The following is a 57,671-nucleotide window of genomic DNA, read 5'->3' as shown; positions in this document are numbered from 1 at the left end:
TTGTGAGTTAGGAAATTATGAAGATCTATACAAAAAAAGGTGATTTTGGGCAAACGTCTTTAGCGACTGGCGTAAAGGTGCCTAAATCGGATCGTAGAGTAGAGTTGTATGGAACCGCTGACGAACTCAATTCTACCATTGGAGTTGTGAAATCATTTTTACGAAAGGAATCCATACTTCATTCTTCATTGGAAACAATCCAAAATCTTCTTTTTGAGTTAGGCGCTGAGCTGGCTGGTTTTAGGCCTAAACAAGAATCCTGCATCTTAGAAGAAGATATTACGTTTTTAGAAAATCAAATTGATCAAATGCAGGAAAAATTAGAACCGCTGAAAAAATTCATCCTTCCTGGCGGGACTAAGGCGGCTGCATTTTTACATATTTCTAGAACGGTTTCTAGAAGATTAGAAAGAGAAATGGTAAAGTTTAAAGAAGAAGGTCTTGAAATACTTTCTTCTCCTATGATTTTTATAAATCGTCTTTCGGATTATTTTTTTGTGGCCGCTCGTTTTGCAAATTTAGAAGAGAATATTCAGGAACCATTATGGACGTCCAGAACAAAGACGTAAATTCTCATCCCAAGGGTCTTACGATTTTATTTTTTACAGAAACTTGGGAAAGGTTCAGCTTTTATGGAATGCGTGCCTTACTCGTGTTATTTCTTACTAAGGTTTTTCATTTTTCTGATGTGGACGCAAATCGAATCTATGGAATTTATACAGGTCTCGTTTATTTAACTCCTCTCCTAGGAGGTTATCTTGCAGATCGTTATTTAGGTTTTAAAAAATGCATTTTTCTAGGAGCCACGTTGATGATGTTTGGGCATTTGAGTCTTGCCTTTGAAACAAAACCATTTTTCTTTTTAGGTTTGGGATTGCTCATTTTAGGAGTTGGTTTTTTTAAACCAAATATCGCTACAGTTTTAGGAAGAATCTATGATGAAGATAATAAAACTCGAATGAAAGATTCTGGTTTTACGATTTTTTATATGGGAATTAATTTAGGAGGTTTTTTAGGACCTCTATTTTGTGGTTATTTTAGTAAATCTTGGGGCTGGGGATACGGATTTGGAGTGGCCGCCTTTGGAGTGTTATTCGGAATTTTAATTCTTCTTTTGGGTCAAAAACAATTTCCGGAAAAAGTTTTTGAACCAGGTAAAAAATATCATACCGTCGAAGGACAAAAACATTCTACTTTAAAAAAAGAAGAAAAACAAAAACTCGCAGTAATTTTTATTTTTACCTTATTTGTAATCATTTTTTGGGCTGCTTTTGAACAAATCGGTTCTTCTATAAATCTTTTTATAGATCGTCACGTTAACCGAAATTTGTTCGGATACGATATTCCTACTCCTTTTTTTCAATCTTTAAATCCGCTTTTGATTTTGATTTTTGCTCCTATAATTGCTTCTTTTTGGACTACACTTGCAAAAAATAATTGGAAGCCAGATACTTCTACAAGATTTGCAACCGGTTTTTTCATTTTAGCTTTGGGTTTTTCAGTTTTAACATTAGTCACTCTTGACTTTAGACCTGGTCATAAAATTTCGGCGGTTTGGCTTTTGTTAATGGTTCTTTGTATTACTGTAGGAGAGTTATTTACATCTCCTGGAGGTTTGGCTCTAGTTACTAAGTTGTCTCCTAAACAACTAGGTGGTTTTATGATGGGGGTTTGGCTTCTTTCTAGTTTTTTTGGTAACATTCTCGCCGGAGAATTGGCTGGGTTTATGAAAACAGATAGTTTTCCTACTTTTTTTGGGATGTTTGCAATACTTGCATTTGTAGGTGGAATGATTCTCTATATTACAAGAAAAAAACTTCAAAACTGGATGCACGGAGCGGACCAGTGAAATATTCAATTTTTTATAGATTCTAAAATTTATATATTAGGGAATTTTTATGTTTAGAATTATTCAAATCTTTTTTGTTTTGGTTTGGATGCCCATTTCCATTTTTGCGGATCCATTTTCAGATCTTCTTAAGGAAGATTTCGAAGCAGGGCAAACTCTTCTGATTCGAAATTCCGTCTTTCAAAAGTTAGGTGGTAAGTCTAAGGATCCGAAAGTGATCGAAATAACAAAGAATACGATCCCTTGGGCCATCATGGAGGGTTTGGCTCCGGACACGATTGCGGATTTGATCGTAAATCAATACTACGTGTCTCTTTCCGGTTTACGTTTTACGGAGGCGGAAGACGCAATTCCGATTCTTTCTAAACAAAAACTTTCTGAAAAAGATTTTGTTTTAGTTTCTTTATTTGTAAAAGAAACATCTCAGGCTGGGATTCGAGAAGAAATCAGAAACGTTTTTTTATCTACTGCGTTGAAATCTCGTTGGGATGGATTTGCGATTTTAGCGGGCGGAAGGGCACTCATCGCTGGAAAATTTGTAGGGATTCCTGAAAATAGGCTCGCATCTAGAATATTGGGTTCTTTTCCAAACAGAGGAGCAATAGTTCCCTTTGAAAAAACTGATTCCGCTTTTAGACAAGCAATTTTTTTCAATCCGACAAACGATCGTTATACGTTGGCGTCGGATCTTTTATCTCAACTTAAGTCATTACACGAAGGAACTAAAAGTAGGTCTTTGGATTCTTGGACCGGAACAATCTCTCAGGCTCGGACCTTGGATAGAAGTTTAGATTCTGCCGGTGAAATAGTAATCGGAGATAGACCGAAATTTGGATTTGAAGAAAATATTCCAGAACCTCCTCTGGTTCCGGAAGTTGAACCGGAAGCGCCAGTTCAACCTGGTAAAGTGGAATGGGAAATATTAAATTCTTCTAATTTAGTTTCAGTTGTTAAGGAATGGTTAGGAACTCCTTATTATTGGGGAGGAACTTCTAAAAAAGGTGTGGATTGTTCGGGATTTACGTTTAGTTCTTTGACGGATAAACGTGTAGGAGTTCCCGTAAAAATACTTCCCCGTCTTGGAAGGGAACAGGCTAATTCTGGAAGTAAGGTTTCTCATCAGAGTTTAAGAGCGGGAGATTTGATTTTTTTCTCAGCGTCTCCCAATCAAAGTAAAATCACTCACGTTGGTCTTGTAATCAACGAAAAAGAATTTGCGCATGCTTCTTCCACGCGTGGGGTGGTTGTCGATAAAATTTCTATGAAGTGGTGGATCGATCGTTATGTGACATCGCGACGATTATTTAAAAAAGTATTATAAGAAAAACTTTATAAAATGGGTTTTTAATTTGTTATTGTTTGCGGAGCGGCGATCGTATTCGGAAATTTGAATTTAAGATCTTTATAAATCTGTACTTAAATTTTATCGCTCATCCTTGTTTAGGTGCAAATTACGGGTATTTTCGGAATTTTATTAGAGTTGTTGAAAGGGGATCAACAAAATTACTTCAATTGTCCATTTCAATGCAACAGAAACGGATGGAGAATTTATTTTTCAACAACTCTATTTTATAATCGAATTTCCATTTCTGACATTCTAAACATTTAACTTTTATTCTCTTAAGTTGAGTTCTTCTGCAATTCGCATTAAAATTTTCATCTTTTCCATTGGATTTGGATCTACTAAGATTTCTTGTTTTTTAGAAAATTCAAAATTGAGAATAGAAGCAATAAAATCAATAGGAAAGGGATGTGTTATGAGTTCATTCATCCTAAGAATCAAATCTTCTCCAGCACCTTCTGAAAGTAGTATTCTTTTTGTAAAAAACAAAAGTCTTTCGAAGCCCTTTTTAAAATTTTCATGTTTTAGATATTCGAAATCGGGTTCAATCTTTTCGACTTTTCCTACTCGAAATGGTTCCATCGTTTCGTAATCGATTAATTTGGCGATTCCCTTTCCTTCTAAAAGAATATTGGATCTTCCATCTGGTAGAGGATCTCTTCTTACGATTTTACCCCAACCAAATACGGTTTCAATTTCAGGGTGTAGAGATAACATTTTTGATTTGTTGACTAAGGGGGCGATTGCTAATTCTTCGCTGGATTCCATACAATAGTCTAACATCAATCTATATCTAGGTTCGAAAATATGAAGAGGTAAATATGTCCCTGGAAACAAAATGATTTCCGGTAACGGAAAGATTGGGACAGTAGTGATTGACACAGGAAGCATACTATAACTGCTTATATAGAAACCGTAAATCAAAATCCCAAGGATCAGTAGAATTTGTATTATCTAAATAGAAATCGCTTTCAAACTTCAACAGCTAATCTTAAAAATTTAAAAGTGATTGTGATTGGAGATTTCATCTTGGATGAATATCTTATCGGAGAAGTAAGTCGAATTTCTCCAGAAGCTCCAGTTCCAGTAGTCTGGGTTCGTACAGAAAAGATTACTTTAGGTGGGGCGGGAAATGTGGTCAAAAATTTATCAAGTTTAGGGGTAAAGTCAGTTGTTCTTGGAAGAACTGGAAAAGACGAAAGGGCGAAAAATCTTGCCGGTCTTCTACACCATGAAAACACAGATAAGGATCAGAACTTTTTGATTGCATCCGAAGGTGTGCCAACGATTGTAAAAACAAGAGTGATAGCAGGGCATCAACAGGTTTGTAGGATTGATAAAGAAGAATTAAAACCAATCAATTCAAACGAAGAAGACGAACTTCTCAGAGCTTTTTTAGAAAGAATCGATTCTGCGGACGCGGTGATTCTTTCTGACTACGATAAGGGAACTTTAACTCCTAGGATTATCAGCGAAGTTTCTAAAATCTGCGTGGATAAAAAAAAGATCGTAACAGTTGATCCACAGGTGAGTCATTTTTTTCTATATAAAAGAGTGAGTATTCTGACTCCAAATCATCACGAAGCAGGTAAGGCCATCGGAAGAAAATTAGAAAACGATTCTGAAATTTTAAATGCGGTGGAAGAAATTTCCGAAAAACTTTCTTGTCCTTCTCTTATGATTACAAGAGGAGAAAAGGGGATGAGTTTATACCTTTCTTCTAATAAAGAAATATTTCATATTCCGACGGTTGCAAAAGAAGTATTCGATGTTACCGGTGCCGGTGATACTGTTATCAGTACTTACACAGCCTATCACGCCGCTGGGTTGAACGAATTAGAAGCAAGTATCGTTTCCAATGCGGCCGCTGGAGTCGTAGTTGGAAAGTTAGGCGCAGAAACTGTAACCCCGGGGGAATTAGAACTTTCTTTACAATCTATGGGGAGTTTTGAAAATTAAATGGACTTAAAAAATCACGTCGTTTCCTGGCAAAACGTCGCGGCTTTTGCGGATCAGGTTCGAAAAAATAAAAAAATTGTTTTTACGAACGGTTGTTTCGATTTAGTACATAAAGGTCACATAACGTATCTTTCTCAGGCAAGAGAGTTAGGTGATTTTCTCTGGATAGGACTCAATTCGGATTCTTCTGTAAAACGTCTGAAAGGGGAACAAAGACCTTTAATTTGCGAAGAAGATCGAGCGATTCTTCTTTCTAATTTGAGATTTGTGGATGCGGTTACGATTTTTTCTCAGGATACTCCTTTGGATCTAATTCGTTTGATCAAACCTAAGATTCACGTAAAGGGAGGAGATTACAAAGTAGAAGAATTGCCTGAAACGAAAATAATCAGAGAATTAGGAGGGGATGTTCAAATTTTACCCTTTGTCCCTGGAAAATCCACCTCTTCCATCATCGAAAAAATTTTAAAACTCTAAAATTAAATCTCCCTCATCTTTGTAATTGTGCTTTGATATGGGAATTACATATATCCTCGTTTTGTAAGAAAATGTTACGAGACCTGATTTACAAATAGAAACCAATATTCTACTTTTTAGAAACAGAATTCCTGGAAATTCCGGTTTGAATTTCTAAGAAACACCCGAAACTCTGTTCTTTAGAAGGTGGAATATACGTTGTCGAGAACTAAGTTTATCTTTGTAACCGGAGGGGTGAGTTCCTCGCTTGGAAAAGGAGTCACCGTCGCGGCTCTAGGTTGTTTGTTGGAAAGTAGGGGATATACTGTCTCTCTCCAAAAAATGGATCCTTACATCAATATAGATCCTGGAACCATGAGCCCTTATCAGCATGGAGAAGTTTATGTAACCGCAGACGGAGCCGAAACCGACCTCGATTTAGGTTATTACGAACGTTTTACTCATTCTAAATTGACTCGAAAAAATTCAGTATCTACCGGTCAGATTTATAATACTGTCATTCAAAGAGAAAGAAAGGGAGATTACCTAGGTCGTACAGTCCAAGTTGTCCCTCATATCACAAACGAAATCCGAAATCGGATGTATATTGTCGCCAGAGAAGAAAATCCAGATTTTATCATCGTTGAAATTGGAGGAACGGTAGGCGACATTGAATCGATTCCGTTTTTAGAGGCGATTCGTCAAATGCGTTATGAACATGGAAGTTCTAACGTATTGTTTGTTCACCTAACACTGGTTCCAACGATTACCGCTGCAGGAGAAGCAAAGACAAAACCAACCCAACATTCCGTCAAAGAATTACTCGGACTTGGAATTCAACCGGATATACTCGTTTGTAGAGTTTCTCAACCGATGACAAAAGAGATGAAAAACAAACTTTCTCTTTTTTGTAATGTGAAAGAAGAGAACGTAATCTCAGCAAGTGATATTTCCACTTCTATATACGAAATTCCTAAAATGTATAAAGAAGAAAAATTAGACGAAGTAGTTTTGAAAACCATGGGAATGGAACTTAGAGAATCTAATTTTTCCGAATGGGATAAAATGGTGAAAGGTTTGTTGACCACTAAACAAACCGTTCAAATCGCCGTTGTTGGAAAGTATATTTCTCTACAAGATGCATATCGTTCCATTTATGAAAGTCTTTCTCACGGTGGTATTGCACATGATACAAAAGTAGAGTTTATCAAAGTGGACCCGGAGAATTTAAACAAAGATTCTTATGTAGAGATTCTAAAAAAAGTACACGGTATTTTAGTTCCAGGCGGTTTTGGTGATAGAGGAATCGAAGGAAAGATTCTTGCGATCCAATATGCAAGAACGAATGGAATTCCTTTTTTAGGAATTTGTCTAGGGATGCAATGTGCGGTTGTGGAATACGGAAGAAACGTTTTGGGACTTAAAGATGCAAATTCTACGGAAATTAGACCTGACACAGAACATCCGGTGATTTCTCTTTTAGAAGAACAAAACGACATCGAACAAATGGGTGGGACGATGAGGTTAGGTTCTTATCCTTGTAAGGTTAAAGAAAATACTCTCTCTTATTCCGAATATAAGTCTATTCTCATACACGAACGTCATAGACATAGATTTGAATTTACAAATCGTTATAGAAAACAATATGAAGAAAATGGAATGATCATTGCGGGCACTTCTCCTGACGATAACCTCGTCGAAATTGTGGAAATTCCAAAACACAATTGGTTTATAGGAGTTCAGTTTCATCCTGAATTTCAGTCTAAACCTACTTTACCTCATCCCTTATTCGCTGGATTTATCCGCGCCTCTGTGAAATACTCTAAAAAAGGATGAACATGAAAGACAATACTTGTACAAAAAGAGATTTTTTAAACGGAACTAAAATAGGAGGAGACGAACCTTTTTTTCTAATTTCCGGTCCTTGTGTTATGGAAAATAGGGATCTATTGGATCGGGTCTGCGCCGAGATGATAGAAGTTTGTGGAGAATTAAAAATTCCTTATATTTTTAAAAGTAGTTTTGATAAGGCCAATCGTTCTTCCGTAAATTCCTATCGTGGACCAGGGCTTGCAGAAGGTATTAAAAATTTAGAATATATTAAAAATAAGTACAACGTTCCTGTTTTGACGGATATTCACGAAACCTCTCAGATTTCTCCTTTGAAAGACGTGATAGACGTATATCAGATCCCTGCGTTCTTGTGTAGACAAACAGATCTAATTTCACAATCCGCTCAAACAGGTAAATGGGTAAACGTAAAAAAAGGCCAATTTCTTGCACCTGCGGATACGCGTCATATCGCGGTTAAGATGAACGAATCCGGAAATAATAAGCTACTCGTAACCGAAAGAGGAACTTCGTTTGGTTACGGAAATTTAATATTCGATGGAAGAGCAATTCCGATCATTCACGGATTTGATATTCCTCTTGTATTTGATGCGACACATTCTGCACAACTTCCCGGAGCTGCTGGAAACAGTACTGGTGGACAAAGAGAATTTATTCCGAGTATTCTTCGTTCTGCCGTTTCTTTTGGTATTGAAGGTATTTTTATGGAAGTACATCCAGATCCACCAAACGCACTTTCGGATGCCACGACTCAGTATCCACTTTCTCAGATTAAGAGCCTTTTGAAAGAGATGATCGGTCTAGATCGTTATATTAAAAAAGAAATTCTAATTTCTAGAAGCAGCTTATAATCGGTTTTTTTATGAAAAATAAAAACAACAATCGGATTTTAGTTTTTTTGATTTCGGTTGTTTGCGGATTTTTTCTAATCATATTCGAAAATTGTAAAAAAGTAAATTATGAAAGAGTAGAGAAAGAAAGGGAAAGTGGATCTTCGATTTCGATTCGAAACTTTAAGAGAGAGGCTTACGATTCAAGTGGGCAGTTGCAGTGGGAACTACGAGCCAATGAATCCTTTGTTTACGTAAACGAAAATAAAACTACTTTCTATGACATCGATTTTGATCAGTATGAGGCAGGGAAATTCAAATCCAAACTTTTGGCTGAAAAAGGTGAAATCAATCATAAGACAAGATTGATGCTTTTGGAAGGTAAAATTTTACTAAAGACAGATGATCATAAAATTCTAACTGCTAAAACAATGGAATACAACATGGATACTAAAAAGTTAGTATCTGATTCGGAAGTCAGCGTAAGCGCGGATGGAACTACGATTAGAGGAATTGGACTTAGGGCGGATAAAGATTTAAATAAATTTACGATTTTAAAACCTACTGCCATTACTCAGGGTGGGACCAATCCTTTGAAGGCGGCAGGTTCCCCATGATCCGCAGAGTTTTAATATTTATTTTTATATGTATTCCATTGGTTGCATATTATGGAAATGTAAAACCTCCACTTCTTGTAGGAAGTGAAACTGCAGACAGAAAGTTTGTAAACGTAATACCCGAAAATACAGAAAAGAAAAATTCGACTCCAAACTTTCCAACTTTTTGGGGAGGATCTTCTTTAACTCAAGAAGATAAAACGGTTTCCGGTTTGAAAATCACTTCTTTTACTTTGGAGGGGGGGGCTTGGATTCAACACAAAAAGGTAAAACTTTCGGCAAATCAAATCGAAGTCTACGGAAAAGACGCGTTTAAAGGATTTTTACGGGGTGGAGTTTTTATTCAGGACGGAGATAACGGAGTTACCTTACGAGCAGGAGTAGGTGAATACGATAAGTTTGAAGAAAAAGTAACTATCAAAGATCGTCCTAGACTTTTTCATACAGATAAAAGCGGGTTAAAAACAGTCATATCAGCAAAATTTATCGAAAGAAATCTTTCTAATAAAATTACTCTTTTAAAAGAAAACGTAATTATTGCACATCCTCAAATTACAATTCTTTGTAAAGAAGCAGTTTTTGAAGAAGATTCTGACAAAATCACCACCGATCCAGATCCTATCTTAATTGCAAAAGATCGTTATCTTACAGGAAAACAACTTACATTTTATACAAATATCAACAAAGTAGAGTTAGTCGGAGAGAGTATCCTCTTTCAAAATTATACCGATAAGGAAGCGGTAGAAAATAAAGATAAAAAAGATTCTCAAAAAACTCAGGAAACAATTAAAAAGGAAGTTACTAGGGTTGCAATTTTTAAAGGAGACAAGGTAGTAAGCGACAAGGATGAAAACGGAGAGACTAGAGTGGGTCTGTATGGAAACGCAACCATTTACAGACACAAACTAAAGATGAACGCTGAAAAGTTGATAAGTTACGGAAAAAATTCTTCTAAGATTGAAGCCAGAAATCAAATTACGGTTCACGATCGTGAAAACGCACTTATACTTTCTGGGAATGTCCTTGACTACTTTAAAAACGATGAGTACATTCATTTGACTGATTCAGGAAAAATTGATTTTTTAGATAAAAAAACGGAGGCGGTTACAAGTACAATGACCGCTGTAGAGTTTGAACGGTTTATGGATAAAAATGAAACCGTCATTCGAGGAAACGTTTTTATGGAAGGTAAGGATTCTTCCGCAACGGGAGAATACGCTACCTATTTTGAAAAAGAGGAAAAAGTGTATCTTGAGGGGAATCCTACTCTGAGAAAAAATGGGAGAGACATTCATGCAGGAAAGATAATATTCTTTCCGAGAGAAGGTAGAGCTCTTTTGACTGATGGAATTCTTCCTGGAAAGTAAACAAATAAGAATATGAGCAAAACCTTCCGAATGGATAACCTGATCAAGGTATATAACAAAAGAAAGGTAGTAGATGGAGCTAGCTTTAATATCAAGAAAGGAGAAGTTGTAGGACTCTTAGGTCCCAACGGAGCCGGTAAGACTACTTCTTTTTATATGTCCGTAGGTTTTGTAAGACCGGATTCCGGAAAAGTTTTTATAGACGGACAGGACGTTACCGATTCTCCCATGCATATACGTGCAAGGTTAGGAGTTGGTTATCTCGCCCAAGAGGCGTCTATTTTTCGTAAGTTGACCGTTGCCGAAAATTTAGAAGCGATTTTAGAAACGATGAATCTTTCCAGAACTGAAATTATCAAACGAAGAGATGATCTACTGATTGAACTTCAGATTATGAGAGTTGCCAATCAAAAAGGTTATACTCTTTCTGGTGGGGAAAGAAGACGTTGTGAAATAGCGAGGGCACTTGTTACCAATCCCGACTTTATATTGTTAGACGAACCTTTTGCCGGTGTAGATCCGATTGCTGTGAAAGATATTCAGACCGTAATTGGTTCTTTGAAAGAAAGAGGACTTGGAATTTTGATCACGGATCATAATGTAAGAGAGACTTTAAAGATTACGGATCGTGCTTATATTATGTATAGCGGTAGAATTTTAATTTCCGGTTCTACTCACGATCTTGTAAATGATCCAGAAACAAGAAGAATCTATCTAGGCGAGGATTTTACTCTGTGAATCTAAGTCAGTCACTGGTTCAAAAACAAACCCAAAAACTTGTGATGACTCAGGATCTAAGACAGTCCATAGAACTTCTACCTTTGTCTACTTTAGAACTTTCTGATAGAATCAATTCCGAACTTGTAGAAAATCCTATGTTGGAAGAAGAATATGCATCGGAAAGAAATAGAACCCCCGATTTATACAGTAGAGACGATTTAAAAAGAAAAGAAAAAAATGATTTTCTCAAAAACTCAGACGTTAGTTGGCAAGATCATTTTTCTTTAGATAAGGCCGGAGGCGCGGGAACCGACGCGTCAGATCGAAATCAGAAATACATAGAATCCTCACCGGAAAAAAGCTCCTTATCCGAACATCTTCTTTGGCAGCTTAGGCTTTCCAATTTAAAACCTGATGAAATTTCCATAGGAGAAATTTTGATTTCCATGTTGAATGATCATGGATTTATTCCGATTCCAATTCCAGATTTATGCACTGAAATGAAGTTGAATGAGAAAAAAGTTCGTAAGGTGTTGGATCAGATTCATAGGTTGGACCCTATCGGAATTGGAGCCAAGGATGTACAAGAAACTCTTCTGATACAAGCCAAGATTTTAAAACCGGAAGATTTAAATCTACATATTTTAATTCGGGATCATATTAAGGATTTAGAAAAATTAGATTATAAGTCTATTTCCAAAAAAATGGAAATCCAGTTAGAGTCGGTTGAATCTCTGGCGTCCGAAATTAAAAAGTTAGAACCTTATCCCGCCACGTTGTACACTCCAAATAAACCGGACTATGTAATTCCAGACGTGATCGTCAGAGAGGTAGACGGGGAATTTGATATTTATATCAATGACGAATGGATTCCTAGACTTAAAGTTAATAAAGAATATAAGAATATTCTAAAAAATGCAAAAGAGTCAGATAAGGAATATATCGCTACAAAACTAAGTTCGGCGGAATGGTTGATTCGTTCCGTAAATCAAAGAAGACAAACTTTGTTTAAGGTCACTTCGGCGATTATAGAGATGCAAATTGCATTTTTTAAAAAAGGGATTCAGCATATTAGACCACTGACTCTTAAAGACATTGCTGAAAAGTTGGAAATGCACGAGTCCACAATTTCCAGAATCACTTCCAATAAATATATTCAGACTTCGCGCGGAATTATGGAATTAAAATGGTTCTTTTCTTCCGGGGTTCGTTCTACGGAAGGTGGAATCGAATCTTCTAAAAAAATACACGATCTTATCCGAAACTTAGTCAAAGAAGAACAATCGGACAATCCTCTTTCGGATCAAGAAATTGTAGATGCAATAGGAAAACAAGGAATTGAAATTGCAAGAAGAACCGTCGCTAAATATAGAAAGATTTTGAAAATCCTACCATCCAGCCAGAGAAAAAAAGTCAAGTCTTTGGAGTCTAGATAAGTCTATGTCTATGCCTGGTATTAACGTTTCTAATCTTCTCAATGAACATGAAGAGTTAGGCTTACGTTTACTTGCGGGTCAAAAAGGTCTTACCAATCGGATCAATATGTCGGAGATAAATCGTCCCGGACTTTCTCTTACTGGATTTTACGAAAGTTTTGCACACGACAGAATTCAGATTTTTGGTAAGGGAGAATGGGCTTACATTACTTCCAGGACTCCGGAGGATTTGGAAAAAATAGCCGCGGAGTTTTTCGGATTTCATCTCAATTGTATCATATTCACTCATGGCAATATGCCCCCTCCTATTTTTATGGAGAATTGTGAGAAGTTAGGAATACCGCTGATGATCTCGGAAGTTTCCACTCACAAATTTATCACTTTGATTTCCGGTATTTTAGATCGAAGTCTTGCGCCAAGAACGATGAGACACGGAGTTTTGATAGAGGTTTTTGGGATTGGAATTCTACTTTCTGGAAAAAGTGGAGTAGGTAAAAGTGAAACCGCTCTCGAGCTGATAGAAAGGGGGCATCGCCTTGTTGCAGATGATATGGTGGAAATCAGAAGACTTTCCGAAAGTTATTTAATTGGAACTTGTTCTGATCTACTTAGGCATCATATGGAAATCAGAGGATTAGGAATTCTGAATATTAAAGATATATTTGGAATTGGATCTGTAAGAGATCACAAACTCATCGAACTTATTATTCATTTGGAAGAATGGACAGAAGGTAAAGATTTTGATAGAACGGGGCTTGAAAATCCCACGGAAGAACTTTTAGGAGTTCAAATCCCATTGATTCGAGTTCCGGTGAGACCCGGAAGAAATATTCCGATTATTGTGGAAACCGCAGCGATGAATCAACGTCTTCGTAAATTGGGCAAAAACGCAGCGCAAGAATTCAATCAAAAGTTAAGTCAGTATTTACAGCAGGGTAAAGTTGAAAGAAATCCTACTCAAAATCAATGAAAATGGAACTGGAATGCACGCAAGACCCGCGTCTGTATTTGTGAATTGTGCATCTAAATTTCCCTGTGAAATTACTGTCGTTAAAGACGACGTAGTAGTAAACGGAAAGAGTATTATGGGGCTTATGATGCTCGCACTTGCACCCGGAAACGAATTTAAAATTCAAGTAGAAGGTGAAAAGGAAGACGAGGCACTGGAGGCGCTAAGTAATATCGTAAATAACGATTTCGTTTAATAAATTCGAAACCATGAATGACGAAACTAGATATTATCTAAGAGACTTACTCATCTTAGGTCTAATCATTTTACTTTCGGTAGTTCTCGCCGAGGCAATTCAGTTTTCAGATCAAAAAACAATTCCGGACGATATAAGTTTTTTAGATAGAATTGTAGTTTATATTTTCTTTTTTATTCCACTTTTTTCTCTTTCACTTCTTATTTCTTATTTTTATAGAAACAAAAGAAACCTAGAAACTGGAAGACTCAAAAGTTCTATTAGGTATCGTCTAACGTTATCTTTTATATTTGTGGCATTTTTACCTTCCTTACCAATTTTATTTCTTTCTTCTAATGTGACCGGAAAACTCTACGAAAGATTCTACGGAATTGATATTGAAGAAGCACTTTCTTCGGGAGAAACATTGATCTTAAATGAAGAAAAACCTAAAAAACGATTACTCGTTGAAAAAACCAGACTTTTGGAAAGTTTTTTAAGAATACAACCTCTCCATTTAGAATCTTTGGTCGCAGGCGCGTCTAAACTCAATTTGATTCAGAATGACGAATTTTACGTAGGAATTTATGAAAAGGAAAAACCGATTTTAGAAAATAGAGCTTTGAAATATAGGCCCTTGGAAAAAAATTTTAAAATTTTTGCGAAAACTTCTAATTGGAAAGAATTTGCAAGTTATCGTCCCGATTATTGTATGTATTTTATTCGAATTCCTTTTCCAACAGGGAATTATAATCTTCAAACTGGAATTAGAATTCATAAAGACTCTGAGAGGAACGTATATTCAGTAATTTCTACGAGAAGAAATTACGATCGCGCGGATTTAACTAAAGAAAAACTTCCTTATCGAATTCGTCTAACGTTTAGTATAATAACAGTTGCTATCTTTCTACTCGCCATTTATTTTTCCCTTCTTTTTGCGAGAAAAATCTCTAGACCAATTATAGAATTAGCGAATGCGACTCAAAAAATTTCTATGGGAGATACTGACATCAATCTTGAAATTAGAGAGGCTGGTGAGATAGGCGCACTTATAGATTCTTTTAATCAGATGGTAAAAGATTTAAAATCGAAGGACGCAGAACTCATGCAAAGCCAAAGGATCGCCGCTTGGAAAGAAGTGGCACAAAGGATGGCTCATGAAATTAAAAATCCTCTTACTCCGATCCAACTTTCCGCTGAGAGAATTCGTAGAAAGATGAATTCTGAAAATAAAGAACAGTTTTATGAAATTGTTTCTAGTGAGACCGATACGATCATCAAACAAGTTCGCGTGCTAGAACATCTTGTAAATGAGTTTTCGGATTTTGCTCGTATGCCTGCCCCTAAGCTTATCAATCAGAATTTAGAGCCTATTCTTCTCGAAGTGGTGAAGTTATTTGAACATACTCCTAAACTTAAAATTGCGACGAACATCTCAAAGGGATTTCCGCAACTATTTTTGGATCAAAAAATCATTTCTAGAGTTTTTACAAATCTATTGAAAAATTCAATCGAAGCCATAGAAAGAAAAAGAGAAAAAGAAGAAATACCAGAATACGAAGGTTCAATTCGAATCTCAGCTGTTCTGTCAAGGAAGATTATGAGAAAGGTCGCGGTGATTTCTATAGAAGATAACGGAATCGGAATTTCACCCGAACTCAAACAAAAAGTTTTCGAACCGTACTATTCCACTAAGAACAACAATACTTCTGGAATCGGTTTGGCGATTGTTCAAAAAAGTGTGATTGACCACAACGGTCATATCTCTGTAGATTCTTCCAGTATGGGAGGATGTAGTTTTCAAATAGAACTTCCAGTGTCTTAAAACGATCATGAAAATTTTTATCGCAGACGATGAACCAGAAATCAGAAAATCTCTTAAAGAAATTTTAGAGGACGAAAATTTCGAAGTAGAAACTTTCGCTACTGGTAAAACCTTACTCAAACAACTCAAAAATGATAGACCTTCTCTAATTCTTTTGGACGTATGGTTAGGCAAAGAAGATGGGATTACCATTTTAGAAGAGTGTAAAAAAATCTATCCAACTCTTCCTATACTTATGATTTCGGGTCACGGAACGATAGAAATTGCTGTGGCTGCTACAAAAAAAGGAGCTGTGGATTTTTTAGAAAAACCTCTTTCGATCGAAAAAGTTTTACAAGCGATAGATGATCTAGTCAAGTCTGATCAAAAAAATTCGGCTTCCGATATTAAATTAGAATATGATGAAATTCTTGGAAACTCCCCCGCCATTCAAAAAGTAAAGTTCGCAATCGCTCAAGCTGCGTCTACTAACGCTCGAGTTTTTATCTACGGAGAAAACGGAACCGGAAAAGAACTCGTTGCAAAAACTATATTCAAAAATTCTAAACGAAAAGATTCTCCTTTTGTAGAGATGAACTGTGCTGCAATTCCGGAAGAACTTATAGAGTCTGAGTTATTTGGATTTACAAAAGGAGCTTTTACGGGCGCGACCGATTCTAGAATCGGAAAATTCGAAGCCGCCAACGGAGGCACTTTGTTTCTGGACGAAATTTGTGACATGTCACTTTCTACTCAGGCGAAAGTATTACGAATTCTTCAAGAGCAAAGATTTGAAAAATTGGGAAGTACAGAGACGATCACAGTAGACGTTAGAATTATTGCAGCTACAAATATTCCAGTAGAAGAGGCGATTCGAGACGGAAAGTTTAGAGAAGACTTATATTATAGATTGAATGTGATTCCAATAACAATTCCACCTCTTAGAGAAAGAACTTCCGATATTCCATTGCTTGTGGATTATTATATTTCCAAAACCTTAGAAGAAAATAATTTACTTTCTAAAAAAATAGAATCTGAAGCGGTTTCTATCTTACAAAATCATTTTTGGCCAGGTAACATTCGGGAACTAAAAAATGTAATGGAAAGGCTTTGTATTATGACCGTAGGTTCCGTGATTACTGCAAACGACGCAAGAGACGCACTCAAAGGTTTTAAAACTGCAAACGAAATGGTGGAGTTAGGAGATTTTAGAAAAGCTAAAGAAGAATTTGAAAGACAGTATATTATAAAAACATTACAAACAAATGAGGGAAACGTGACCAGAACTTCCCGAGTTTTAGGAATTGAACGTTCTCACTTATACAGAAAAATGAAGTCGCTTAATATTTCTTCGGATCAGTATACAGATGGATAAAAAAATTCTATCCAAACTTGGAAGAGTATTAGGTGATCTCCGTTTTTTGATCCAAAAAAAACAGATCCCAATCTTACAATTTTCTGGAGAAAAACCTCCTGAAACGACTGAACTCGTCTGGAAAGAAGGTTGGGAACAGTCTTTTTCAGGTTTTCAATCAGACGATTTAGAGTTAGAGGCAGAAGGAATTCAAGTTCGAAGATCCGCAAAAGTAGCGGAAAGAAATTTTCTTTGTAAACTCTGTAACGATCGAATTAGTGCTGTTCGTAACTTTCTAATCAAAGGTAGAAAGCCTATATTAGTACTTCATTATACTGGCGAAATTGCTCCGGGAAGACCTGCGTTTTCCAAGACCTCTCCGGATCAGATTTTTAGAACCAAGGAGGCGGAAGAACTTTTTGGCAGAATGATTCAGAAACAGTTTGGATTTAGTCATAGGGAATTTTACTATCAAGAATATCCTGCTTGTATTTTTGCTCATTCTAAGTCTAAGGCAGATGATTGGAAAATTAGAACCGAAAAATGTGAAACTCAAGTTAAGGATACGATCGAGTCCGAAAAGATAAAAGGGATTATTCTATTGGGAACCAGTGCGATTGCGGTTTATGGAAAAGAAAAAGCCCTCGAAATGATGGGAAGAACGTTAGATTTTCTTCCTGGTGTGCCTATGATCGTTCTTAGATCTCCGGAAGCAATTTCTGCGATTGAAACCAAAAGAATGAATTTTAAAGGAGCCAAAGATTCATTTGAATTCGAGACGATCAAAAAAGAAGAAATTTCTATCAAAGAAAGTATCCTTTCTCAATTGGCGATCTTTCAAAACAGACTCAAGGATGTACTTTGATTTATTACGCAGAAGTTGCGTTCGATCTTCCAATTGAAGAGGACACTTTTACATATGAGATTCCACCTAACGTTCAGATAGGTGTTCGAGTTTTGGTAAAACTACGCAATCGGGAAGAGGAAGGGATTATAGTTTCGATTCATCAAAACGAACCAAATTATAAAGTTTTTCAAATAGAAAAAATTATAGATAAAACTCCGATTGTTCTTCAAGAACAAATCGATTTAGCTCATTGGATGAAAAATCAATACATTGCTTCTCTCGGAGAATGTATTTATAAAATGATTCCTGCAGGAAGAAGGCAGGTAAAGCTCGAAACTTTTCCTTCGGACGCAGAAGGTAAACCAGTTACTTTAAACGAAGAACAACAAATCGCAACTCAAAATATACTTTCTACTTTCGGCACCGCCGCAGTTCATTTGTTATTCGGAATTACTGGCTCCGGAAAAACAGAAGTTTATATCCATCTCATACAAAAGGTTCTGGAAACTCCAAATCGTTCTGTCATTTTACTTGTTCCCGAAATCAGTTTAACATTTCATATTATTCGAAAGTTAGAACTTATTTTTCCGGGACAATTGGCGGTACTTCATTCGGCTCTAAAGGTTTCCGAAAAGTTTAAGGCATATAACGAACTTCTCACAGGTAAAAAAAGAATTGCCGTCGGAACTAGAAGCGCTGTATTTGCGCCTGTTTCTAACTTAGGACTTGTGATTATAGACGAGGATCATGATTCTTCTTTTAAAGAACATTCTAGTCCTAGATATCACGCAAGGCAAATCGCCTTACAGAGATGTAGGACTAATGAAGCTGTTCTTGTGATGGGAACCGCGACACCTTCTTTAGAAATTTATCATCTTGCAAAAGAGGGGAAAATTCATCTTCATACTTTGACTAAAAGACCTCAAGGAGTGTTACCGCCTACGGTTCGAATCGTGGAGAACCAAAAAGAGTCTAACGTTCTTAGCTCAGAACTTTCCTTTGCGATCAAACAAAGATTAGAGAAAAAAGAACAGATCATACTACTTTTAAACAGAAGAGGTTATAGTCCTCTGATCTATTCTCCGTCCACTTCTTCTTATGTGCCTTGTCCAAATTGTACGACTAATCTTTGTTATCATAAAAAAGGAACTACGATTTGTCATCTCTGTGGGCATACGGAAACTTTAGATTCCTTGCAAAAAAGAATGGGAGAAGGTCTAACCCTCAAGGGAACCGGAACACAAAAACTAGAAGAAAATCTATTAGAAGCGTTTCCGCAAACTAGGGTAGAAAGACTTGATCAAGATTCTATTCAAGATCGTAGTTTATTAAACGAAGTCATATCTCGTCTTTTAGGAGGAGAAATTGATATTCTTACTGGAACTCAGATGATCGCAAAAGGATTGGATGCCTCTAGAGTTACATTAGTCGGTGTTTTAAATGCAGGAATAGGGCTTGGACTTCCAGATTTTAGAGCCAACGAAAGAGTATTTTCTCTTTTAACTCAAGTGGCTGGAAGGGCGGGACGCTCTAAGTTAAAAGGGGAAGTGTTGATAGAAACTAACGCACCTAATCATCCGGTCATTCAAATGGCAATGAACCAAAACTATATTCAATTTTATGAATCTGAAATTCCGGTTCGAAAGGAACTTTTTTATCCTCCATTTTCTAGACTAGTTCGAGTTGTTTCCCGTTCTAAGGAAGAACAGATTTCACTTGAAACAATCGAGTTAGTATTCGGGGTTCTAAAAAAATTTTTTCCCTCCAAAGATACAATTCTACTCGGACCGGCTCCTTGTCCTTTTTATAGAATTGATTCCAATTTTAGAAATCATATCATTCTCAAAACTTCTTCGCCAAACATTTGGAGAGAAATTTTTAAAAAAGAAATTCGCCCTTTAAAACTATCTAAAAAAGTGTATTTAGAAATAGATTTTGACCCTTTGGATTTGGTATAAGAATGCGCCATCTTTACTTCGCACAGAGCCTTGCTACGGTTATCTCGCTTATAGCTCGATAGGGACAGAACCTTGCAGCTTATTTTTTTGAGAAGATAAAATATATTTTTTAGGAAGCGCTGTAATATGAAAATCGGATATTTTGGAACCCCCGAGCATTCTGCAAAACTTTTAGAAGCTCTCATTGATTCTCAACTTACAGAAGTATTATTTGTAGTTACCAATCCGGATCGTCCTAAGGGCAGGAGTAAAATTCCCGAGCCCGGTCCAGTCAAAAAGAAAGCTCTTGAATATAACATTCCGGTATTTCAATACGAATCTATCAAAAAGGAAAAAGAAAAAGCTCTCTCCGATTTCGGTTTATTTTCTGCAGATCTCTATGTAGTTTTTGCTTACGGATCCATTCTTCCCAAAGAAGTATATGCACATTCTACTTTGACTTCGATCAACTTACACGGATCTTTATTGCCGGATCTACGTGGAGCCTCTCCCGTTCAAACCGCGCTTTGGAAAGGTTATACTAAAACCGGAATCACAATTCAATACATTGGAGAGAAAATGGATGAAGGAGATATTCTTTTAACGAAAGAAGTTGAAATTGCTCCAGAAGATAACACAGGAACTTTGATGGATAAAATCACAGATGCAGGAATAGAATCTATTCTTCAATTATTGAAAACATACGATGGAAAACCTTTTCCTTCAGTTCCACAAGCTCACGATAAAGCAACCTATTGTGGGAAAATCAAATCGGAAGATAGAATTTTAGATTGGTCTTTAAAATCGGAGGAGTTACACAATCGAATCCGAGCCTTATATCCCGATATGATTGCAACTACTACCTTTCGAGATAAAAGGATGAACATTCTAAAAACAAAACCTTCTTCTTTGTCACTAGAAATCAATCCTACGCCGGGCAAATTGAAACGATTGGACAAAAAACGCCTTCTTACACAGTGTGGTGATGGTAGATTTCTGGAGATTTTGGAACTGCAACCGGAAAATAAAAACAGGATGACTGCATCCGATTTTCTCAACGGTTTCAGAATTCAAGAAGGGGAAACATTCGGGTGAATCAAGAGCAAATTAGAGAAAAGTATCTTCCAATCGGAGGTTATGTTTTATTCTTAGCGGTGGGTCTTCTATTATTTTTTAGTGCAGCCTTCTTAGTAGTATTCGTAAGAACTAAAAGTACTGCAAAGGTAATTGTTCCTGATCTGATCGGAAAATCTTATCCGGAAGTTCATAATGAATTAGGTCGTCTTCAATTGAAAGTGCGTCTGGAAAACAAACGTTATCCGGATAAGACGGATGGAATTATTTTATATCAATCTATACGACCTGGGAGAGAAATAGAAGCGGGAAGTAAAATTGTACTTACCGTAAATACTGGATTGGATCGAGTCATTGTTCCAGACGTAAGAGGGCAATCAATTGATTCCGCAAAAGCAAATCTTCAAAAAGTTCTTTCTGAAGAAACTTATGTAGAAATGCAGATTGGTGGAATTACTTACATTGAGCCACAAGCAGATCAACTTCCGAATACTGTTATCGATCAAATTCCAGAACCTGGAAAAAATACTTCTGCAAGAGAAAAAGTATTTTTACTCGTAACTAAGGTTCCAAGTAAAACTAAGGAAGAATTTTCTCCTACTTCTTTTCAAGGTGCATCTTTTCCACTCGTTCAAAAAAGTTTAATTCGTTCCGGAATCAAAAGTAGAGTGGAAGAAATTATAAATACTAGAGTTCGTTCTGAAAACGGACTTATATCTTCTGCAAGATTAGAAGGAGATGAGGTTCGTTTTAAAGTACTTTACTTTGAGCCAGAGCTTGCGGTAGAAAGTGGTTACGAATTATTTTCTTATGAAGTCGGAAATGATGGAAATTATAAAGCGGTATTAAAATCTTCTAATCAAGTAGAAACGGATGTTTTAACTCTTCCTATTTCACTTAAGGATGGAGAAAAATTTCAAACTGTGTTTTATCGAAAAGGAAGTGTAAAACTTACTCTTTTAGATGCTTCCGATTCCAAGATAAAATCCAAATCTTATGAGAGTGAACTTTGAAAATTTCTGCATCCATACTTGCAACTAAACTCACAGAACTTGTAAAAACGGTTCCTAATTACGATCCGACTGCGATAGATCTTATACACATGGACGTTATGGATGGTAATTTCGTTCCACAAATTAGTTTCGGAGAGGCTCTCACTAAGGAAGTAAAATCTCTCACGTCGATTCCGTTAGACGTTCATTTAATGGTTGCTAAACCGGAAAACCATGTTTTTAAATATTATGAATTCAATCCTTATTGTATTACGTTTCATATCGAAACGACTGACTTTCCGATTCGTCTTGCGCAAGAAATCAAAAGCCATGGAACAAAAGTAGGAGTTTCTTTAAATCCAGGAACTCCGGTTTCTTCTTTAGAAAATGTTTTACCTTATGTGGATTTAATTTTATTAATGACAGTAGAGCCTGGTTTTTACGGACAGAAATTCATAATCAATGGAATGGATAAAATTCGTAAGGTAAAAGAACTGATTGGTTCTAGACCGATTGAACTTGAAGTAGACGGAGGGGTCAACGATACCAATATCCAAGAACTAAGAAAAAACGGAGTGGATATAGTAGTAGTTGGAGCTGGGCTTTATAAAACTGGAAATCCGGTAGAAAATGCAAAAAATCTAAAGTATTTAGCCCGGGTTTAAATTAAGGAACTCGTTTTTTAGTAAGTTACTACTCAGACGGATGAAAATAATACCCAAAGTCAACGATCGATTTTACAAAGATGCAAAGGTTCTCAAAAATTGTGTCTAACCCAGAATTGGTTTTTTGAAGTGAATCCATAGGCTAACTTTTGAAACAACTCACTCTATAGTATTGTTTTCATATTTATTTATAGTAATTAGCGTGAGTTTAACGTAATAAAATTTTTTTAAAAGTATGAGTTCCTACAATTTTAGAATTTGTTCGTAAAATTCTGATTTGCTATAGTTTCACATCATTTTACAGATAAACCTAGGTTTTGTGGTAGTTCCCGCAGTTGAATACGGCAGATTCAATTGTTATAAACTTCTATTTTATAAATTGTGGTAACTCCCACACGCTGTATTGTATGATTTACAGTTTTTTAACATTCTTTTGTGATTCTATTTTTGTATGAGTTCCCACATTTTTGTGAAACGAAAGCATCTCGTTTTTTATAGTTGTTCGACAGATCGTGTTCAAACTCAGTAAAATGCTTTCTAAGAATCGTGTTTTTAGGCATTCGACTGTTTGGGACAGACTCAAATGTGGGAACTACCACAAAAGTTTAAGGAATACAAAAATATCCAATATCAAACCTTTGTAATATCAGTTCTAAATTGATGTTTTCTTGACAGTGGGACATATGGCACGATATTGGTAAAAATCATACATTCTTTTTTCGGGGGTTATAAAAATCCGAAAGGTCAGAATGGTTTAAAAGGAAAATATCCCTTGGTAAAACTTAGATTACAAAGAACCGGAACCAAACACGATCCTCATTATAGAATTGTTGCTGCTGATAGCAGGTCTCCTAGAGATGGAAAGTTTGTAGATATCGTAGGTCATTACCACCCGGCTCAAATCAAAGAACAGACTACTTTTAATAAAGAAAAAATTCTTACTTGGCTAAAGAACGGAGCTCAACCTACCGGAACCGTTTTAAACCTGTTCAAAAATGCAGGAATTTGGGCGGAATATAAAACCACTCTCAAAAAGTAATGGAAGAATTACTGAAGTACATAGTTGCTTCTCTTGTTGAATTTCCCGAAGAAATTGTAATTCGTGAAATTGAAGGGGAAGAACAAAATATCATCGAACTACGAGTCTCCCCGAAAGACGTGGGAAAAGTAATCGGTAAAAACGGTCGTATTGCAAAATCCCTGCGCGCGATTCTTACTGCGGCATCTGTAAAAGCAGGAAAAAACTTCTCCTTAGAAATCATTGACTAAAGAGTGGATCTCACTCGGGCAGTTAGGCAAACCATTTGGAATCAAAGGTTGGCTACGTCTAAATGTCCGAGAAACTGTACTTTGCGAACTTAAAACTCCAATATCACTTAAACTCAGTAAGCCTGATTTTCATTTTCCAGAAAAGGAGATTACTCTTTTAGAAATTCGTCCTCATGGCGGAAAATTTATTGTTCGTTTTGAAGGAGTTACCACACCGGAAGAGGCTGCAAAGTGGATTGGTGGTTTTCTTTTTTTACCCCAAAAACTTCTCCCTAAGATCGAAACCAAGAATGAGTTTTATATTACGGATCTCATCGGCTTACAAGCGATTGACGAATCCGGAAAAAAACTGGATTGGAAATTAAAAGACGTTCAAGACAATCCTGCACATCCTATTTTAGTTTTTGTAAAAGAAAATGGAGAAGAAATCCTCATTCCATTTTTACAAGTTTTTGTGGGTGATCTAGATCTAGAAAAGAATACAATTGTCTTGATACAACCGGAGATTTGGAATGAAATTTAATTTCATCACTCTTTTTCCAGACAAAATTCAATCGTATTTTTCGGAAGGTCTTCAACAAAAAGCAATCGAGTCCGGAGTGTTTTCGGTAAATATAATCCAACTCAGAAATTTTTCCGGAAATAAACATAACCGAGTCGACGATACGATTTACGGAGGTGGTCCAGGAATGCTTCTCCGAGTCGAGCCGATTCACAAAGCAATTTTATCTTTAGGAGAAGAGAAGGGGATCGTAATTTTAACTTCCCCGTCTGGAATTCCATTTAACCAGAGTATTGCTATGGATTTGAAAAAGGGCGGAAAACCTTTGACGTTTATTTCCGGTTATTATGAAGGTGTGGATCATCGTGTTACGGAACATCTGGTTGACATGGAAATGTCCCTTGGAAATTATGTATTATCTGCCGGGGATTTGGCCAGTATTTGTATCGCAGATGCAGTGTCCAGGCTTCTACCTGGATTTTTAGGAGCAGACGAAAGTCTCCTGGATGAATCTCATAACCATCCGGATATTTTAGAATATCCACAGTTTACGAAACCTTCGGAATACAATGGATGGAAAGTTCCTGACGTACTACTCAGCGGCAATCACGCTTCCATTTTAGCGTGGAGAGAACAAAATAGAAAGAAGATCGAAAGAGGAAATTATGAATCAACTTTTAAGAGAAGTGCTGACTCCGGATGCTGAAAGAACACAAAATTTTACGGTAGGAGATACCGTTAAAGTACATTATAAAATTGTTGAGTCCGGAAAAGAAAGGGTTCAGATTTACGAAGGAGTTGTAATTTCCGTTGCAAATGAAGCCAACGGAAAAACTTTTACCGTTCGTAGAGTTTCCTACGACGTAGGTGTAGAAAGAATTTTCCCTTTGTTTTCTCCTAAAATTGCAAAGATAGAATTGATTCGTAAAGGTAAAGTAAGAAGAGCAAAACTTTACTACTTGAGAAACCTTGCTGGAAAAGCGGCACGTATTAAAGAACTCAAAGGTGGTAAAGCTCTTGTAAGTGAAGACAGAAAGAGACAACAAGCTGCTGCGGCTACAAAATCTACGACGACGGAATAATCCGGTTTGCCGGAACCGAAACTTTCCAATTTTTTTGAATTAGAAGAACACCGATTTTATTCGGAGTCGATTCCATGTGGGATTGATGAGGCGGGAAGAGGTCCTTATGCGGGGCCTCTTTCTGTAGCTTTAGTTTCTTTTTCTCAAAATTCTCTTACTCAAATCCTAGAAGGAAAAATTCTCAAGGGATTAACTGATTCCAAAAAACTTTCTGAAAAAAAAAGAGAATCTCTTTATCCTGAAATTATAAAGGCCGCACAATTTTCTTACCAAACTTTTATAAGTCCGAATTATATTGATCGGAAAGGTATCAATCGAGCCGTTTTAGAAGGAATTTTAAAATGTACAAAATTGATAAACCGGTTTACTCAATCTAAATTTCCTCTAAAACTATTAATTGATGGGAATTATAACTTCAACCGTTACCCAGAATGGATGAATCTCAAAGGTTGTTCCACTTTTTATATAAAAGGGGATCTCAGAATTGTAAGTATCGCCGCCGCTTCTATTCTTGCTAAAGTTAGCAGAGATCGTTATATGATTTCCGTTTCTAAAAAATATCCTATTTATCGTTTTGATCAACATAAAGGATACGGTACAAAACTTCACGAAGAACTGATTCTTCTACATGGTCTTTCCGATATTCATAGAAGAAGTTTTACCGGAAAGTTTCTAGAACAGATCTCAGAGTCTAATCTTTAAGAGATACGAAATTATCAGAAAGTTTTCGAGTGAGAGTAGTGTCTAAATAAGATACATTAAAGCGAGCGCTTATGAAACTTTCAACGGATTTTTCTGTACGAAATTTGAGTCTTATTTTGGAAAAACAAGTAGAGGGTTCCAGTTTTGCGGGCCTGACTTTGAACCAAAATTTTAAAAGTAGAGTATTGGACGTTTTTCCGGGTGGGGCGTGGCTTTCTATCGGAGATAAAAGGCTGAAAACATCCTCACAGTCTAATATTTTGTTTATAGGAGAGACTCTTACATTAGTAGCAAAGTATAGCACAAAAGGAATAGAGTTACGTATTTTAGACCGAGAATTGAAAGGTAAAGAAGATATTCCTTATAGACTGGAGAGCATGGGAATGAGTGTTCAGGAACTTTCTGAAAAAGTTGTAGATTCCAATTTTCAAGAGTTTTCTATCGAGGACTCTATATTCAAGGTTTTGAAATCATATTATCCTTTTTTAGAATGGACCTCGGATTTACCATACTTTCGCTGGGAGTTTGACGGAGGAAATGCGGAAGGAATTTATGAATCAAAAAAAGAATTTAAAAAATTTTTATTTCGGATTCAAACGAAGAATACTGGAAGGACAATTGTTCTATTTCTTTGGGAGGAAAACTTGGGAGAAGATTTGCAAATCAACCTCACTTTCGATAATTTGAAAATGTACTTGCACGCTTGTCAAAACAAAGAAAAATTTAAGCAGATTTTAGCCGAATCTTTGGTGAGTTTTCAGGGATACAATTTATCTTATAAACCATCTCTAACTAGAAAAGAATGGAATGCTTAGATGATCAGCGTGGCTCTTAAATTCATTCCTAAAAAAGACAATGCGCCTGTAATTACGGCTGCCGCTTCCGGCTTTTTAGGTGACGTTATCCGTAACATTGCGGAAAAAAATTCGGTTCCGACGGTAAAAAATCCGATTCTAGCAGAATCTCTCTCTGAATTGCCTATCGGTTCAGAAATTCCAGAAAATCTATATAGAGCAGTTGGTGCAATTTTTTCGATGATTATGGATTCTGATTCCAGAAAAAGGGAAAAATTACAATGAAAAAATTTGCCGTATCCGAACTAAAGCCGGGAATGAGATTTTCCAAACCCGTTTATTTAGATAAGGAAAATTTATTTATTACTTCTAATACTCCGGTGACTGACAGCGATTTAGATCGATTGAATCGGTTTGGAATTCAAGAAGTGATGACTGCTGGAGAACTACTGCAACTAGAATCCCAATATGATCCGAACGTTTTAGAAACGAGTTTAGACGACATGATCGTAAATACTGTCGTAGACGATGAATTACAACCTCTCAAAGCGGTTTACGATAATCTAAATCGAATTAAGATTACTTTTGGAAATTTATTTAGAGAATCTACTCAGATCATCCAAGACGTGTTTAAAAAAACAATGGATGAAAAACCTTTAGAAGTTACTCCAGTTCGAGAAATTGCAGAAAGACTAACCGATTTTGTACGTTCTAATCAAAATATATCTTATTTAATTTTAGCGAACAATCCGCCCGGATATTATTTATACAATCAGATTGCAAATTCGACTTTCTATTCTTTAATTTTAGGAAAACTTCTAGAATATTCTAGACCAAAGATGATCGACCTAGGAATTTCCTGTTTACTTGCAGATATTGGAATGTCAAAAGTGCCAGCGGTGATTTCGGAAAAAAACGAACAACTCACCGATGAGGAATTTAAGACGATCATGAAACATACGATTTTAGGATATCAAATTCTTTCTCAAAAAATGAAACTGAAAAATAATCTTGCGATTGTTGCCCTTCAGCATCATGAGCGTTATGATGGAAACGGTTATCCTCAAAAATTAGCTGGTAATGCTATTGAAGAACAAGCCAGAATTTATTCTATTTCAGACAACTTTTCTGCGCTTGTTACTAATCGTCCTCATAGGAAGAAGATTCTACCTCACGAAGCAATTAAATCCATGATTAGTATGGATGTAGGAAAGTTCGATTTGAAATTAGTTCGAACTCTTCTTAATCATCTTTCCTTGTATCCCGTAGGTTCCTGTATAGAGTTATCTGATAAAAGGATAGGTGTCGTTTTAGGGCCGAATTTAGATAAACCAATTCGTCCTTTTATTCGTATTATAAAAGATGAATATGGTAAAATGGTTCGAAATTTGATACTAGTGGATCTTTTAAAAGAAACAAATCTTTTTATTTCTCGTCCCGTAGATTTACAAGAAATTTCCGCTTAAAAGAATTTTGCAGAGCTAATGAACGTGAATTCGGTTTAAGAAAATTGGGAAACTATTTTCTTAAAATAGGAATGTGAAGATAATTTATGTTTAATTTTCTAGTCTCTAAATGCTGTTTATAAATATATAATAAAATACTCAATTTTTTATTTTGAAATGTGATTTTGCAATAAAAACTTAAGATTCTCAATTTTATAGGAATCAGTGTTCATTTTTATTTTTACTATAAAGAGACTTTTAAGAAACAGATTCTTTGCGTCAAATTTGCGTTAATTAAAACAATACAGATTTTTTAGCAGATCGGTTAATCGTTCTTTTTAAAAAAGTTTTGTAACCAGCTGTAATTTCTATAATTGCAAATAAAAAATGTGATGAGAAGAATTTAGTATATTAGAATTTTTGAAAAACTAATTTTAAATCTGTTTTCGTTGTATTACTACTCGGACGTCTAAAAAGAATACTATGTTGTACTTGTTTCAAAACTTAGAATGTGGGATCCTTTTAAAAAAGCCAATAATTCTAGGTTTGGCACAATTTCGTGAGGACTTCTATATCTTTAAAAAAATTACTCGTAATCTTGAGTATCATTTTTATACATCCGAGTAGTAGTTATATTTATAAATTATTGTTTTGTTTATTATAAAATTTGCATAATTTCCGCTTCCCAATCATCGCAAGATGAAAATTTGTTTTAAAGAGGTCTCTTTGATTGAGTAAATCGAAAAAAAGAAAAGGTGACGAAGGAGAGTCTATTGCATCCAACTTTTTAATCAGCCTAGATCATGAAATTCTAAAACGAAATTATCGTTTTCTTCATTGTGAGATCGACATAATCTCTGTGAAAGAGGAAGTTTTGTATTTTTCAGAAGTGAAATTTTGGAAAGAGTTTAAGTTCTTTGATCCTAGGTTTACATTCAACCTCGCAAAACAAACTAAGATGAGAAAGGCGGCTAAGGGATTTCTTGCTGAAAATCTTTCCTTTCAAAATCATTTTGTCTCATTTTGTCTTGTCTCCGTAAATGAAAAAAAGGGATGTAAATATTATCTGGATCTTTTTTGAAATAGTGGTTTAGGTACTTCCAACAAGCACCGAATTTTTAAACTGTCTGCGGGTTCTCAAGGAAGAGAGCCTTAAATCGTTACAAGGAAGTAACTATGAAGAGCATTACGATTTTAGGAAATTTGGCCGAATCTGACGATTTCGGTCCAGATCCGGTCATTCTTCGAAAACGAGGAATGCCGGTAAAAAAGCGAAAATTTGAAGATTATAAAAAGAAATTGGAGGATCCTAGTTATATTGATTTTGCGATCGATAAAATTGCTATGGAAATTTCTCACTTTCTTGCAAAATAAACTTCTCGCTTAACGGGAATTAAGCGATGGCCCTGTTTTCTACGTATCTTCCGGCATTCTGGAAATTCAGGGCTTCTAGAAGATGTTTTTCTTTTACGAGTGTACTTTCCTCTAAATCCGCAATTGTTCTAGCCACTTTTCGAATCTGGTTGAGTTTACGAATGCTCGCTTTTCTTTTTTTCACTTCATTTTCTAAAATCTCTTCACAAGGGGAATCAAATTGTAGATAAAAATTTACGTATTCTCCTCTAAGTTGTCCGTTAAAGTAAAATCCACTTCCTTGATACCTTTCCCATTGAATGGCTGCTGCTTTTTGAATTTTTTTTCTAGATTCTTCCAAAGAGATTAAAATTCGTTTTCTTTCTTTTTCTTGAGCAGGAAAAATTTCTACTTCCAAATCGATTCTATCTCTAAATGGTCCAGAATAAGTAGATTGATATTTTTTGATCTTTTGAAGATTACAAGCACAAGGAACTTCTTTACTTCCATAAAATCCACAAGGGCATGGGTTGGTCGCGGCAACTAACAAGAAGTTGGCGGGATATACAATGGTTCCGCTGATTCTAGAAACCGTTATATTTCCTTCTTCCATTGGTTCTCTGAGTGCTTGCAAAATTCCCGATTTATATTCCGCGAGTTCATCTAAAAATAAAATTCCTCGATTCGCTAAAGTGACTTCTCCCATTCTTAAATCTCTAGAACCTCCCACCAAAGTGATGTCTGATGTAGTGTGATGAGGAGCTCGATAAGGTCTTTGTGCGATCAATTCTTTCAATGGAGAAATTGCAGATCGAATCTTCAATATATCTAATGCTTCGTTTTCTTCGGGAGTAGGAAGTAAAAAGCCTGTTATTCTTGCTAAAAGGCTTTTACCAATTCCAGGTGGTCCAGATAAAAGTATATGATGCCATCCCGCGGCGGCGATTTCAATTGCTCTAAATGCGACCATCTGGTCTTTATACAATTCTAAATTTTTTGAGACGTTTACTTCTTGAATTTGGATTTTTGATTTTGACTCGGGGGTTCTTCGATTTTCTAAAACTTCTTCTAGTTCTCTCAAATGAGAAATTCCATAAACTTCGAATTTTCGTAAAAGGGCTGCTTCTTCTCTATTTTCAAATGGAACGATTGCAGTATCGTATTTTTCGGAAGAAATTCCAGATAGAATTGGTAACACTCCTTTGAGAGGTTTTAAACTTCCGTCTAAACCTAATTCTCCTAAGAATAGAGTTTTTTGTAATTTTCCGGAGGGAAAGATTTGTTCGGTTAACGCAAGAATTCCGCATGCAATGGAAAGATCTAAAAGAGTTCCTTCCTTTTTTCTTCCAGCAGGAGCTAGATTTACTAATATATTTTGAAGAGGACAAGAGTAGCCGCTGTTTTCTAAAGCGATTCTCACCCTTTCCGAAGATTCACGGATGGACTGAGCAGCAAGTCCAGTAATTGTAAAACGGGGTAATCCTCGTTTGAGGTTGATTTCTACATCAACCGCAAATGCATCCAAACCTTCTAAATTGGCTCCGGTGAGACAGATCCAAGAATTTTTCATACTTTCCCTCTTATGGAAGTACGGTTCTTATTCTTTTACTTGGGGAACGATTGTGATATAGATTTTATGTTTTTTTATTCGAAAAATTGAAAACGTAATTCGGCTTTTTCAAAAAAACTCCTTTCAAATACGTTTAGCTTCTGTAATTTTGCTCTGAAATGTTTCGTATTGCCGTTTTCCTGCTTCCCTCAGTTTTTATTTTTCTGGCAGGTTGCGGTAACAGATTGATTCGTAAAGACGCGGTGGCTCAGATTAATGAGCATTATTCGGAAAAAATTTATTACCTAACAAAAGATAAAAAGGTTTCTAATACAGAAACCTTTAAAAAAGGGATGCTCGTTCGGATTTACGTGGAATCGACTCCTTCGATGGTGAAAATTAAATGTTACCCTGCGGATCATAAAAGAGAATACGCCATCGGAAGAATGATCCTTTATCAATTGAATGACGAATATAGCGGTAAAAAAATTACTGTAGAAGATTTGGATAAACTTATAGCCAATGAACTTGTGGAATACAAAAAGAAAAAATAAATCCTCGAGAAGTGGAGGATCAAGATCGGATGTATCTGAATCCGATACTAAAAAAGTGAACGGGAAACTTTTTTTTATTTTTTTGATTTCCTACTTGGTGTTCGGTTCTATTTTTGCGGACCCTCTGAAAAATTACGACGCAGAAATTTCAGAATATACCAATAAGGATTCTTCCTTTTTTTCCGATAAGGAAGAACGTAAAATTAAACAACTATTTTCTCAATCTCCTGAAAATTGGCAGGAAGAAAAATATTCTCTCAATTATCACAAAGACAAATCTAACTTAGAACTTCCCAGTTTTATCAATGTCAATAGGGTTATCTCTTCTAAGATCGTTAACCACAGTGGAATCATATATAAAAATTATGTAGTCAAACCCAAGGATTCTCTTTCTAAAATTGCAAGAGAAATGAAAACTTCGGTTCAAAAAATCGTTTCTGCCAACGGCTTGAAAAAGAATTCAACTCTTCAAGTGGGGCTGAATCTTTCCATTCCGGTGCAGGTTCGTAACGCGAGCCGAGAAAAAGTAGAATTCCATAAATTATTTGTACATCCTGTTTTAAATGCAAGAGTCACTTCTCGTTATGGAAGAAGAAAAGATCCGTTTCATACTGGTTCGGGTGGCTTCCATACCGGTTTGGATTTTGCTGGGGCTCAAGGCGCTCCGATCCTTGCGTCTGCCGATGGAGTCGTATCCTTTGCCGGGGTGAACGGAGGATATGGAAATACTGTAATTATAGATCATGATAACGGCTATAAAACAATGTATGCTCACTGCTCTAAAATTACAATTGAACAGGGAACTAGAGTGAATACTGGAACGGTCATAGGTGCAATCGGCAGGACCGGGTCGGCTACGGGACCTCATCTTCATTTTGAAGTCTTTTTAAATGGAAATAGAGTAAATCCAGACGTCGCTTTGAAAAAAGCGTTAAAGATTGTGACTCCTTTAGACCCTGGTAAATTTGATAGATTGTGAGTAGTCGGAGATTTTCTGACTTCTTCTTAGAAAGAAATTTTCTGATCGGACTCCTATGAACGCGATTTTTTTAGAACTCAGGAAAAATACATTTTATACTCTCATTCCAGTTATTTTATTTTTTTCTTATTCACTTTCTTATCTTTTAAGAGCGGTGATTCTTGCCTTTTTGAATCCGAGTATTCAGGCCGCGAGTTCCGGAACAAATCCGATTCGCAAAGTAGGTTTGGAAACTACAAATCGATCTCTTTCTTCTTATGAGGAAATGGTTCAAGGAAATTTAATTCGCGGTATGATTCCTAAAGAAGGAGAAATTTCTACAGAAGGAGAAATTTCGGCGGCTTCTGCTCCACCAGATACGGGAGAAGGAGAAGAAATGAAAATTACCGGAACCTTAAGTGGTCATTGGTCTTTTGCTCGTGCTACGATTGTAGAAAAAGGAAAAGCAGAAGCGCAGGAATTTGCGATTGGAGAAACGGTAGGTGGGTATAAAATCCGTTCTATTTCTCTCAACTATGTAGTTTTGGAAAAAAGTGGAATTTCTCTCAAAGTAGAAATCGGTCAAACCCCGGGGGAAGCAAGGGCCAAGTTGAATTTAGACGCTGGTCCAAAAGCGGAAGGTGGACCTCCCGCGGGTGATACGGTTCGTAAAGTTCTTTCTAGACAAGATGTAAACCGTAAATTGAAAGACCAAGCGGCGATCTTTAAAAATGCGAGATTTGGCCCCGCGTTGATCAATGGTAAAATTTCCGGTTATAAAATCTATAGTGTTACTCCGGAACATATCTTTTATTCCTTAGGAGCTAGAAATGGAGATATTATCAAACGAGTAAATGGAATGCCGTTGACCGAAACCGAAAAAATGTTAGAGATCTGGGGAGCTGTAAAAACTGCCGATAAGATTACAGTAGATGTGGAAAGAGGTAGCCAGATTCTCACCTACGAATTTATTATCAGAAACTAAAAAGATGTCCGGAACAATCAGTCAACTTTCAATCTTTAGAATATTCTCCCTTCTCATACTTTTGTTTTTAGTATGGGACAAACCAGTCTTTCCTCAAAGTAAGAAAAAAACTTCCGCAAAGACAAAATCGGTTACTCAAGAAGAACCTTCGGAAAAAACTTTCTATGCAAATTGGAGAGATACAGAACTAAACGACTTTCTCAAAGGAATGAGCGCCATTTTAAAGAAAAATATTCTTTTAGATGAAAGTTTAAAAGGTAAAAAAATTACGATCATTTCTCAAAAGGAAATTCCGATCAAAAATGGATTTATCTTTATGAAATCTGTTTTAGAATCTCTAGGTTTCGGAGTAGTAGAAGAACCGGATCTCATTTCGATTGTTAAAATTAAAGATGCACTTGCTAGATCTCCTATCGTTAGGGTCGGAAAAGAATTGATTCCCGAAGAGGAAGTTGGAGATTATAGAACGATCACTCAGGTCATTCCTATTGAAAATGTAAAACCAGAAGAATTAGAACCTATTTTAAAACGTCTTACTTCTCCTAATACGGATGTGATCGTTTATAGAAATACAAATACGATTGTACTTTCAGGTTCCGCCGCAGACATCAATAAATTGTTGGTACTTGTAAGCGAATTTGACGTCAAAATCGAAGAGGCGACCCCAGGATCGATTTCATCGGCAGGTGATATTCATATTTATACTTTGGAATACAGTGAAGCTGAAAAAATCGCGGCGACTTTAGTTAAGTTAGACAATCCTGTGATTCAGTCTGAAGATCTGGGTTCTGAAAGAAAGCCTCCACCGCCAGGGCAACCTATGCCTAAGGTAGATAAGATCAAGGCGGTTGGCCATAAAGAATCCAATTCTGTGATTGTTACGGCGACAAATGCGGAATGGGCAGAAATCCGTAAAATCATTAAGGTTTTGGATTCAGCTAGAAAACAGGTTTTATTAGAAGTTTTGATCGTGGAACTTACTTCCAGTGATTTAAACGATTTCGGGATCGATTGGAGATATAAGGGGGAAGCTTTCGGTCAATTCAATTCTGGTCTTTCTAAAGAAGCGAATATTATCAATTCGAACGGTCAGGTCAATCCGAACATAAACACTCTGAGTGGTTTCTCTTTAGGATTTTTAAAAGCTGGTTCGGAACAAATCATAGGAATTTTAAGCGCCAATCAAGGAAATGAAAACTTTAACGTGTTATCTGCTCCTCAAGTGCTTACGGTAGATAATCAAGAAGCAGAAATCAGTGTGGGTCAAGACGTGCCCGTTCGAACTCAGAGTAGGAACGCAGGTACTGGTGGAACGAACGCTGTAACTGTGGACAATTACGAATATCGTCCTACCGGTATCAAACTTAAGTTTACTCCTCACGTGAACAAAAATAATAAGATCACTCTCGAACTCTTTCAGGAGATTAAAAATATCGCAGAGATTGCTCTCGCCGGAGGAAACCCTACTTTCAATCGAAGAGAAATTAAAACTTCTATCTCAATTGAAAACACTCAATCTATCGTGATCGGTGGATTGATTTCGAACGATAAACAAAAAAGAATCATTAAAATTCCTTTTCTAGGAGACATTCCGTATTTAGGTCATCTTTTTAAAAGAACTACTGAAAAAATTAAAAAGACCAACTTGATGGTTTTTATTACGCCGCATATACTCGATAGTAGAGAGACTGCGGATAAGATGACTGTTAAGAAAAAAATGCAGCAGGAACGTTACGAACTCGAGAGAGAAAGAATCCTCAACAAAGAAAGAGAAATCAGAGAAAGAGGGGATTAAAATTTGAAAACTCTCGGAGATATCCTAATCGAAGAGGGGATCATATCTGAAAAAGATCTGGAAGATTCCCTAAAGGTTCAGAAAAAAAACAACCTTCCACTCAGTCATATCATTCAGAAAAAAGGAATCGCCGGAGAAGCAGATATTCTCCGCGCCCTATCCAAACTCTATCAACTCGAATTCAGAGAAAAGTTAGAGTTTACGGGTATGGAAGAAATATTTTTACAAATTCCTCTAAAACTCATTCAGAAAAGTAGAATCGTTCCGTTTTCTCTTTCTAAAAAAACAATTCGAATTGCTGTATCCGATCCTTCTGATTTACATCCGATGGATGACGCTCGTAACTTTCTAAAAGGTTACAACGTGGAATTTATTCTCGCTCCGGAACCGGAGATCATGAGAATTATTCATTCTCATTTTGATAATACATCTTCTGCCGCCAAAGAGATGTTAAATGAGATGGAGGGAAGTTTTTCCGAACTTGCGGAAGCCTTTGAAAATGAAACCCTGGATCTAAGCGATGACGCTCCGATCATCAAAATGGTCAACGTGATCCTTTCCCAAGCGGTCAACGAAAGGGCTTCGGATATTCACATTGAACCTTACGAAAAGTCTCTCGTGGTTCGCTATCGTGTGGATGGTATTTTGCATAACGTGCTTAGTCCTCCTAAATCGTATCACGCGGGTATTTCTTCCAGAATCAAGATCATGTCTAATTTGAACATCGCTGAAAATAGACTTCCTCAAGACGGAAGGATCAAACTTAGATTGGCTGGTAAGGATATAGATATCCGGGTTTCCACCATTCCTTGTCAGTTCGGAGAACGGATCGTAATGAGGCTTTTGAATAAAACGGATCAAAAGTATTCTTTAGATACGATGGGTTTTTATCCAGAATTAATCCAGTCTTTGCGTTCGTTAATTTACGAACCTCATGGAATCATTTTAGTAACGGGACCGACCGGATCGGGTAAGTCTACTACATTATATTCTGCGTTAAGCGAACTCAATACAGAAGAAAGAAACATCATCACCTGCGAAGATCCTGTGGAATATCAGATTGAAGGAATTTCTCAAATGCAAATGCAGGAAAAAATTGGTCTTACGTTTGCAACCGGACTTCGAGCCATCCTTCGACAAGACCCGGACGTTATCATGGTAGGTGAGATTCGAGATGAAGAAACCGCAAGAATCGCGATCCAAGCTTCTCTGACCGGTCACCTTGTTTTTTCTACGCTTCACACAAACGATGCAGCAAGTGCCGCGACTCGTTTGATCGATATGGGAATCGAGCCCTATCTGATTACTTCCACAGTATTAGGATTTATGGCTCAAAGACTTGTAAGAGTTATCTGCACTCAATGTAAAGAAACGTATAAACCTACCACTTCGGAACTAGAGTCCATTGGCATCTCTAAAAAATTTTTAAAGAACGGTAACTTACATCGTGGTAAAGGTTGTTCTCATTGTATGGGAACTGGTTTTAAAGGTAGAATCGGAATTTATGAACTTTTACTTGTAAATTCTCCTCTCAAACAAGCAATTCTTCATGGTAAAGACGCTGGACAGTTAAACGAAATCGCTCTCGAGCATGGGTTTCGAACTCTTAAAGATTACGGAATTAGAAAGGTAGTTGATGGTGTAACTACAATCGACGAAGTTCTCAGGGTAACTTAAGCGTCATGGCGATTTATTCTTACGTTGCATTTAATAAGAAGGGTAAAGAAGAAAAAGGAATTATAGACGCGGCTTCTCTTCAAGCTGCAAGATCTAAATTAAAAAACAAAGGTCTTTATGTTCGTAGTATTTCCGAAGATTCCGAAAGAAAGGATCGGGAACTATTTCCTTTTTTAGCAAAATATCTTTATCGAATCCCACGTAAAGAAGTAGGTCTTTTTTCAAGACAACTGGCCACGTTACTTGGGGCAGGGATTCCACTTGATAAATCTTTATCGAGTATCGTAGAACAAACTGAAAATCAGAACTTCAGAAAAGTAATTACCGGAATGCAAGCAAACATTACGGAAGGTTCTTCCTTGTCCGAAGCGATGAAAAAACATCCAGATGTGTTTCCGAGTCAGTTTCCGTCTCTCGTCGCGGTTGGTGAAAAAACAGGAGATTATGAAGCTACTCTCACGCGACTTGCGGAACTAGAAGAAAAATCCAGCGAACTAAAAGCGAAAGTACAAGTGGCAATGGTGTATCCATTTATTATGGGTTCCTTATCTATTTTTGTGACGATTTTTTTATTAACCGTAGTTATCCCTCAGATTCAGGAACTGTTTTTACAATTCGATGCAAAACTTCCTCTGATTACCAGAATTGTAATCGGAGTTTCTGACTTTCTCATTGGGTTTTGGTGGTTAATTCTTACTTTGGGTTTTGGGGGAATTGTAGGTTTTATCTATTATAAAAACACTCCTAAAGGAAAACGAAACTGGGACGAGTTCGTTTTGAAAATTCCAATATTAGGATCTCTTGCGCGTAAGGTTCTTGTAAGTAGTTTTGCAAGAAACATCGGAATTCTTTTGAGCAACCGGGTTCCTCTGATTACTACTCTTGTCATCGTAGAAAAGATAGTAGATCATTCTATCTTTGGTGAGGAAATTAAAAACGCAGTGGAAAAAATCAAAGAAGGAGAAAAACTTTCTTCTTCATTTGGTGGGTCAGTGATTTTACCTCAGATGGTTTTAGGTATGATCGCCGCCGGAGAGGTTTCGGATCGAGTTCCGGAAATGATGAATAAACTCGCGGATATTTACGATTCGGAAGTGGATACCGCAATCAAAACGATGACCCAATCGATGGAACCTCTAATGATTGTGGTTATGGGTCTTTTGATTGGAACGATTATGGCTTCGATCATGGTCCCAATGTACAACTTGACGCAACAACTTCAAAATATATAGTTTAGATTAAGGAGAATTCAATTGAATCTGTCCAAATTAAAAAGAAAATATAGAAAAGGTCTAACGCTGATCGAACTCGCAGTCGTAGTGATTATCCTAGGCGCTCTGATCGCACTCGTTTATTCCAATTTTCGCCCAGGTGAAATCAGCGATGATACGGCTGCACTCAAACTAAAAAAAGACGCTTACGAACTTCAGTCTCATCTAGAAAGATATGCACAACGTTATGGGACGTATCCTTCTGATGAACAGGGACTGGAAGCTCTGGTTGAAAAGCCCACCACGGGAGACGTTCCTGAAGATTGGAAACCTATCCTAACTAAAAAAGCCGCAATCAACGATCCTTGGGGAACTACCTATAAACTTAAGAGAGACGTAAACGGAGAAATTCAAATCGTAACTATGGGTAAGGATAAAAAAGACGGCGGAGAGGGTAAAAATGCTGACTTTAACATTCTCAACGAAGACGAATATCCTTCCGATTTCCGTAGAAAATAACTTTTTTTCTCCTTTCCGGTTATGAAGGTTAAAAATATCCGGAAAGGATTTACCCTGATCGAGTTGATCGTGGTTATCGCGATCCTCGCGGGGTTAATTAGTATTCTTGCAAGTACCGCTGCAAACTTTATCATTCCTTCGGGAAGTGACGCGGCACAAACTTTAAAACAAGCCGCTGAATTCTGTTATCGAAAATCCATTCTTACAAACACCACTATGGTTTTAGAACTGGATATAGACAACGATACCTATTCTATCAAAAAATTACTTCGAGACGAAAGTGGAATTAAAGAAGTTTTGGTTTTTAAACCTCAGAAACTTCCTTATACTTCCGAAATTATAGATATAACTGATATTAGAGGTTTTAGATATACGAAAGGAATTATTAAAGTTCCCTATACCTATCTTGGGATCTCGGCAGACTACAGTGTACATTTAGGAAGTGATCCTTCCATTTATAGAACTTTGATTCTTTATAGATACGGCGGAAAGGTTTCCGTTGTGGAAGGAGAGCAGTTTCATACTTCTTCGAATTTGGCAACCGATAAAAATTGGAAAGAACAGGATGATAACGAACAACAACAGCCTTAAGATTCTTGTTTCTAAATTTTCAGTTCGAAGAGGTTTTAATTTAATCGAGGTTTCCATCGCTCTTGCGTTAGCCGGAATTGCTATGACATATACTTACATGGTGATTTCAAACGGGATCAAACAACAGAGAATGGCTACTGTGATCTCAAACGCGGTTCATTTAGCTAAAATTAAAATGGCTCAGATCGATTCCGTATCCGTACTTCAGTCTGATAAAACTACGGGAGATATTCCGGGTTATCCAGGTTACGGCTTTGAAACCTCGATCAATGAGGAAGATATGGATCTTTTGAAACTTTCTGGAAAGGACAGTCAAAAGCCGGAAGATTTACTCGGAGGTAGAGATTCGGAGATGAATAAATTGATCATGAGAAGATCTGGTCAAGCTAGTCAAGGAGCTGCCACGGCGGGGATTATCCGAGTTTTTAGAATCAAAGTTACGATCAAATATCCCACTGGAAGTGGAACCGAATCTTACACAGCGGAGACGTTTAAGTCCGCACAATATTAAGAGTTTTGAATGAACTTAAGAGACGCCAAATTCAAACGAAACGGTTTTACATTGATCGAAATCTCGATCGTTGTGATGATTTTAGGCGTTATCTTTACTGGAATTTTTTCCACCTATTATACTGCTCTTAGAATTTCCAGAGAATCTTCTTCTCCCGGAGGTGCAGCAAAAAGGGATATTTTACTCGCAATGGAAAATGTACGAAGTACGATTTCTATGACGTATTTTCATCAAAATCAAAGAAGATTAATTTTTATCGGTAAAAGTGAAGGTAGAGGTGCGGTCCGTAAGGATCGATTGGATTTTGCGGCTACTCATCCTAACTCTGAGGAAGTTTCCTTACCGGAGGTGCGTGAAGTTTCTTTTTACTTAAAACCTATGCCGGACGATTCAAATTACAATTTTTTAATACGTAGAGAGGACGAGATGGTGGATCGTTATCCTAAATCGGGAGGAACGGAATACACCTTGTTGACTCACGTAAAAAGTTTTCAACTTAAGTATTCTAGAACCGGAACGAAATGGGAAGACGAGTGGGATTCTAAACTCGCTAAAGCAATTCCTAGGTTGATTCGAATTGAGTTGATCGTAAATTCTGGGAAAAAGGAGGTCCGTTATGAAACTCTTGCGTTTCCTGGAATTCTTTTTAAGTAATATTCAAATTTTATTAAAAACGAAACCCAAAATCTCAAAAGAAATTGCAATTGGCAAATTTTTAACAAAGTACATGAGTTCTCACGAATTCAAGACCGTTTTCCAATTTTTAATTGGTTCCTATCGTTTTGTTCGTTTACAGATTTTTCTTTTTTATAACTGGTTGTATGAGTTTACACAGTTTCAGTTTTTCGCACAAATTCTCTATTGGGTACGGAACAATTCCACTTACAAAACAAAAAAGAATTCTTGGCGAGCTCTATCTTCTTATAGACTTAGAAAATCTAGAAAAGGTTTTATGGTCGTAATTTTAGTAATGGCGATTGGGACCGCATCGTTTTATACCGCTACTGAATTCGGAGAACGTTCCTTAGGTGAAAGAAGAATTGCACAAGCGGATGCAGATGGATTTAGAGCGCTCTTACTGGCCAAGGCAGGTTTTCAAGGTGCTTTGGGTGCGTTAAAAAAAATACCAGAAGAATATCTTTACAAAAGTGGGATTGCACTCAATCCTCCACCTTTGCCGTTGGGAGGTGGAACGATTTATTATAAGATCAGTTCGGAAGACGGAAAGATTAATTTAAATTCTCTTTTGAACCAAGATGATAATCAGCAAAATCTTCGTTCTGTCGAAATGCTTTCCAGACTTTTTGATCACTTCGGTATCAAACGAGAAAAGATTTTTCCGATTTTTGATTGGATGGATACGGACCTTCAAGAAATGGGAGGAGGTGCAGAAGATGCATATTATTCTTCTTTAAAACCTCCTAGGAAAAATAAGAATTCTTTTATGTATTCTATTTCGGAACTGGTTTCCGTAAAGGGGTTTGACAGAGCTACAGTTTACGGCTCTTTAAAACCGGCGGATTTTGATCAAAAATATTCCAAAGCGTTTCAATCGGAAGAAGAAAAGGCATTGATCGGAGACAGTGATTTTGTATTGGCAAATAACGTAACCGCATACATTCCTTCGGGACAAAACTCGGATGATAGAATCAACTTGAACGGTGCACCATATTTTGTTTTGATGTCTTTATCCGATTTTATGACTAAACAGGCCGCCATGAGAATTCTAAAATTCAAATTGGAGCAGGGCGGTTTTATCAAAGAACTGAAGGATCTGGAAAAATTTCAGGAATTTCAAATTCCTACGTCAGGTGGGTTGACTCTTTATAAAGAGCTTGCGGGGGAAGGAACCGAAGTTTCCGGAGGAAGAGTCAAAACCAAAGGAGAAATTTTTAGAATCGTAGCGGTTGGTCAAGTAGGGAAAACGATTCGAAGGATTACTGGGATTTTTGATCTGACTAACAATCAAATGCTCTATTATATGGAAGATTAAATCAGATGTTTATTTATGATCAATTTCTCGCAGTCGATTATGGAACGAATACAATCAAAGGTGTTCTCTTTCAAAAAGTTCTAGGAAAGTTGACCATTCTTCGTTCTGAAATCATGAGTATTTCTCATGGAGAAGAAGAGGAGTATAGGCATAATGTTCTTCGTTTTATCAATTCCTATTTTCCAGGCGAAACCAGTATTCTTTTAAATCTTCCTTTAGATCGTCTTTTTGTAAGGGAACTTCATATCCCTCTAACAACTGTAAAAGCGATTCGAGAAGTAATCCCTTTCGAAGTAGAAAGTAGAATTCCATTTCCCATGGAAACAGTGGAAGTAACGGGGAATATATGGAGAATCGATCAGGAAAAATCAGACGTGATCGCGTATTCTGCGCATCATAGCGAATTGGATTTTATCACCGCACCTTTTTTAGACAGTAACATCGTGTTTAGAGGTTTGTTTGTAGATTCGGTCAGTCTTTCTTCTGTTATTACACAACATTCTAATAAAGAAATTCAAAGTAAGAACTGCACTCAAGTAGATATAGGTGGAAGAGTTACAATCTTAAATATTTTGAGCGATGGAAAAGTTGCACATACAAGATACATTTCTATGGGAGGGGACACTCTAACGGATCAGATTGCTTCCGATCTCAAAATCCCTTTTGAAAAAGCAGAAGCAATTAAACTTTCACTTCAATTTGAACCTTTTTCGGAAGAAGAAGACGATCTCAATTTATTCGCGAAAGAATTCAAACTCAAAGAGGCGGATATTAAAAAAGCATTTCAAAGTGCGGGGAAATTTTTAGAAAAACTTTCTTCTGAAATTCAAAGAAGTATTGTATCTATGAATGAAACCGAAAGGCCAGAAGTTTTATATCTTTCGGGTGGTGGTGGCAAAATTCGTGGGATCGAATCTTTTTTTAATGATTCTCTTGGTTTGATTACTCATAGATACGATTTTCTTTCTTTGAACGGGGATTCCTTTGCGACCTGTTTAGGAATGGGGTATCATTTTGGTTTTCCTAAAAAAGATAAAGTAGATTTTATCGACACACCTCACGTAAAACGGATTAATAAGAATATTCTAAACTTAGATCAATTTAGACATCATTTGATTTTTTCTGGAATTTCTTTATTCATTTTAACTACCGTTTTTTTTGTAGGAATCGTAGTAGATAAACGTAAACTTAGCGCGAGTGATAAAATGCTCGCAGAAAAATTTCAAAAAGGTTTTGGTAGACCTGCTCCCGAAGACGAAGATATATTAGAATATGCTGCTAAACTTAAAAACGACGAGAAGAAAAAAACAGAGATCTACAGACTTTACTTAAGTAAACCGAGTATTTTAGATATTTTATTTGAACTTTCCATGAATTTTCCATCTGCGGATATGCAGCCGTTTCAACTGGATCAGTTTGACTACGATCAGGATTTGGTCAAGATAGGCGGAAGAGTGAACGAATTTAGTGAGATCGGTGTAGTACAAAGATCTTTGGAAAAATCTACTATGTTCAAAGACATAGAGATTGTGGATAAAAAATTGATGCAGGGTGTCAAAAATTATAAAGTTTCTTTTATCATTAAAATGAAAGTCACCAATAAGCCAACTTCTGAGGAGTCTTTTTAAGATCGTCATGTTTGATAAATTAGAGCCAAGAGAAAGACTGATCGTATTGGGAGGAATCGGGTTGATTCTTTTGCTGGTCGTGTTTTTGGCGATCAGGAAAGTGGTGACCCTTCGTCAAGGGCTGACTGAAAAAGTACAGGATTCCAGAACTGCACCCGTAAAACTCGACAAGATTATTCAAGAATTCAACGAATTTAGATCTTTAGATTCTTCCGGCGGGGAAACCGATGTAAGCGCCGTTTACGCAAAGTTAGACGAAATTTTCATAAGATATAGTCTGAAAGAGAAAATTTCCACAATGAAGGATTTTAACTCGATTGAAGATAAAAAATACAATCGGATTACGATTGATATTAATTTTCGATCCGTAACCTTGGATAATATTTTTCGACTGATCTACGATATAGAAAAGAATAAGATGATTAACGCCAGAGTGGAATATTTAAATTTTAAAAAACCATTTCAAGGTAAGGAAGTATATGATGTAAATCTAAAACTTTCTACCTACAGTCGAGTGGCGGGCGCAAAACGATGAAAAAAGAAAAAGAGTTTCCGGAAGAAACTGCGCTGACCCCAGAAGAAGAAGAGTTTTTGACTCTGGAGCTTCAGGAAGAGGAAGAAGCTGTTTCTCGTTTTACGTTCAAACAAAAATTAATTCTGATCGGAACCGGAATTTTTTCGTTTCTCATTTTTACGGTTTGGCTTTTTCCTTTAGATGAGATTGTACGTAGTTCTTTGTATTCTTCATCCGTAAAAACGGGAACGATTATTAATTTTAGAGATCTGAGTATTTCCGTTTTGGGAAATGTAACTTTAGATTCTCTCGAAGTTACAACTTCTTCCAATCTCAAAATCAAAGCGGAAGAAGCGGTTCTAAAGACTTCTTTGTTTGGTTTGATTAAGAAAAAATTCGATGGGAAATTTAAATTGGTTTCCTTAAAAATCGATACCGAAAATGGACCTTTAGCAAAGATACGTAACTTTGAAGGCAAAGGAAAATTTGATAACTTAGACCAAGGTATTTCTAGAATAAATGGTGCGTTGGATTTGGAAATTCCTGCAGGGCCTTCTTCGGGAATGATTCAGGAGCTTCCGGAAATTCCACTTTTAGGTGAACTGAAAAATATAACGATTAAAAAATTTCTTACAAAAGTGAATCTTCAAGGTGGAAATCTGATTTTCAACGATTTTACGTTAGATACATCGATTGCACGTTTTGATATTACTGGAAATATTCGATTATCGGAAAATATGTCTTTTTCTCAACTGAATCTTAGAATTTGTCTAGAACTCGATCGCAACTTTGCTTTGGAAAGACAAGATATAGCGGATATGTTGACTCTTTTAGAAAAACAAAGTGGAAGTAAATGTATTCCTGTGATGGGAACCTTTGGTAAACCGGATGTAAAAATTCCAGGACTTACTGGACCGCCTGCGCTGCCGGGAACTCCGCCAGTTCCTGGAAGTCCGTAAGATTCTTATTTTTGTATATAAGAATTTTTTAATAAATCTCGAAGTCGATAAATACCAAACGAAACTGAAGAATAAAATCAACCAATTTTCGATTCAATTACGGTTTTCGAAAATGGGAAAGGTAAAATTTTCTGAAAGGGATTTAATCCTGTTTGTTGATTGGAAAAAAATGCTACCACTGATCTTAGGAATTTACTTTTTGTATTCAAGCGAAACGATGTCGGAACCAAATTCTTTTCGTTGGAAGGACGGAGAAATTGTTGTAAACGGTAAAGCTTATAATCGGCAGATCTATTTCCGGCACAAAAAACTGAGTCACTTTGCAAATTGGGAAAATATCGAAAAACTATTCCTATCACCCGATAAAAAAAGTTTAGTCGTTTATCATCGGGCCGACAAAGAAAAATTTTATCGTCTGACTCTTTTTCGTTTTGAAACGCGAAATCATACTTTAGTTCGCAGCATCCAACCGGGAATGGCTTGTCACGATCTATTCTGGTATAGGGATAAAATTATATTTAAAACCGGCACGACGGGAGGTGGAACATATCTAACCTACTATGATAAAAATCTAAAAAAGATAAACGAAATCAATTCTTATCACTTTTATGTGGATCGTAGCTTAGGAATCGCTCTTGCATCTCCCGTCTATGGGCCCGATGACGGAAAATTTTGGATCTACAGTTTATATTCCGGTAAAATAATTGAAACTTTCGATTACAAAAAAGAAATGAATGAGAATTACACAATTACGGATTTGAAAAAAATTGGCGCTCATAAATTTATGATCCGAATTTCCGGTTACCATACAGAACGAACGAAGACTTTTATTAAAAATATTCCGAAAATGCGTTAACCCGACATGATAGCTTTCCAACCGAAAATATAAATCATACGAATTCGATGTAAAAAATTTGTTTTAGTTAGTAGTTAAATTCCGTTGAAGAGGAGTGTGTTGATGAAAATCTTTTGGATTTCATTTTTATTAAAATAAACTTTAATATTTTTGAATCTATACTGAATTGGTTTTATAACGAGATATGTATTTTGATGAATAAAAATTTAAAATCAATTATAGACGTTACGGATTTTTTAATCAAAAACGACGTTTCCGGTGCTAAAGAAATCATTAATGTTCATTATCCGCATAAATTTATTTCATATGATAAAAAAAGTTATCCACCTTTAAAAAACTGAATTTATTTATTCGAGATGGATTTATAGATCGTTATACAGGCGATCAACTTGTATTTCCAAATGTTCTCAGATTAATTTCATTCAATTTGACTACATCCTTTTCTTATCATACAAATTGGAAAATATCCAAATTTCATAGCCTATTGGGAATTTATACTTACTTGTGATCGTTCCGATCGCGAAAGGCGGTTCTGATTCTTATGAAAATTTAATTACTACCTCTATGGAAAATAATTTATTAAAATTTAATTTTCTATTAAATGAGATTGAGTTTGTAATTAAGGAAAAAGGAAATCTTAAAAATTGGAATGGCTTAATTGACTGGTATAAATCTTACATTCAAGATAAATCGATAGAATTTTTTGACGATTCCATGAAGAGATGGCATAATGCTTTGATTCGTTATGAAAAAGAAAATGGTGAAATGTAAGAAAAATTTTAATTTTTATTTATAAAGATTAAAAAAGAATAAAAGCTACTTTGAGAAAATTGAAATAAACTATAACTACGAGTAATTTGAAAGTTAATAGAGACAAGTGTTTTGGTGTTTATTGGAGATAATGAACTTGTTTATCTTATTGATAGAACAGAAATTATATTTGATATTCTTTGTAAAAATTATTTATAAATTTATTATATTTAAAATTAGTAGTTTATAAAAAATGAATTCGAATATCTTCAGGATTGTTTATTTTTTGGTGGATTTTTATCTTTGGTTGCAACCCCAGCAATGATCAAATCAATGATTGTATCGTAAGGTTTTGAAGAAGATAAACCTCGGGCCAACAACAAACCACCTTCCAAAGCTGCAACGATACCGATCCCAATCGATTTTGCGTCTTCCGGTTTAAGCCCTGCTTCCGATAGGGTAAATTCGATTGCCTTACTCCAGCGTGAAAAAGCATTTGCTACGGCGTCTCGAACGATTTTGGATTGAGAATGCCCCTCGATAGCGGTTGCTGCAACAGGGCAGCCTACTTGCCATTTAGAATTTTCAGGAACTTGTCGAAAAAGGGATGCAATCTTTTGTATTACTTCGGCGGCATTTTTTCCTTTCTTTCCTGCGCGTAAAATTCCCAGTTCCGCGAGAATGGCTGCTTCTTCGATTGCCAAACAAATCAGTTCGTCTTTCCCGCCCGGAAAATGATGATAGATAGATCCTCTTGAAGTTTCAGCTGCTGCAACAATTTCCATAAGACCTGTTGAGGCCACACCTTTTGCCTGGATCAACTTACGAGCAGCTGTAATCATCTCTTGTTTCGTATGGGCTATTTTCTGCATTTCATCATTTTTCCCTAAAATGAGCCAATGGAGTTCCGGAAATGTTTTACGGTTAAAATGGCTTTATAGATAAATTTTCTGTACAAATAATCATATTTTAATTTTTCCTCTTAATTTTCAATCTGTAAAAATTACTCAATATTTGGATATTCTTTACAATTTTATATATAGATTTCAATAAAAATCATTGAAAATTATGATGATCATCATAGAGATTGTTTATTGTTATTTCAAAGGAGAGTGATTATGCCACTTGTTCAAATTTTTGTACCAGCCGGATCCTTGTCAGCAGACATGAAGAATGATATGATTCAAAAGGTCACGGATGCTGTGGTAGAAGCAGAAGGAAAACCCGTTGTTCGTAGATATACTTGGGTTCATATAAACGAAGTTCCGGATGGCGGCTGGGGAATGTCCGGAAAAGTTGTTACGATAGATGCGATGAAGAAATCGTTGGAAAAAACGGAATAAGATAAAATTTCAAGAGGAACGCAATGAATCGAGTTCTCACATATCTTTCACCCGGAGAGTTGGATTGGCGTGAAATGCCCAGGCCTATACTATCACATCCGGAAGATGCAATTGTTCGTCCCGTAGCGTCATCAACTTGTGATTTAGATATAATGATCATCCAAGGAAGAACTCCTTTTAAAGGTCCTTTTGATATTGGTCACGAATGTATTGGTGAAATTATAGAGACTGGCGAAGGAGTTCGTCGTTTTTACCCTGGGCAGTTGGTCGTTGTGAGTTGGCATATTTCTTGCGGTCAGTGCCACAGGTGTCGTAAGGGACTGATGAATACCTGTGCTTCTTATCCTCAAGGGGCAATGTTTGGTATGTCCATAGGCGGCAAATGGGGTGGCTTCTTTTCTGATTTTATTCGTGTGCCAAACGCGGATATATCCCTATTTGTTTTGCCACCGGGAATTAATCCTTCATATGTTGCAAGTTTAAGTGACAACATTCCTTTCGGTTACGAATTAACGGTACCACATCTCACTCGTAATTGCGGAGTAGACGTATTGATTATGGGTGGTACGGGTTCCATCGGACTATTTGCGGCTGCTTATGCAAAGGCTGGTGGGGCTGGGTCCGTCGACTATGTTGACACAAACAAAATGCGGTTAGGTATCGCTGAAAAAATAGGAGTAAATCCGATCGAAAGTCCTCCAAAACAACGGATTGGCAGGCGCCCTGGAAAATACCCAATCACTGTGGATACAAGCGGTTCATCCGAAGGTCTTTTATGTGCAATTCGTTCTACGGAACCCGAAGGTTATTGTTCTAGTATAGGTGGTCACTTTGGAGACATTGCGTTTCCGATGTTAGAGATGTATGCCAAAGGGATACACTTTTATACGGGACGTGGTTTAGGAAGAATCAACTTTGAAGCGGCTACGGATTTTATTATAAGTGGGAAAGTCAAACCGGAACTGATCGTTACAGAAGAAAGACCGTTTGATGAAGCGGCTGAAGTTTTACGGGATCCTTCTATGAAACCGGTATTAGTTCGACAGACCATGCTTTCTAAGGCTTACCAACCCAAGGTATAAAATCATATAAATTTGATTTTTGGTCTCCAAAACCCGTATATCAAAACTCAACATAAAAAATAAAAAAGGTCTGAATGAATATTCCTTCAGACCTTTCCAAAACCTCACTCGAGATCCCAATTTAAAATCTAGAAGAAGAGTTGTTTTTTTGTTTTACCGCCTTATACAATCAAGAACATCCAGTTGTAGAACCGCAGGACATACATTTCAAACAAGAACCATTGCGTACCATTTCAAAAGAACCACACTCGGAACAGGAATCTCCAGTATAACCTTTGATTTTTGCGAGTTTTACTTCTTCTAAAAGAGAGATTCCAGAAGGGGACGAAGATGGTTTTTCTTTGGAAATCATTTGAGAATAAGAAATGGTTTCCACTTCTTTTTTTGGAGTGGGTTCTATAACTGCTGTCATTGAACTGAGAGTTTCTTTTTCCTGGCCGTTTGACTCAGCAGTGGCACGTTTAGAACCGATTTCGTCTCCTCTCAGGTCTTCCGGAGCTACTTGCCCTAAATCGTATCTTCCTAGATAAGTAATTGCCAATTCTCGAAAGATATAGTCGATTACTGAGGTGCTCATCTTGATATGTTTGTTACCAGAGACGATACCATTTGGTTCAAACTTGAAGAAAGTAAACGCATCCACGTATTCTTCTAAAGGAACTCCGTGTTGTAATCCAAGCGAAACCGAGATGGCAAAAGCGTTCATCAAACTTCTAAACGCAGCACCTTCTTTGTGCATATCGATAAAAATTTCCCCGATTTGACCGTCTTCGTATTCTCCAGTTCTTAAATAAACCTTATGACCACCTACGATTGCCTTTTGGGTATAGCCAGCTCTTCTACTCGGAAGTTTTCTGCGGTGAGAAATATATTTTGTGACTATTTTTTCCGCAATTTGAACCGGATCTTTAGAGATTGTAGCTTCTCTAATTTCTTCCTGATCGTCTATTTCAATCCCATTCAAAAGTTCTAATACAGAATTGAGAGGCTGAGAAAGTTTAGAACCGTCTCTGTAAAGTGCATTCGCTTTGATCATCATCTTCCAAGAAAGAAAATAAGCGTTTTTAATATCTTCGATTACGGCTTCTTCCGGCAGATTGATCGTTTTAGAAATTGCCCCGCTGATAAAAGGTTGGGCTGCAGCCATAATTCGAATATGAGATTCGTAAGAAAGAAATCTCTTTCCATACTTCCCACATTTATTGGCACAATCAAATACAGGATAATCTTTTTCTTTTAAAAAAGGAGCGTTTTCAATTGTCATCGTCCCACAAACGTAATCGTTTGCTTTGTTGATGTCTTCTTTGGTAAAACCTAGATGTTCTAAAAGAGAAAAGCCGGGGGAGTCAAAAATTTCTTTCGAGATTCCTAAGTTTTTAGTTAAAAAGTTTTCTCCTAAATTAAACTTATTGAATGCAAAGTTAATATCAAATGCAAGAGGAAGAGACGCTTCTACTTTTTCTAGGATTTCGTTTGTGAAACCTTTTTCTTTCAGAGCCTGTGTATTAATTACGGGTGCACCGTTTAAAGTGGCGTGTCCTTTGCAATAGTTTACGATCGCTTCTATTTCAGAAGGTGAATAACCTAGTTTCTTTAAACCATAAGGAACGGATTGGTTAATAATTTTAAAATAACCACCACCCGCAAGTTTCTTAAACTTTACGAGAGCAAAGTCTGGTTCTATTCCGGTAGTATCACAATCCATTACAAGGCCAATGGTTCCTGTAGGTGCAATTACAGTAACTTGTGCGTTTCTAAATCCGTATTTTTCACCTAAGGAAAGAGCTAGATCTGCGTCTTCTTGGGCCGCTTTGAGCATGTAAGAAGGACAGAAGGCTGGATTGATTCCTATAGGAGTAATAGTCAAACCTTCATAATCGCCAGAAGGAGCGTTATAAGCAGCTCTTCTATGGTTTCGAATAACACGAAGCATATGTTTTTGGTTTTTAGCATAACCTACAAATGGGCCTTGTTCTTTTGCCATCTCTGCAGAAGTAGCATATGCAGTCATGTGCATGATAGAAGAAATGGCACCTGTGATTGCCATGGCTTGTTGAGAATCATAAGGAATTCCAAGAACCATAAGAACAGAACCTAAATTCGCATAACCAAGACCTAATGTACGGAATTTATAAGAAAGTTCAGCGATTTCCTTGGAAGGAAATTGAGCCATGGTCACTGAAATTTCGAGGATGATTGTCCAAAGTTTACAAAGATAACGAAAGCCTTCTACGTCGAAGTTTAGAGTTTCCAAATTTACGAATTTTTGTAAATTTGCAGACGCTAAGTTACAGGCAGTATTATCTAAGAACATATATTCGGAGCAGGGGTTGGATGCGTTGATCGGACCGTCTTCCGGACAAGTATGCCATTCATTAATCGTAGTATGATATTGAGTTCCAGGATCTGCACTCGCCCAGGCCGCATAGGAAATCTTTTCCCAGAGTTCTCTAGCTCTAAGAGTTTGGGAAGGTTTCGCCTTACGTCCTTCCACTTTTGCTTTTTCTTTTTCGGTTCTAAAATAAAGATTCCAAGGTTGATCTTGTTCTACTGCAGCCATAAACTCGTTTGTAAGGCGGATTGAGTTATTGCTGTTTTGGCCGGAAACTGTGTTGTAGGCGTCTGACTGCCAGTCTGTGGTTAGTTCTTCAAAAAGAATTTCTTTGTATCCTTGTCTGGCAAGATCGATCACACGTTTGATATAATTATCAGGAATGAGAACTTTCTTGGCGTCCTGAATTGTTTTTTTCAGAGAAGAATTCTTTTTCGGATTAAAACGATCTTCTCCTTCCATTTCATAACAGGCTGACATAATCGCGTTTAAGTGACGGTTGTTTAACATCGAGCCAGTCACAAGAGAGGCTACTTTTTTCTCTTCCGTTACTTTCCAATCAATAAAGTTTTCTATATCGGGATGATCTACGTCTAGACAAACCATCTTTGCTGCACGACGGGTGGTGCCACCAGATTTAATTGCGCCTGCAGCTCTATCTCCGATTTTTAAGAAGCTCATTAGACCGGAGCTTTTTCCTCCTCCAGAAAGAGGTTCATTTTCCCCTCTTAAATTAGAAAAGTTAGTACCAGTACCAGAACCATATTTAAATAAACGGGCTTCACGTACCCAAAGGTCCATGATTCCGCCTTCATTGACTAGATCGTCGTCTACACTTTGAATAAAACAGGCATGAGGTTGGGGATGTTCGTAAGCAGAGGTGGATTTGACCAGTTTGCCCGTGGAAGGGTCCACATAATAATGACCTTGAGATTTTCCGTCGATTCCATAAGCCCAATTTAAACCAGTGTTAAACCATTGTGGAGAATTTGGAGCCGCCATTTGAGTTGCGAGCATATATACAATTTCATCATAGAAAATTTTGGCGCTTTCTTCGTCAGAGAAGTATTTGTATTTGTATCCCCAATATGTCCAGCAGCCTGCAAGTCTATGAAAAACTTCTAATGCGCTGGTTTCTCCACCGAAACGATCTTCCGGTTTTAGGGATTCTAATTTTTCGGTATCAGGAATCGATTTTTGTAGCCATTCCGGAATTCCATCTTCTTGCACTTTTTTGAGATATTTTGGGACTCCTTTTCTTCGGAAGTATTTCTGTGCCAAAATATCGACTGCAACTTGGGACCAATCTTCTGGAACGAGGATATCGTTTGCTTCAAAAACTTTTGATCCGTCTGGATTGGTAATTTTGGAATTTCGTTTTGTCCATTGAATTGTGGACGACTCACCGTTTTGAGGAACCGTAAAGTGGCGATTCATCTTCATAAATTTTTTTTTACTCCATAACACTCTTAAGAAGGGATTATGTCACTCTAATGAAGAGGAAAAATGATCCAAAGCGTTTTTTGAATCGAATTGCTTCTTAGATTTAAAATTTTTCCTTTAAAAAGTTAGAAAAACACATGCTAATGAGACAAATTGAGATTGCCTCCTTACCCCTTTTTGAAAATATGGGCTCACTACCGAGGATACTCCCCTTTAGCTCAGTCGGTAGAGCAAGTGACTGTTAATCACTGGGTCGCTGGTTCGAGCCCAGCAGGGGGAGCCAATTCTTTTACCTTTTTAATTTAAAAGCCGTTTTTCTTTTCTTTTGGGTTCTTGTTAGACATTTTCTGACAATAGAATTCACGAAAAAACTCAATTTTTGTATAGTGTTGTAGAAAAAATTCAACAGAAATCCGATTATCGTTCAATTCCATTTTCAGGTAAATTTGAAATTGTGGGAACTCTTACGATTTGAGATTTTGCAATGAATTTGAGATTGTTACAACTCTTACGATTTGAGATTTTGCAATGAATTTGAGATTGTTACAACTCTTACAATTAAATTCATCGCTGATTGTTTTGGAAGTGAAAACTAACGTGTGTTTGGCGTAAGGAAATAGAAAAAACTTTCTATATGTATGAGTTCCTACAATTTTAAAATTTGTTCGTAAAACCGCGATCTGTGATAGTTCCCACATTTTAGGAATAGGTCAGCAAAGTTCAGATTTCAATTTTTTTCAAAAATGGGATAGTGAATCTTAGACTGAACTCACATTAAAAAGCATTATAAACAAAAGTCAAAATTTAGAAACGGATTCTTGAAGTTGAATTTATATCAGAGCTTGTTCTAAAACCGTCCAATGTGGGAACTATTACGAAAATTTAACGATATTAGAAACTACTCGAAAGTTTACAAATTGCCAAATGCGACTTAACTTGTAGGAACTACTGCATTTTATTAAAAATTTCTAAAGAATTATCGTGTAAAAATTTTTTGAGGTTTTGGGACAAGTTCTAAAATAAATCTTCTTCTTGTGCAGTATTATTTTTTGTTTCTGTCGTTTTCGATTCCCCTCTAAAACCAGTTTTATTTGTTTTTTTAGATTCGTCTTTGGTAAGAGCTTCTATCTTTCCTTCCGCAGTGTCTAAAATTCCCTGACAGATTTTTTTAAGTTCCATTCCTCTTTCATACGCTTTCAAAGATTCTTCTAAACTGAAATCTTGTCGTTCTAGTTTTTCTGCAATTTGTTCCAGTTCCATCAGAGCGTCTTCAAATGAAATTTTAGATTTTGTCTCCACCATTTTATTTTCCTTTTCTAATCACTTGCATCGTTCCACCTGAAAGTAAAACTTGCAATTCTTCTTCCGGTTTTGTTTCTTCCGGAGATCGTATGATTTTTCCATTTTCGTTTCTAAGAATTGAATATCCACGTTTCATCGTAGCCGCGGGAGAAAGATCTTCCACTTTGCTAGTCCAAAATTCAGCTTTTTGTTTTTTATGAAAAAGAATGTTTTGAATTCTGGAAGTAAGATTTTGGTATCTTTCCAATCGAACTCTGGCTAAATTCAGTTTGTTGGATAACGCCTTTTGTAATCGAATTCCAATTTCATCTACTCTTTGACTTCTTTGATTGAGAAGTTGCATCGGTTCTTTAAAGATGAACTTTCCAGATAAAAGTCTAAGTCTGTCTCTGTTAGAAGAAATTTTTGTTACTAAAGAGCTTTTAATTCTTCCTTCTAACTGGGATAAAAATTGAAGTACGTCTTCTTCTTTGGGAATTGCATATTCTGCAGCAGCGGTGGGAGTAGGAGTAAAATGGTCAGCAGCAAAGTCGCTTAATAAAACGTCGGTTTGATGACCTACTGCTGATATGATCGGAATCCTGGAATTTGCATAGGCTCTGACCACCTTTTCGTCGTTAAACGCCATTAGATCTTCAAAACTTCCTCCTCCTCTTCCTGCGATAATCACATCTACTTTCCAGTTCGGATGGTTTAATTCTTCTATAGCTGCGACGATTGAATCCGGAGCGTCTTCTCCTTGAACAATACAAGGAGCGATAAGTATATTGATCCCTGGAAAACGGGAACGGGAAATTTTGATAATGTCTTCGATTGCGGCTCCAGTAGGAGAAGTGGCGATTCCTAACGTTTTTGGAAAAGATGGAATTCTTCTTTTTTTTTCCGGATCAAAAATTCCTTCTACTGCGAGCTTTTGTTTGAGTTTTTCGATTTGGAGTAGTATATCCCCTTGTCCTAATTCTTCTACTCTGGTTACGTTGAGATTATAAGAACCACCTGCTTCGTAGAGAGTGATGGTTCCATAGACCTGGATTTCTTTTCCATCGGATAATGGTTTTCCGGAATAATTTTTGTTTGAGTAATTGAAAAAAGTACATCGAATCAAAGATCCAGCGTCTTTGAGAGAAAAGTAAATATGTCCTGAACTGGCCTTGCTATAGTTAGAAATTTCTCCTCGGACCCAGATATTTTTTAAATCTTTGGAACCGGAAATCAGATTTTTAATGATTCTAGTAACTTCCGAAACGGAAAGAGGTTTGGAATCTTCCAATGTTTATCTATGTCCTTTGTTCAAAATCAATTCTCGGCGATACAATTTCCAAAAATCCCATAAAATGACAACTAACGTGACTGTAACCGGCCCTACAACCAATCCCATAATTCCAAATTCTTTGATTCCTCCGATCAAAGATAAAAAGATTAAAAGTGGATGTGCTTGCAGTTTTTTATCGAGCATTCTAGGTTTTACAAAATTTTCTAGAACTACGTAAAAGAATAGTCCACTTCCCATAAAAAAAATGGCCATCATAGGATTGTTTTCTAAAAAGAGAATGTAGAGACCGATCGGAAGCCAAACTGCAGAAGTGCCTACAACCGGAATGATGGAAAAAAAAGCGGCTAAACTTGCGTATAAAAACGGGCTAGAAATTCCGGCGATCCATAGAAGAATATAAATCGCTGTTCCTTGTAGAATTGATATGATTAGATTTCCTCGTATTACAGTTTGAACTGCTGCAGTTAATTTTCTTCCGACTTGTTCTTCTAATTGTTTGGAAAAGGGAAGGTTGTCTAAAATGAATCTTTCTACTTTTTTTCCGTCTTGATAAAGAAAGAATAAAACTAACAATGCAAAAAAAAGATTCATTAGAATTCCTGTAGGTAATTCTATATTTCCTAAAATAAAAGAGGAAGCGTTGCTTAAAATTCCATAGATACTGTCCAGATTTAGAATATCCACGTAATTTTCTGCAAATTCTCCGTATATTTCGGGAACTTTAACCCAGAAAAATTCGTTGTCCGTGATAAAATCTGTAAGAAGTGCAAAATTCATTAAAGTTTCGATAATTTTATCTTCGCTTAATGAAATTCTTAACTTAAAAAGAATGGAAAGTGCTTCGCTAATCAAAGTACGAATTACAAAGTAGGATGGAAGTAATACGATCATAGATACGAGTGTGATCATGATCCAAGGTACGAGCCACTGAAGTTTTTCTCCTAAATATCCTTTTAAAAGTTTATGAGGTCTTCTGGTTGCAAGGTACAAAATCAGTGCCATTAGAGAAGAATATAAATAAGGTCGAAATACTAAAAAGAAAACACCGATTGCAAATAGGAATAAGATAGAAAAAAAAATGAGGAAAGTATATTTTCCGGGTTCAGGGTTGAAGTGAATTGGTTCGATCATGGATTTTTAGCTTCCTGAATTTTTATAAAAAAGTTTGATTTTACTTCCGTTTTCCAAAGCTTCTATTTGAATCGTTATTACTTTTTTGTTTTGGCTTTCTACCATCATCACCGTTTTGTTTTCAGTGATTTCTTCCTGTAAAATTTTCCAATAGAGAGATTGGAAAATGGATTCATAATAAACTTCCATTTGCTTTTTCTTAAATGTATGTGTGAATAAAAGAAAAGATTCTCTCGTTTCAAAATAACCCCTTTCGGATTTGAGTTCTGTAGAATAAATCAGATCGGAACCTTCGGGAACAAATTCGATTGGAAGAGATCTAGGATTTCGAACTGGATGATTTTGCAACGTAAGTTTATTATAACGATAAAGTTCCGTTTTTTTAGAATCTTTAGTTTCGCCAAACGTGGGTATTGTGAAAAAGAAAAACCAAAAAATTATGGTAAGACTAATTTTCCAAATGGTTAAGGGTGTTAGACCAAACTTTGGGAAAGTAAATTTTCGATCTAAATTTGAATGGTTTAAGAATTGTAAACAAATAGGATTCACTTTTTTTACTTGAACCTTACGCTTGATCACTGACAATTCTTTTATTCTAACTTCATGACTTTTCACGAAACTCTGCTTCAAATTCTCAATCGTTTTTCCGAAACGAACCCTATTTTTCTCTGGCTCTTTTTTGCCTTTTCTAATTTTGCGGAAAACGTTTTTCCTCCTTGGCCTGGAGATACGGTTACTGCTTTTGGAGGATTTTTAGTAGCAAGAAATTTACCTGCATTTGGCTGGATAGAATTGATTACGAGCACATTGATAGGAAACCTTTTTGGGGCCTGGGTAATGTATCGTTTTGGTCAAATTTTTCTGGATTGGGCCAAGAAAAAAGAATTTCCTTTTAAAGATTCTATTTACGATGAGCAATCTATAGAAAAGACATTAGCTTGGTTTCGAAAAAATTCTATTTTAGTTGTTTTGTTTAGTCGGTTTTCGGCGGGGATTCGATTTTTTGTTTCTATTGTTGCTGGAATGGTAAAGATGAACCCGATTCTTTTTTTTGGATGTTTTAGCATCGCGGTAGTTCTTTGGTGTGGAATTTTAATTATTTCCGGTTTTTTTCTGGGTTCTAATTGGGAAAATGTTTTAGGTTTTTTAGAAATTTATAATAAAATCATTATCACTTTGGTGGTTCTTGGGGTAATTCTGTTTTTTTGGCGTCGAAGACAAAAAACGGCTAGAACAAATTCTTAGACTTCGTGTGAGTTCCCACATTTTAAAGTAAAACTTAGA

Annotated in this window: 60 protein-coding genes and 1 tRNA gene (1 of these 61 running past the window's edge); 53 read left to right on the top strand and 8 right to left on the bottom strand. The window is 36.5% G+C overall.

Annotation, left to right across the window (positions count from 1 at the left end; translation table 11 throughout):
• The 4 genes in view from BW942_RS14480 to BW942_RS14465 are tightly spaced (at most 49 nt apart) and all read left to right on the top strand, a layout consistent with a single transcriptional unit that may run on beyond the window.
• Positions 1-43: the 3' portion of a hypothetical protein gene (locus tag BW942_RS14480; RefSeq protein WP_000493075.1), read on the top strand. The gene continues 251 nt to the left of window position 1, outside the view; 43 of the gene's 294 nt are visible here — the last part of the coding sequence; its start codon lies off the left edge, out of view; its stop codon occupies positions 41-43.
• Positions 18-569 carry a cob(I)yrinic acid a,c-diamide adenosyltransferase gene (locus BW942_RS14475; protein WP_000708723.1) on the top strand — a complete coding sequence of 184 codons (552 nt, stop codon included), beginning with the start codon at positions 18-20 and terminating at the stop codon, positions 567-569. The genes BW942_RS14480 and BW942_RS14475 overlap by 26 nt, the downstream gene beginning before the upstream one ends.
• Positions 545-1,849, top strand: a complete 1,305-nt coding sequence (locus tag BW942_RS14470; RefSeq protein WP_000383078.1) for a peptide MFS transporter — start codon at positions 545-547, stop codon at positions 1,847-1,849. Before BW942_RS14475 ends, BW942_RS14470 begins: the two co-directional genes overlap by 25 nt.
• 49 nt (positions 1,850-1,898) lie before the next feature.
• Positions 1,899-3,170 (top strand): C40 family peptidase, encoded by a 1,272-nt coding sequence (locus BW942_RS14465; protein WP_000488432.1) that lies wholly within the window; start codon positions 1,899-1,901, stop codon positions 3,168-3,170.
• Positions 3,171-3,461: 291 nt separating this feature from the next.
• Here BW942_RS14465 and BW942_RS14460 read toward each other — a convergent pair whose 3' ends face one another.
• Complete coding sequence (locus tag BW942_RS14460; protein ID WP_000938166.1) at positions 3,462-4,082, bottom strand: LON peptidase substrate-binding domain-containing protein; 621 nt, start codon at positions 4,080-4,082, stop codon at positions 3,462-3,464.
• A gap of 54 nt (positions 4,083-4,136) precedes the next feature.
• Between BW942_RS14460 and rfaE1 the strand changes: the two genes are divergently transcribed.
• The 28 genes from rfaE1 (at position 4,137) to BW942_RS14320 (ending at position 29,452) form a co-directional block, all read left to right on the top strand.
• Complete coding sequence (gene rfaE1, locus BW942_RS14455) at positions 4,137-5,150, top strand: D-glycero-beta-D-manno-heptose-7-phosphate kinase (RefSeq protein ID WP_000291591.1); 1,014 nt, start codon at positions 4,137-4,139, stop codon at positions 5,148-5,150.
• Positions 5,151-5,627, top strand: coding sequence for a D-glycero-beta-D-manno-heptose 1-phosphate adenylyltransferase (rfaE2, locus tag BW942_RS14450; protein ID WP_000364507.1), 477 nt, complete (start codon positions 5,151-5,153; stop codon positions 5,625-5,627).
• 198 nt (positions 5,628-5,825) lie between these two features.
• Positions 5,826-7,442, top strand: coding sequence for a CTP synthase (locus tag BW942_RS14445; RefSeq protein ID WP_000091728.1), 1,617 nt, complete (start codon positions 5,826-5,828; stop codon positions 7,440-7,442).
• Entirely contained in the window at positions 7,439-8,308 is an 870-nt protein-coding gene (gene kdsA, locus BW942_RS14440; RefSeq protein ID WP_001056080.1) for a 3-deoxy-8-phosphooctulonate synthase, read from the top strand. Before BW942_RS14445 ends, kdsA begins: the two co-directional genes overlap by 4 nt.
• An 11-nt stretch (positions 8,309-8,319) precedes the next feature.
• A complete protein-coding gene (gene lptC, locus BW942_RS14435; protein ID WP_000791967.1) occupies positions 8,320-8,904 on the top strand; it encodes an LPS export ABC transporter periplasmic protein LptC in 585 nt (194 codons plus the stop codon).
• A complete protein-coding gene (locus tag BW942_RS14430) occupies positions 8,901-10,271 on the top strand; it encodes an LptA/OstA family protein (RefSeq protein ID WP_000621222.1) in 1,371 nt (456 codons plus the stop codon). The genes lptC and BW942_RS14430 overlap by 4 nt, the downstream gene beginning before the upstream one ends.
• A gap of 12 nt (positions 10,272-10,283) precedes the next feature.
• A complete protein-coding gene (lptB, locus tag BW942_RS14425) occupies positions 10,284-11,009 on the top strand; it encodes an LPS export ABC transporter ATP-binding protein (RefSeq protein ID WP_000047473.1) in 726 nt (241 codons plus the stop codon).
• On the top strand, positions 11,006-12,427 hold the full coding sequence (rpoN, locus tag BW942_RS14420; RefSeq protein WP_001054367.1) for an RNA polymerase factor sigma-54: 1,422 nt from the start codon (positions 11,006-11,008) through the stop codon (positions 12,425-12,427). The genes lptB and rpoN overlap by 4 nt, the downstream gene beginning before the upstream one ends.
• A gap of 4 nt (positions 12,428-12,431) precedes the next feature.
• Positions 12,432-13,397 carry an HPr(Ser) kinase/phosphatase gene (gene hprK, locus BW942_RS14415; RefSeq protein ID WP_000062490.1) on the top strand — a complete coding sequence of 322 codons (966 nt, stop codon included), beginning with the start codon at positions 12,432-12,434 and terminating at the stop codon, positions 13,395-13,397.
• Positions 13,369-13,632 carry an HPr family phosphocarrier protein gene (locus tag BW942_RS14410; RefSeq protein ID WP_000658909.1) on the top strand — a complete coding sequence of 88 codons (264 nt, stop codon included), beginning with the start codon at positions 13,369-13,371 and terminating at the stop codon, positions 13,630-13,632. Before hprK ends, BW942_RS14410 begins: the two co-directional genes overlap by 29 nt.
• A 13-nt stretch (positions 13,633-13,645) precedes the next feature.
• Positions 13,646-15,436, top strand: a complete 1,791-nt coding sequence (locus BW942_RS14405) for an LIC_11548 family sensor histidine kinase (protein ID WP_082279648.1) — start codon at positions 13,646-13,648, stop codon at positions 15,434-15,436.
• Between the two features lie 7 nt (positions 15,437-15,443).
• Positions 15,444-16,790 (top strand): sigma-54-dependent transcriptional regulator, encoded by a 1,347-nt coding sequence (locus tag BW942_RS14400; protein ID WP_000688483.1) that lies wholly within the window; start codon positions 15,444-15,446, stop codon positions 16,788-16,790.
• Positions 16,783-17,634 carry a hypothetical protein gene (locus tag BW942_RS14395; RefSeq protein WP_000358377.1) on the top strand — a complete coding sequence of 284 codons (852 nt, stop codon included), beginning with the start codon at positions 16,783-16,785 and terminating at the stop codon, positions 17,632-17,634. The genes BW942_RS14400 and BW942_RS14395 overlap by 8 nt, the downstream gene beginning before the upstream one ends.
• The gene (gene priA, locus BW942_RS14390) at positions 17,631-19,574 is read left to right on the top strand and encodes a replication restart helicase PriA (protein WP_000642125.1); all 1,944 of its coding nucleotides are present in this window, start codon (positions 17,631-17,633) and stop codon (positions 19,572-19,574) included. Before BW942_RS14395 ends, priA begins: the two co-directional genes overlap by 4 nt.
• 126 nt (positions 19,575-19,700) lie before the next feature.
• Complete coding sequence (gene fmt / locus BW942_RS14385) at positions 19,701-20,648, top strand: methionyl-tRNA formyltransferase (RefSeq protein ID WP_000690652.1); 948 nt, start codon at positions 19,701-19,703, stop codon at positions 20,646-20,648.
• On the top strand, positions 20,645-21,640 hold the full coding sequence (locus tag BW942_RS14380; RefSeq protein ID WP_001071110.1) for a PASTA domain-containing protein: 996 nt from the start codon (positions 20,645-20,647) through the stop codon (positions 21,638-21,640). Before fmt ends, BW942_RS14380 begins: the two co-directional genes overlap by 4 nt.
• Positions 21,637-22,284: a ribulose-phosphate 3-epimerase gene (gene rpe, locus BW942_RS14375; protein WP_000702812.1), complete on the top strand. Its 648-nt coding sequence runs from the start codon at positions 21,637-21,639 to the stop codon at positions 22,282-22,284. Before BW942_RS14380 ends, rpe begins: the two co-directional genes overlap by 4 nt.
• Before the next feature lie 772 nt (positions 22,285-23,056).
• Positions 23,057-23,323, top strand: coding sequence for a 30S ribosomal protein S16 (rpsP, locus tag BW942_RS14370; RefSeq protein WP_000240010.1), 267 nt, complete (start codon positions 23,057-23,059; stop codon positions 23,321-23,323).
• Positions 23,323-23,553, top strand: coding sequence for a KH domain-containing protein (locus BW942_RS14365; protein ID WP_000391865.1), 231 nt, complete (start codon positions 23,323-23,325; stop codon positions 23,551-23,553). Before rpsP ends, BW942_RS14365 begins: the two co-directional genes overlap by 1 nt.
• Complete coding sequence (rimM, locus tag BW942_RS14360; RefSeq protein ID WP_000159892.1) at positions 23,546-24,076, top strand: ribosome maturation factor RimM; 531 nt, start codon at positions 23,546-23,548, stop codon at positions 24,074-24,076. The genes BW942_RS14365 and rimM overlap by 8 nt, the downstream gene beginning before the upstream one ends.
• Positions 24,066-24,761 carry a tRNA (guanosine(37)-N1)-methyltransferase TrmD gene (gene trmD / locus BW942_RS14355; RefSeq protein ID WP_000671159.1) on the top strand — a complete coding sequence of 232 codons (696 nt, stop codon included), beginning with the start codon at positions 24,066-24,068 and terminating at the stop codon, positions 24,759-24,761. The genes rimM and trmD overlap by 11 nt, the downstream gene beginning before the upstream one ends.
• A complete protein-coding gene (gene rplS / locus BW942_RS14350; RefSeq protein ID WP_001072660.1) occupies positions 24,721-25,137 on the top strand; it encodes a 50S ribosomal protein L19 in 417 nt (138 codons plus the stop codon). Before trmD ends, rplS begins: the two co-directional genes overlap by 41 nt.
• 6 nt (positions 25,138-25,143) lie before the next feature.
• Positions 25,144-25,839: a ribonuclease HII gene (locus BW942_RS14345; protein WP_001114917.1), complete on the top strand. Its 696-nt coding sequence runs from the start codon at positions 25,144-25,146 to the stop codon at positions 25,837-25,839.
• 71 nt (positions 25,840-25,910) lie between these two features.
• Positions 25,911-26,654, top strand: a complete 744-nt coding sequence (locus BW942_RS14340; RefSeq protein WP_000778156.1) for a hypothetical protein — start codon at positions 25,911-25,913, stop codon at positions 26,652-26,654.
• Positions 26,655-26,918 (top strand): EscU/YscU/HrcU family type III secretion system export apparatus switch protein, encoded by a 264-nt coding sequence (locus BW942_RS14335; protein ID WP_000626342.1) that lies wholly within the window; start codon positions 26,655-26,657, stop codon positions 26,916-26,918.
• Positions 26,915-28,099: a cyclic di-GMP phosphodiesterase gene (locus BW942_RS14330; protein WP_000712870.1), complete on the top strand. Its 1,185-nt coding sequence runs from the start codon at positions 26,915-26,917 to the stop codon at positions 28,097-28,099. Before BW942_RS14335 ends, BW942_RS14330 begins: the two co-directional genes overlap by 4 nt.
• Positions 28,100-28,808: 709 nt before the next feature.
• Positions 28,809-29,159: a YraN family protein gene (locus tag BW942_RS14325; protein WP_000045620.1), complete on the top strand. Its 351-nt coding sequence runs from the start codon at positions 28,809-28,811 to the stop codon at positions 29,157-29,159.
• Between the two features lie 95 nt (positions 29,160-29,254).
• Positions 29,255-29,452: a hypothetical protein gene (locus tag BW942_RS14320; RefSeq protein WP_000836436.1), complete on the top strand. Its 198-nt coding sequence runs from the start codon at positions 29,255-29,257 to the stop codon at positions 29,450-29,452.
• A 19-nt stretch (positions 29,453-29,471) separates the two neighbouring features.
• Here the strand turns inward: BW942_RS14320 and BW942_RS14315 are convergent, their stop codons facing one another.
• On the bottom strand, positions 29,472-31,001 hold the full coding sequence (locus BW942_RS14315) for a YifB family Mg chelatase-like AAA ATPase (RefSeq protein WP_000798677.1): 1,530 nt from the start codon (positions 30,999-31,001) through the stop codon (positions 29,472-29,474).
• A 158-nt stretch (positions 31,002-31,159) separates the two neighbouring features.
• Between BW942_RS14315 and BW942_RS14310 the strand changes: the two genes are divergently transcribed.
• From BW942_RS14310 to BW942_RS14235, 17 genes are all read left to right on the top strand, one after another.
• Positions 31,160-31,534 (top strand): type II secretion system-associated lipoprotein, encoded by a 375-nt coding sequence (locus BW942_RS14310; protein ID WP_000488361.1) that lies wholly within the window; start codon positions 31,160-31,162, stop codon positions 31,532-31,534.
• Positions 31,509-32,513, top strand: a complete 1,005-nt coding sequence (locus BW942_RS14305) for a LysM peptidoglycan-binding domain-containing M23 family metallopeptidase (RefSeq protein ID WP_017861810.1) — start codon at positions 31,509-31,511, stop codon at positions 32,511-32,513. Before BW942_RS14310 ends, BW942_RS14305 begins: the two co-directional genes overlap by 26 nt.
• Positions 32,514-32,568: 55 nt before the next feature.
• Entirely contained in the window at positions 32,569-33,477 is a 909-nt protein-coding gene (locus tag BW942_RS14300) for a general secretion pathway protein GspC (protein ID WP_000991320.1), read from the top strand.
• 4 nt (positions 33,478-33,481) lie between these two features.
• The gene (gspD, locus tag BW942_RS14295) at positions 33,482-35,272 is read left to right on the top strand and encodes a type II secretion system secretin GspD (RefSeq protein WP_000017090.1); all 1,791 of its coding nucleotides are present in this window, start codon (positions 33,482-33,484) and stop codon (positions 35,270-35,272) included.
• Between the two features lie 3 nt (positions 35,273-35,275).
• Positions 35,276-36,949, top strand: coding sequence for a type II secretion system ATPase GspE (gene gspE, locus BW942_RS14290; RefSeq protein WP_000853744.1), 1,674 nt, complete (start codon positions 35,276-35,278; stop codon positions 36,947-36,949).
• Positions 36,950-36,954: 5 nt separating this feature from the next.
• On the top strand, positions 36,955-38,181 hold the full coding sequence (locus tag BW942_RS14285; RefSeq protein WP_001029466.1) for a type II secretion system F family protein: 1,227 nt from the start codon (positions 36,955-36,957) through the stop codon (positions 38,179-38,181).
• Positions 38,182-38,202: 21 nt separating this feature from the next.
• Positions 38,203-38,679, top strand: coding sequence for a type II secretion system major pseudopilin GspG (gene gspG / locus BW942_RS14280; protein WP_001054085.1), 477 nt, complete (start codon positions 38,203-38,205; stop codon positions 38,677-38,679).
• 21 nt (positions 38,680-38,700) lie between these two features.
• Positions 38,701-39,270 carry a pilus assembly FimT family protein gene (locus tag BW942_RS14275; protein WP_000865319.1) on the top strand — a complete coding sequence of 190 codons (570 nt, stop codon included), beginning with the start codon at positions 38,701-38,703 and terminating at the stop codon, positions 39,268-39,270.
• Positions 39,245-39,781 (top strand): type II secretion system protein, encoded by a 537-nt coding sequence (locus tag BW942_RS14270; protein WP_000632227.1) that lies wholly within the window; start codon positions 39,245-39,247, stop codon positions 39,779-39,781. The genes BW942_RS14275 and BW942_RS14270 overlap by 26 nt, the downstream gene beginning before the upstream one ends.
• A 60-nt stretch (positions 39,782-39,841) precedes the next feature.
• Complete coding sequence (locus BW942_RS14265; RefSeq protein ID WP_223809843.1) at positions 39,842-40,435, top strand: type II secretion system protein GspJ; 594 nt, start codon at positions 39,842-39,844, stop codon at positions 40,433-40,435.
• A gap of 298 nt (positions 40,436-40,733) precedes the next feature.
• The gene (locus BW942_RS14260; protein WP_000260309.1) at positions 40,734-41,774 is read left to right on the top strand and encodes a type II secretion system minor pseudopilin; all 1,041 of its coding nucleotides are present in this window, start codon (positions 40,734-40,736) and stop codon (positions 41,772-41,774) included.
• Positions 41,775-41,779: 5 nt separating this feature from the next.
• Positions 41,780-43,402 (top strand): cell division protein FtsA, encoded by a 1,623-nt coding sequence (gene pilM, locus BW942_RS14255; protein WP_000471275.1) that lies wholly within the window; start codon positions 41,780-41,782, stop codon positions 43,400-43,402.
• Positions 43,403-43,409: 7 nt separating this feature from the next.
• Entirely contained in the window at positions 43,410-43,937 is a 528-nt protein-coding gene (locus BW942_RS14250; RefSeq protein ID WP_000459773.1) for a hypothetical protein, read from the top strand.
• Positions 43,934-44,875 (top strand): type II secretion system protein GspN, encoded by a 942-nt coding sequence (gspN, locus tag BW942_RS14245; RefSeq protein WP_000711612.1) that lies wholly within the window; start codon positions 43,934-43,936, stop codon positions 44,873-44,875. Before BW942_RS14250 ends, gspN begins: the two co-directional genes overlap by 4 nt.
• A gap of 112 nt (positions 44,876-44,987) precedes the next feature.
• Positions 44,988-45,731, top strand: coding sequence for a hypothetical protein (locus BW942_RS14240; RefSeq protein WP_000521123.1), 744 nt, complete (start codon positions 44,988-44,990; stop codon positions 45,729-45,731).
• Between the two features lie 194 nt (positions 45,732-45,925).
• Positions 45,926-46,072, top strand: coding sequence for a hypothetical protein (locus tag BW942_RS21540; protein ID WP_002080541.1), 147 nt, complete (start codon positions 45,926-45,928; stop codon positions 46,070-46,072).
• Positions 46,073-46,235: 163 nt separating this feature from the next.
• Entirely contained in the window at positions 46,236-46,502 is a 267-nt protein-coding gene (locus BW942_RS14235) for an HNH endonuclease (protein ID WP_001983637.1), read from the top strand.
• A gap of 248 nt (positions 46,503-46,750) precedes the next feature.
• Here the strand turns inward: BW942_RS14235 and BW942_RS14230 are convergent, their stop codons facing one another.
• A complete protein-coding gene (locus BW942_RS14230) occupies positions 46,751-47,353 on the bottom strand; it encodes a TetR/AcrR family transcriptional regulator (protein ID WP_001169127.1) in 603 nt (200 codons plus the stop codon).
• Positions 47,354-47,599: 246 nt separating this feature from the next.
• On the opposite strand from BW942_RS14230, the gene BW942_RS14225 reads away from it, so the two are divergent.
• Both BW942_RS14225 and BW942_RS14220 read left to right on the top strand, forming a co-directional pair.
• Entirely contained in the window at positions 47,600-47,824 is a 225-nt protein-coding gene (locus BW942_RS14225; RefSeq protein WP_001131807.1) for a tautomerase family protein, read from the top strand.
• A 23-nt stretch (positions 47,825-47,847) separates the two neighbouring features.
• Entirely contained in the window at positions 47,848-48,906 is a 1,059-nt protein-coding gene (locus BW942_RS14220) for a zinc-dependent alcohol dehydrogenase (protein ID WP_001082704.1), read from the top strand.
• A gap of 169 nt (positions 48,907-49,075) precedes the next feature.
• Here BW942_RS14220 and BW942_RS14215 read toward each other — a convergent pair whose 3' ends face one another.
• A complete protein-coding gene (locus BW942_RS14215; RefSeq protein WP_000783496.1) occupies positions 49,076-52,681 on the bottom strand; it encodes a vitamin B12-dependent ribonucleotide reductase in 3,606 nt (1,201 codons plus the stop codon).
• A 207-nt stretch (positions 52,682-52,888) separates the two neighbouring features.
• Here BW942_RS14215 and BW942_RS14210 point away from each other — a divergent pair.
• Positions 52,889-52,964 (top strand) — tRNA-Asn (locus tag BW942_RS14210).
• Between the two features lie 731 nt (positions 52,965-53,695).
• Here the strand turns inward: BW942_RS14210 and BW942_RS14205 are convergent.
• Genes BW942_RS14205 through BW942_RS14190 form a run of 4 tightly spaced genes read right to left on the bottom strand, consistent with a single transcriptional unit; the run spans position 53,696 to position 57,002 of the window.
• Positions 53,696-53,983 carry an exodeoxyribonuclease VII small subunit gene (locus BW942_RS14205; RefSeq protein WP_000230450.1) on the bottom strand — a complete coding sequence of 96 codons (288 nt, stop codon included), beginning with the start codon at positions 53,981-53,983 and terminating at the stop codon, positions 53,696-53,698.
• Position 53,984: 1 nt separating this feature from the next.
• A complete protein-coding gene (xseA, locus tag BW942_RS14200) occupies positions 53,985-55,253 on the bottom strand; it encodes an exodeoxyribonuclease VII large subunit (RefSeq protein ID WP_000390225.1) in 1,269 nt (422 codons plus the stop codon).
• 3 nt (positions 55,254-55,256) lie between these two features.
• The gene (locus BW942_RS14195) at positions 55,257-56,387 is read right to left on the bottom strand and encodes an AI-2E family transporter (protein ID WP_000572375.1); all 1,131 of its coding nucleotides are present in this window, start codon (positions 56,385-56,387) and stop codon (positions 55,257-55,259) included.
• Positions 56,388-56,393: 6 nt separating this feature from the next.
• Positions 56,394-57,002, bottom strand: coding sequence for a hypothetical protein (locus BW942_RS14190; protein ID WP_000835194.1), 609 nt, complete (start codon positions 57,000-57,002; stop codon positions 56,394-56,396).
• On the opposite strand from BW942_RS14190, the gene BW942_RS14185 reads away from it, so the two are divergent.
• On the top strand, positions 56,991-57,632 hold the full coding sequence (locus BW942_RS14185; protein WP_000142690.1) for a DedA family protein: 642 nt from the start codon (positions 56,991-56,993) through the stop codon (positions 57,630-57,632). The two genes, BW942_RS14190 and BW942_RS14185, sit on opposite strands and share 12 nt — an antisense overlap.
• Positions 57,633-57,671 lie beyond the last annotated feature (39 nt).

The organism is Leptospira interrogans (assembly GCF_900156205.1).
GTDB lineage: Bacteria > Spirochaetota > Leptospiria > Leptospirales > Leptospiraceae > Leptospira > Leptospira interrogans.
The sequence above is the reverse complement of the archived record's forward strand: the minus strand, read 5'-3'. Positions and strand labels throughout refer to the sequence as shown.

What these genes read in the sequence shown, in the direction of transcription:
- BW942_RS14475 (WP_000708723.1), top strand. Translation starts at nt 18, where the DNA reads ATGAAGATCTATACAAAAAAAGGTGATTTTGGGCAAACGTCTTTAGCG.
- BW942_RS14470 (WP_000383078.1), top strand. Translation starts at nt 545, where the DNA reads ATGGACGTCCAGAACAAAGACGTAAATTCTCATCCCAAGGGTCTTACG.
- BW942_RS14465 (WP_000488432.1), top strand. Translation starts at nt 1,899, where the DNA reads ATGTTTAGAATTATTCAAATCTTTTTTGTTTTGGTTTGGATGCCCATT.
- BW942_RS14460 (WP_000938166.1), bottom strand. Translation starts at nt 4,082, where the DNA reads ATGCTTCCTGTGTCAATCACTACTGTCCCAATCTTTCCGTTACCGGAA.
- rfaE2 (WP_000364507.1), top strand. Translation starts at nt 5,151, where the DNA reads ATGGACTTAAAAAATCACGTCGTTTCCTGGCAAAACGTCGCGGCTTTT.
- kdsA (WP_001056080.1), top strand. Translation starts at nt 7,439, where the DNA reads ATGAACATGAAAGACAATACTTGTACAAAAAGAGATTTTTTAAACGGA.
- lptC (WP_000791967.1), top strand. Translation starts at nt 8,320, where the DNA reads ATGAAAAATAAAAACAACAATCGGATTTTAGTTTTTTTGATTTCGGTT.
- BW942_RS14430 (WP_000621222.1), top strand. Translation starts at nt 8,901, where the DNA reads ATGATCCGCAGAGTTTTAATATTTATTTTTATATGTATTCCATTGGTT.
- lptB (WP_000047473.1), top strand. Translation starts at nt 10,284, where the DNA reads ATGAGCAAAACCTTCCGAATGGATAACCTGATCAAGGTATATAACAAA.
- hprK (WP_000062490.1), top strand. Translation starts at nt 12,432, where the DNA reads ATGTCTATGCCTGGTATTAACGTTTCTAATCTTCTCAATGAACATGAA.
- BW942_RS14405 (WP_082279648.1), top strand. Translation starts at nt 13,646, where the DNA reads ATGAATGACGAAACTAGATATTATCTAAGAGACTTACTCATCTTAGGT.
- BW942_RS14400 (WP_000688483.1), top strand. Translation starts at nt 15,444, where the DNA reads ATGAAAATTTTTATCGCAGACGATGAACCAGAAATCAGAAAATCTCTT.
- BW942_RS14395 (WP_000358377.1), top strand. Translation starts at nt 16,783, where the DNA reads ATGGATAAAAAAATTCTATCCAAACTTGGAAGAGTATTAGGTGATCTC.
- fmt (WP_000690652.1), top strand. Translation starts at nt 19,701, where the DNA reads ATGAAAATCGGATATTTTGGAACCCCCGAGCATTCTGCAAAACTTTTA.
- BW942_RS14365 (WP_000391865.1), top strand. Translation starts at nt 23,323, where the DNA reads ATGGAAGAATTACTGAAGTACATAGTTGCTTCTCTTGTTGAATTTCCC.
- trmD (WP_000671159.1), top strand. Translation starts at nt 24,066, where the DNA reads ATGAAATTTAATTTCATCACTCTTTTTCCAGACAAAATTCAATCGTAT.
- rplS (WP_001072660.1), top strand. Translation starts at nt 24,721, where the DNA reads ATGAATCAACTTTTAAGAGAAGTGCTGACTCCGGATGCTGAAAGAACA.
- BW942_RS14340 (WP_000778156.1), top strand. Translation starts at nt 25,911, where the DNA reads ATGAAACTTTCAACGGATTTTTCTGTACGAAATTTGAGTCTTATTTTG.
- BW942_RS14335 (WP_000626342.1), top strand. Translation starts at nt 26,655, where the DNA reads ATGATCAGCGTGGCTCTTAAATTCATTCCTAAAAAAGACAATGCGCCT.
- BW942_RS14330 (WP_000712870.1), top strand. Translation starts at nt 26,915, where the DNA reads ATGAAAAAATTTGCCGTATCCGAACTAAAGCCGGGAATGAGATTTTCC.
- BW942_RS14320 (WP_000836436.1), top strand. Translation starts at nt 29,255, where the DNA reads ATGAAGAGCATTACGATTTTAGGAAATTTGGCCGAATCTGACGATTTC.
- BW942_RS14315 (WP_000798677.1), bottom strand. Translation starts at nt 31,001, where the DNA reads ATGAAAAATTCTTGGATCTGTCTCACCGGAGCCAATTTAGAAGGTTTG.
- BW942_RS14310 (WP_000488361.1), top strand. Translation starts at nt 31,160, where the DNA reads ATGTTTCGTATTGCCGTTTTCCTGCTTCCCTCAGTTTTTATTTTTCTG.
- BW942_RS14300 (WP_000991320.1), top strand. Translation starts at nt 32,569, where the DNA reads ATGAACGCGATTTTTTTAGAACTCAGGAAAAATACATTTTATACTCTC.
- gspD (WP_000017090.1), top strand. Translation starts at nt 33,482, where the DNA reads ATGTCCGGAACAATCAGTCAACTTTCAATCTTTAGAATATTCTCCCTT.
- BW942_RS14285 (WP_001029466.1), top strand. Translation starts at nt 36,955, where the DNA reads ATGGCGATTTATTCTTACGTTGCATTTAATAAGAAGGGTAAAGAAGAA.
- BW942_RS14275 (WP_000865319.1), top strand. Translation starts at nt 38,701, where the DNA reads ATGAAGGTTAAAAATATCCGGAAAGGATTTACCCTGATCGAGTTGATC.
- BW942_RS14270 (WP_000632227.1), top strand. Translation starts at nt 39,245, where the DNA reads ATGATAACGAACAACAACAGCCTTAAGATTCTTGTTTCTAAATTTTCA.
- BW942_RS14260 (WP_000260309.1), top strand. Translation starts at nt 40,734, where the DNA reads ATGGTCGTAATTTTAGTAATGGCGATTGGGACCGCATCGTTTTATACC.
- pilM (WP_000471275.1), top strand. Translation starts at nt 41,780, where the DNA reads ATGTTTATTTATGATCAATTTCTCGCAGTCGATTATGGAACGAATACA.
- BW942_RS14250 (WP_000459773.1), top strand. Translation starts at nt 43,410, where the DNA reads ATGTTTGATAAATTAGAGCCAAGAGAAAGACTGATCGTATTGGGAGGA.
- gspN (WP_000711612.1), top strand. Translation starts at nt 43,934, where the DNA reads ATGAAAAAAGAAAAAGAGTTTCCGGAAGAAACTGCGCTGACCCCAGAA.
- BW942_RS14240 (WP_000521123.1), top strand. Translation starts at nt 44,988, where the DNA reads ATGGGAAAGGTAAAATTTTCTGAAAGGGATTTAATCCTGTTTGTTGAT.
- BW942_RS21540 (WP_002080541.1), top strand. Translation starts at nt 45,926, where the DNA reads ATGAATAAAAATTTAAAATCAATTATAGACGTTACGGATTTTTTAATC.
- BW942_RS14230 (WP_001169127.1), bottom strand. Translation starts at nt 47,353, where the DNA reads ATGCAGAAAATAGCCCATACGAAACAAGAGATGATTACAGCTGCTCGT.
- BW942_RS14225 (WP_001131807.1), top strand. Translation starts at nt 47,600, where the DNA reads ATGCCACTTGTTCAAATTTTTGTACCAGCCGGATCCTTGTCAGCAGAC.
- BW942_RS14220 (WP_001082704.1), top strand. Translation starts at nt 47,848, where the DNA reads ATGAATCGAGTTCTCACATATCTTTCACCCGGAGAGTTGGATTGGCGT.
- BW942_RS14215 (WP_000783496.1), bottom strand. Translation starts at nt 52,681, where the DNA reads ATGAAGATGAATCGCCACTTTACGGTTCCTCAAAACGGTGAGTCGTCC.
- BW942_RS14205 (WP_000230450.1), bottom strand. Translation starts at nt 53,983, where the DNA reads ATGGTGGAGACAAAATCTAAAATTTCATTTGAAGACGCTCTGATGGAA.
- BW942_RS14195 (WP_000572375.1), bottom strand. Translation starts at nt 56,387, where the DNA reads ATGATCGAACCAATTCACTTCAACCCTGAACCCGGAAAATATACTTTC.
- BW942_RS14185 (WP_000142690.1), top strand. Translation starts at nt 56,991, where the DNA reads ATGACTTTTCACGAAACTCTGCTTCAAATTCTCAATCGTTTTTCCGAA.